The sequence below is a fragment of the Clostridium sp. JNZ J1-5 genome, from assembly GCF_053901425.1.
The window spans coordinates 3,244,457-3,302,127 of record NZ_CM132773.1 but is presented as its reverse complement, the minus strand read 5'-3'; the positions used below and the strand labels follow the sequence as shown (position 1 = coordinate 3,302,127).

At 29.6% G+C, this 57,671-nt stretch carries 61 protein-coding genes (2 of these 61 running past the window's edge); 23 read left to right on the top strand and 38 right to left on the bottom strand.

The genetic code is table 11. The features are described from left to right. Window positions 1–646: the 5' portion of a type I methionyl aminopeptidase gene (gene map, locus ACWW38_RS15795; protein ID WP_456258485.1), read on the bottom strand. 221 nt of this gene lie to the left of the window's left edge; the window shows 646 of its 867 coding nt (coding positions 1–646); it begins with the start codon at window positions 644–646; the stop codon falls past the left edge of the window. Window positions 647–823: 177 nt separating this feature from the next. Between map and ACWW38_RS15790 the strand changes: the two genes are divergently transcribed. After that, entirely contained in the window at window positions 824–1,360 is a 537-nt protein-coding gene (locus tag ACWW38_RS15790) for a hypothetical protein (RefSeq protein ID WP_456258484.1), read from the top strand. A 91-nt stretch (window positions 1,361–1,451) separates the two neighbouring features. On the opposite strand, the gene ACWW38_RS15785 is transcribed toward ACWW38_RS15790, so the two are convergent. The 3 genes from ACWW38_RS15785 to ACWW38_RS15775 all read right to left on the bottom strand — a co-directional run bounded on the left by ACWW38_RS15785 (window position 1,452) and on the right by ACWW38_RS15775 (window position 3,995). Further along, entirely contained in the window at window positions 1,452–2,069 is a 618-nt protein-coding gene (locus ACWW38_RS15785; protein ID WP_456258483.1) for an acetate uptake transporter, read from the bottom strand. 201 nt (window positions 2,070–2,270) lie between these two features. Continuing rightward, the gene (locus ACWW38_RS15780; RefSeq protein WP_456258482.1) at window positions 2,271–2,534 is read right to left on the bottom strand and encodes a YkuS family protein; all 264 of its coding nucleotides are present in this window, start codon (window positions 2,532–2,534) and stop codon (window positions 2,271–2,273) included. Window positions 2,535–2,720: 186 nt separating this feature from the next. Beyond that, complete coding sequence (locus ACWW38_RS15775; RefSeq protein WP_456258481.1) at window positions 2,721–3,995, bottom strand: uracil-xanthine permease family protein; 1,275 nt, start codon at window positions 3,993–3,995, stop codon at window positions 2,721–2,723. Between the two features lie 435 nt (window positions 3,996–4,430). On the opposite strand from ACWW38_RS15775, the gene ACWW38_RS15770 reads away from it, so the two are divergent. After that, the gene (locus ACWW38_RS15770) at window positions 4,431–4,607 is read left to right on the top strand and encodes a YjfB family protein (protein WP_456258480.1); all 177 of its coding nucleotides are present in this window, start codon (window positions 4,431–4,433) and stop codon (window positions 4,605–4,607) included. Window positions 4,608–4,743: 136 nt separating this feature from the next. Here the strand turns inward: ACWW38_RS15770 and ACWW38_RS15765 are convergent, their stop codons facing one another. Continuing rightward, window positions 4,744–5,106 carry a transcription factor gene (locus ACWW38_RS15765; RefSeq protein ID WP_456258479.1) on the bottom strand — a complete coding sequence of 121 codons (363 nt, stop codon included), beginning with the start codon at window positions 5,104–5,106 and terminating at the stop codon, window positions 4,744–4,746. A gap of 146 nt (window positions 5,107–5,252) precedes the next feature. Next, window positions 5,253–5,756: a flavin reductase family protein gene (locus ACWW38_RS15760; protein ID WP_456258478.1), complete on the bottom strand. Its 504-nt coding sequence runs from the start codon at window positions 5,754–5,756 to the stop codon at window positions 5,253–5,255. 132 nt (window positions 5,757–5,888) lie between these two features. Here ACWW38_RS15760 and ACWW38_RS15755 point away from each other — a divergent pair, with 132 nt between their 5' ends. Continuing rightward, window positions 5,889–7,262 (top strand): MATE family efflux transporter, encoded by a 1,374-nt coding sequence (locus tag ACWW38_RS15755; RefSeq protein ID WP_456258477.1) that lies wholly within the window; start codon window positions 5,889–5,891, stop codon window positions 7,260–7,262. Between the two features lie 100 nt (window positions 7,263–7,362). Further along, on the top strand, window positions 7,363–7,959 hold the full coding sequence (locus ACWW38_RS15750; RefSeq protein ID WP_456258476.1) for a superoxide dismutase: 597 nt from the start codon (window positions 7,363–7,365) through the stop codon (window positions 7,957–7,959). A gap of 123 nt (window positions 7,960–8,082) precedes the next feature. Here ACWW38_RS15750 and clcA read toward each other — a convergent pair whose 3' ends face one another. Beyond that, entirely contained in the window at window positions 8,083–9,687 is a 1,605-nt protein-coding gene (gene clcA, locus ACWW38_RS15745) for a H(+)/Cl(-) exchange transporter ClcA (RefSeq protein WP_456258475.1), read from the bottom strand. Between the two features lie 218 nt (window positions 9,688–9,905). Here clcA and ACWW38_RS15740 point away from each other — a divergent pair, with 218 nt between their 5' ends. Then, a complete protein-coding gene (locus ACWW38_RS15740) occupies window positions 9,906–10,760 on the top strand; it encodes a DegV family protein (RefSeq protein WP_456258474.1) in 855 nt (284 codons plus the stop codon). A gap of 43 nt (window positions 10,761–10,803) precedes the next feature. Here the strand turns inward: ACWW38_RS15740 and ACWW38_RS15735 are convergent, their stop codons facing one another. After that, window positions 10,804–11,691 (bottom strand): fumarylacetoacetate hydrolase family protein, encoded by an 888-nt coding sequence (locus ACWW38_RS15735; protein WP_456258473.1) that lies wholly within the window; start codon window positions 11,689–11,691, stop codon window positions 10,804–10,806. Window positions 11,692–11,837: 146 nt separating this feature from the next. Here ACWW38_RS15735 and ACWW38_RS15730 point away from each other — a divergent pair, with 146 nt between their 5' ends. Both ACWW38_RS15730 and ptsG read left to right on the top strand, forming a co-directional pair. Continuing rightward, a complete protein-coding gene (locus tag ACWW38_RS15730; protein WP_456258472.1) occupies window positions 11,838–12,872 on the top strand; it encodes a DUF362 domain-containing protein in 1,035 nt (344 codons plus the stop codon). Between the two features lie 342 nt (window positions 12,873–13,214). Next, window positions 13,215–15,233: a glucose-specific PTS transporter subunit IIBC gene (gene ptsG, locus ACWW38_RS15725; RefSeq protein ID WP_456258471.1), complete on the top strand. Its 2,019-nt coding sequence runs from the start codon at window positions 13,215–13,217 to the stop codon at window positions 15,231–15,233. 82 nt (window positions 15,234–15,315) lie between these two features. On the opposite strand, the gene ACWW38_RS15720 is transcribed toward ptsG, so the two are convergent. After that, the gene (locus ACWW38_RS15720; RefSeq protein WP_456258470.1) at window positions 15,316–17,610 is read right to left on the bottom strand and encodes an AAA family ATPase; all 2,295 of its coding nucleotides are present in this window, start codon (window positions 17,608–17,610) and stop codon (window positions 15,316–15,318) included. Between the two features lie 294 nt (window positions 17,611–17,904). Between ACWW38_RS15720 and ACWW38_RS15715 the strand changes: the two genes are divergently transcribed. Continuing rightward, entirely contained in the window at window positions 17,905–19,254 is a 1,350-nt protein-coding gene (locus ACWW38_RS15715; protein ID WP_456258469.1) for an aminotransferase class V-fold PLP-dependent enzyme, read from the top strand. A 50-nt stretch (window positions 19,255–19,304) separates the two neighbouring features. On the opposite strand, the gene ACWW38_RS15710 is transcribed toward ACWW38_RS15715, so the two are convergent. Both ACWW38_RS15710 and ACWW38_RS15705 read right to left on the bottom strand, forming a co-directional pair. Beyond that, window positions 19,305–19,781 (bottom strand): hypothetical protein, encoded by a 477-nt coding sequence (locus tag ACWW38_RS15710; protein WP_456258468.1) that lies wholly within the window; start codon window positions 19,779–19,781, stop codon window positions 19,305–19,307. Further along, complete coding sequence (locus ACWW38_RS15705; RefSeq protein WP_456258467.1) at window positions 19,769–20,107, bottom strand: YtrH family sporulation protein; 339 nt, start codon at window positions 20,105–20,107, stop codon at window positions 19,769–19,771. Before ACWW38_RS15705 ends, ACWW38_RS15710 begins: the two co-directional genes overlap by 13 nt. A gap of 287 nt (window positions 20,108–20,394) precedes the next feature. Between ACWW38_RS15705 and ACWW38_RS15700 the strand changes: the two genes are divergently transcribed. Next, window positions 20,395–21,249 carry an SDR family oxidoreductase gene (locus ACWW38_RS15700; RefSeq protein WP_456258466.1) on the top strand — a complete coding sequence of 285 codons (855 nt, stop codon included), beginning with the start codon at window positions 20,395–20,397 and terminating at the stop codon, window positions 21,247–21,249. Window positions 21,250–21,293: 44 nt separating this feature from the next. On the opposite strand, the gene ACWW38_RS15695 is transcribed toward ACWW38_RS15700, so the two are convergent. The 3 genes from ACWW38_RS15695 to ACWW38_RS15685 all read right to left on the bottom strand — a co-directional run bounded on the left by ACWW38_RS15695 (window position 21,294) and on the right by ACWW38_RS15685 (window position 24,452). Continuing rightward, on the bottom strand, window positions 21,294–22,019 hold the full coding sequence (locus tag ACWW38_RS15695) for a flagellar motor protein MotB (protein WP_456258465.1): 726 nt from the start codon (window positions 22,017–22,019) through the stop codon (window positions 21,294–21,296). Then, window positions 22,016–22,807 carry a flagellar motor protein gene (locus ACWW38_RS15690; protein WP_456258464.1) on the bottom strand — a complete coding sequence of 264 codons (792 nt, stop codon included), beginning with the start codon at window positions 22,805–22,807 and terminating at the stop codon, window positions 22,016–22,018. Before ACWW38_RS15690 ends, ACWW38_RS15695 begins: the two co-directional genes overlap by 4 nt. 310 nt (window positions 22,808–23,117) lie before the next feature. Then, entirely contained in the window at window positions 23,118–24,452 is a 1,335-nt protein-coding gene (locus ACWW38_RS15685; protein WP_456258463.1) for an FMN-binding glutamate synthase family protein, read from the bottom strand. A gap of 171 nt (window positions 24,453–24,623) precedes the next feature. On the opposite strand from ACWW38_RS15685, the gene ACWW38_RS15680 reads away from it, so the two are divergent. Then, window positions 24,624–24,791 carry a CDIF630_02480 family spore surface protein gene (locus ACWW38_RS15680; protein ID WP_456258462.1) on the top strand — a complete coding sequence of 56 codons (168 nt, stop codon included), beginning with the start codon at window positions 24,624–24,626 and terminating at the stop codon, window positions 24,789–24,791. 131 nt (window positions 24,792–24,922) lie between these two features. Here the strand turns inward: ACWW38_RS15680 and nifJ are convergent, their stop codons facing one another. From nifJ to ACWW38_RS15655, 5 genes are all read right to left on the bottom strand, one after another. After that, on the bottom strand, window positions 24,923–28,453 hold the full coding sequence (gene nifJ, locus ACWW38_RS15675; protein WP_456258461.1) for a pyruvate:ferredoxin (flavodoxin) oxidoreductase: 3,531 nt from the start codon (window positions 28,451–28,453) through the stop codon (window positions 24,923–24,925). Window positions 28,454–28,665: 212 nt separating this feature from the next. After that, on the bottom strand, window positions 28,666–29,520 hold the full coding sequence (locus ACWW38_RS15670) for a patatin-like phospholipase family protein (RefSeq protein ID WP_456258460.1): 855 nt from the start codon (window positions 29,518–29,520) through the stop codon (window positions 28,666–28,668). Between the two features lie 192 nt (window positions 29,521–29,712). Beyond that, window positions 29,713–29,847, bottom strand: a complete 135-nt coding sequence (locus ACWW38_RS15665) for a hypothetical protein (protein ID WP_456258459.1) — start codon at window positions 29,845–29,847, stop codon at window positions 29,713–29,715. A 148-nt stretch (window positions 29,848–29,995) separates the two neighbouring features. Further along, window positions 29,996–30,244, bottom strand: coding sequence for a spore coat protein (locus tag ACWW38_RS15660; protein WP_456258458.1), 249 nt, complete (start codon window positions 30,242–30,244; stop codon window positions 29,996–29,998). 23 nt (window positions 30,245–30,267) lie between these two features. After that, on the bottom strand, window positions 30,268–30,450 hold the full coding sequence (locus tag ACWW38_RS15655) for a hypothetical protein (protein WP_456258457.1): 183 nt from the start codon (window positions 30,448–30,450) through the stop codon (window positions 30,268–30,270). 171 nt (window positions 30,451–30,621) lie between these two features. On the opposite strand from ACWW38_RS15655, the gene ACWW38_RS15650 reads away from it, so the two are divergent. After that, window positions 30,622–30,987, top strand: a complete 366-nt coding sequence (locus ACWW38_RS15650) for a four-helix bundle copper-binding protein (protein ID WP_456258456.1) — start codon at window positions 30,622–30,624, stop codon at window positions 30,985–30,987. Between the two features lie 38 nt (window positions 30,988–31,025). Here the strand turns inward: ACWW38_RS15650 and ACWW38_RS15645 are convergent, their stop codons facing one another. Beyond that, window positions 31,026–31,685, bottom strand: coding sequence for a hypothetical protein (locus ACWW38_RS15645; protein ID WP_456258455.1), 660 nt, complete (start codon window positions 31,683–31,685; stop codon window positions 31,026–31,028). A gap of 382 nt (window positions 31,686–32,067) precedes the next feature. Here ACWW38_RS15645 and ACWW38_RS15640 point away from each other — a divergent pair, with 382 nt between their 5' ends. Beyond that, window positions 32,068–33,456, top strand: a complete 1,389-nt coding sequence (locus tag ACWW38_RS15640) for an MATE family efflux transporter (RefSeq protein WP_456258454.1) — start codon at window positions 32,068–32,070, stop codon at window positions 33,454–33,456. 34 nt (window positions 33,457–33,490) lie between these two features. Here the strand turns inward: ACWW38_RS15640 and ACWW38_RS15635 are convergent, their stop codons facing one another. The 4 genes from ACWW38_RS15635 to ACWW38_RS15620 are packed head-to-tail and all read right to left on the bottom strand — an operon-like array spanning window position 33,491 to window position 36,889. Beyond that, complete coding sequence (locus ACWW38_RS15635) at window positions 33,491–34,996, bottom strand: ATP-binding protein (RefSeq protein ID WP_456258453.1); 1,506 nt, start codon at window positions 34,994–34,996, stop codon at window positions 33,491–33,493. Further along, complete coding sequence (locus tag ACWW38_RS15630) at window positions 34,986–35,681, bottom strand: response regulator transcription factor (RefSeq protein ID WP_456258452.1); 696 nt, start codon at window positions 35,679–35,681, stop codon at window positions 34,986–34,988. Before ACWW38_RS15630 ends, ACWW38_RS15635 begins: the two co-directional genes overlap by 11 nt. Then, window positions 35,627–36,292, bottom strand: coding sequence for a phosphatase PAP2 family protein (locus tag ACWW38_RS15625; protein WP_456258451.1), 666 nt, complete (start codon window positions 36,290–36,292; stop codon window positions 35,627–35,629). Before ACWW38_RS15625 ends, ACWW38_RS15630 begins: the two co-directional genes overlap by 55 nt. Before the next feature lie 39 nt (window positions 36,293–36,331). Further along, window positions 36,332–36,889, bottom strand: a complete 558-nt coding sequence (locus tag ACWW38_RS15620; RefSeq protein ID WP_456258450.1) for a class I SAM-dependent methyltransferase — start codon at window positions 36,887–36,889, stop codon at window positions 36,332–36,334. A gap of 231 nt (window positions 36,890–37,120) precedes the next feature. Here ACWW38_RS15620 and ACWW38_RS15615 point away from each other — a divergent pair, with 231 nt between their 5' ends. Continuing rightward, complete coding sequence (locus ACWW38_RS15615) at window positions 37,121–37,987, top strand: mechanosensitive ion channel family protein (protein WP_456258449.1); 867 nt, start codon at window positions 37,121–37,123, stop codon at window positions 37,985–37,987. Between the two features lie 65 nt (window positions 37,988–38,052). On the opposite strand, the gene ACWW38_RS15610 is transcribed toward ACWW38_RS15615, so the two are convergent. Both ACWW38_RS15610 and uvsE read right to left on the bottom strand, forming a co-directional pair. Then, window positions 38,053–38,262 carry a (2Fe-2S)-binding protein gene (locus ACWW38_RS15610; RefSeq protein ID WP_456258448.1) on the bottom strand — a complete coding sequence of 70 codons (210 nt, stop codon included), beginning with the start codon at window positions 38,260–38,262 and terminating at the stop codon, window positions 38,053–38,055. Window positions 38,263–38,298: 36 nt separating this feature from the next. Beyond that, window positions 38,299–39,549, bottom strand: a complete 1,251-nt coding sequence (gene uvsE, locus ACWW38_RS15605) for a UV DNA damage repair endonuclease UvsE (RefSeq protein ID WP_456258447.1) — start codon at window positions 39,547–39,549, stop codon at window positions 38,299–38,301. Here uvsE and ACWW38_RS15600 point away from each other — a divergent pair. Then, window positions 39,542–39,922, top strand: a complete 381-nt coding sequence (locus ACWW38_RS15600; protein WP_456260473.1) for an EamA family transporter — start codon at window positions 39,542–39,544, stop codon at window positions 39,920–39,922. The two genes, uvsE and ACWW38_RS15600, sit on opposite strands and share 8 nt — an antisense overlap. Window positions 39,923–39,933: 11 nt before the next feature. Here the strand turns inward: ACWW38_RS15600 and ACWW38_RS15595 are convergent, their stop codons facing one another. The 6 genes from ACWW38_RS15595 to ACWW38_RS15570 form a co-directional block, all read right to left on the bottom strand. Beyond that, complete coding sequence (locus ACWW38_RS15595; RefSeq protein WP_456258446.1) at window positions 39,934–40,842, bottom strand: HD-GYP domain-containing protein; 909 nt, start codon at window positions 40,840–40,842, stop codon at window positions 39,934–39,936. 45 nt (window positions 40,843–40,887) lie between these two features. Next, window positions 40,888–41,334 (bottom strand): hypothetical protein, encoded by a 447-nt coding sequence (locus ACWW38_RS15590; protein ID WP_456258445.1) that lies wholly within the window; start codon window positions 41,332–41,334, stop codon window positions 40,888–40,890. A 260-nt stretch (window positions 41,335–41,594) separates the two neighbouring features. Next, window positions 41,595–42,980: a citrate/2-methylcitrate synthase gene (locus ACWW38_RS15585; protein WP_456258444.1), complete on the bottom strand. Its 1,386-nt coding sequence runs from the start codon at window positions 42,978–42,980 to the stop codon at window positions 41,595–41,597. 709 nt (window positions 42,981–43,689) lie between these two features. Then, window positions 43,690–44,565, bottom strand: coding sequence for a DMT family transporter (locus ACWW38_RS15580; protein WP_456258443.1), 876 nt, complete (start codon window positions 44,563–44,565; stop codon window positions 43,690–43,692). Window positions 44,566–44,666: 101 nt separating this feature from the next. Next, the gene (locus ACWW38_RS15575; protein WP_456258442.1) at window positions 44,667–45,860 is read right to left on the bottom strand and encodes a nucleotidyl transferase AbiEii/AbiGii toxin family protein; all 1,194 of its coding nucleotides are present in this window, start codon (window positions 45,858–45,860) and stop codon (window positions 44,667–44,669) included. Between the two features lie 289 nt (window positions 45,861–46,149). Further along, a complete protein-coding gene (locus ACWW38_RS15570; RefSeq protein WP_456258441.1) occupies window positions 46,150–46,296 on the bottom strand; it encodes a hypothetical protein in 147 nt (48 codons plus the stop codon). Between the two features lie 401 nt (window positions 46,297–46,697). Here ACWW38_RS15570 and ACWW38_RS15565 point away from each other — a divergent pair, with 401 nt between their 5' ends. Beyond that, window positions 46,698–48,293, top strand: coding sequence for a methyl-accepting chemotaxis protein (locus tag ACWW38_RS15565; RefSeq protein WP_456258440.1), 1,596 nt, complete (start codon window positions 46,698–46,700; stop codon window positions 48,291–48,293). A gap of 50 nt (window positions 48,294–48,343) precedes the next feature. Here ACWW38_RS15565 and ACWW38_RS15560 read toward each other — a convergent pair whose 3' ends face one another. Continuing rightward, on the bottom strand, window positions 48,344–48,925 hold the full coding sequence (locus ACWW38_RS15560) for a hypothetical protein (protein WP_456258439.1): 582 nt from the start codon (window positions 48,923–48,925) through the stop codon (window positions 48,344–48,346). A gap of 169 nt (window positions 48,926–49,094) precedes the next feature. Here ACWW38_RS15560 and ACWW38_RS15555 point away from each other — a divergent pair, with 169 nt between their 5' ends. The 5 genes from ACWW38_RS15555 (at window position 49,095) to ACWW38_RS15535 (ending at window position 52,298) form a co-directional block, all read left to right on the top strand. Further along, window positions 49,095–49,799 carry a L,D-transpeptidase family protein gene (locus ACWW38_RS15555; RefSeq protein ID WP_456258438.1) on the top strand — a complete coding sequence of 235 codons (705 nt, stop codon included), beginning with the start codon at window positions 49,095–49,097 and terminating at the stop codon, window positions 49,797–49,799. A gap of 478 nt (window positions 49,800–50,277) precedes the next feature. After that, window positions 50,278–50,418, top strand: coding sequence for a hypothetical protein (locus ACWW38_RS15550; RefSeq protein ID WP_456258437.1), 141 nt, complete (start codon window positions 50,278–50,280; stop codon window positions 50,416–50,418). Between the two features lie 115 nt (window positions 50,419–50,533). Then, entirely contained in the window at window positions 50,534–50,764 is a 231-nt protein-coding gene (locus ACWW38_RS15545; protein WP_456258436.1) for a DUF2188 domain-containing protein, read from the top strand. 229 nt (window positions 50,765–50,993) lie between these two features. Continuing rightward, the gene (locus tag ACWW38_RS15540; protein ID WP_456258435.1) at window positions 50,994–51,941 is read left to right on the top strand and encodes an L-lactate dehydrogenase; all 948 of its coding nucleotides are present in this window, start codon (window positions 50,994–50,996) and stop codon (window positions 51,939–51,941) included. 138 nt (window positions 51,942–52,079) lie between these two features. Next, window positions 52,080–52,298: a hypothetical protein gene (locus ACWW38_RS15535; RefSeq protein ID WP_456258434.1), complete on the top strand. Its 219-nt coding sequence runs from the start codon at window positions 52,080–52,082 to the stop codon at window positions 52,296–52,298. 156 nt (window positions 52,299–52,454) lie between these two features. Here the strand turns inward: ACWW38_RS15535 and hydF are convergent, their stop codons facing one another. From hydF to ACWW38_RS15515, 4 genes are all read right to left on the bottom strand, one after another. Beyond that, complete coding sequence (hydF, locus tag ACWW38_RS15530) at window positions 52,455–53,645, bottom strand: [FeFe] hydrogenase H-cluster maturation GTPase HydF (RefSeq protein ID WP_456258433.1); 1,191 nt, start codon at window positions 53,643–53,645, stop codon at window positions 52,455–52,457. 379 nt (window positions 53,646–54,024) lie between these two features. Continuing rightward, window positions 54,025–54,921, bottom strand: a complete 897-nt coding sequence (phaZ, locus tag ACWW38_RS15525; protein WP_456258432.1) for an intracellular short-chain-length polyhydroxyalkanoate depolymerase — start codon at window positions 54,919–54,921, stop codon at window positions 54,025–54,027. 130 nt (window positions 54,922–55,051) lie between these two features. Further along, window positions 55,052–55,687 carry a pyrophosphatase PpaX gene (ppaX, locus tag ACWW38_RS15520; protein WP_456258431.1) on the bottom strand — a complete coding sequence of 212 codons (636 nt, stop codon included), beginning with the start codon at window positions 55,685–55,687 and terminating at the stop codon, window positions 55,052–55,054. A gap of 94 nt (window positions 55,688–55,781) precedes the next feature. Continuing rightward, window positions 55,782–55,904 carry a hypothetical protein gene (locus ACWW38_RS15515; RefSeq protein WP_456258430.1) on the bottom strand — a complete coding sequence of 41 codons (123 nt, stop codon included), beginning with the start codon at window positions 55,902–55,904 and terminating at the stop codon, window positions 55,782–55,784. A gap of 170 nt (window positions 55,905–56,074) precedes the next feature. On the opposite strand from ACWW38_RS15515, the gene ACWW38_RS15510 reads away from it, so the two are divergent. Further along, window positions 56,075–56,845 carry a TSUP family transporter gene (locus ACWW38_RS15510; RefSeq protein ID WP_456258429.1) on the top strand — a complete coding sequence of 257 codons (771 nt, stop codon included), beginning with the start codon at window positions 56,075–56,077 and terminating at the stop codon, window positions 56,843–56,845. A 5-nt stretch (window positions 56,846–56,850) separates the two neighbouring features. Here the strand turns inward: ACWW38_RS15510 and ACWW38_RS15505 are convergent, their stop codons facing one another. Beyond that, the gene (locus tag ACWW38_RS15505) at window positions 56,851–57,126 is read right to left on the bottom strand and encodes a DUF1294 domain-containing protein (RefSeq protein WP_456258428.1); all 276 of its coding nucleotides are present in this window, start codon (window positions 57,124–57,126) and stop codon (window positions 56,851–56,853) included. A 177-nt stretch (window positions 57,127–57,303) separates the two neighbouring features. On the opposite strand from ACWW38_RS15505, the gene ACWW38_RS15500 reads away from it, so the two are divergent. Beyond that, a complete protein-coding gene (locus tag ACWW38_RS15500) occupies window positions 57,304–57,489 on the top strand; it encodes a hypothetical protein (protein WP_456258427.1) in 186 nt (61 codons plus the stop codon). A 96-nt stretch (window positions 57,490–57,585) separates the two neighbouring features. After that, window positions 57,586–57,671: the start of a nucleoside-diphosphate kinase gene (gene ndk, locus ACWW38_RS15495; RefSeq protein WP_456258426.1), read on the top strand. The gene runs 313 nt beyond the window's last position; 86 of the gene's 399 nt are visible here — the first part of the coding sequence; it begins with the start codon at window positions 57,586–57,588; its stop codon lies off the right edge, out of view.

Sequence of the window (57,671 nt, the reverse complement as noted above, 5' to 3'; positions counted from 1 at the left end):
GAAACTTTAATCCTACTCCATGACCACCATATTCCCTTACCACTGAATATCCTTTTCCTTCTGCATACTTTTGAATAGCATGACCAATATCTCCTGTAGTATTATATGGCTTAACTTGGTCTATTCCAATATATAAACACTTTTCAGCTGTTTCAACTAATTTTATAGCATCTTCTGAAGCTTCTCCTATTATAAACATTCTACTAGCATCACCAAAATATCCATTATATATGCTAGTTACATCTACATTTACTATGTCCCCACTTCTTAAAATTCTCTCATCAGGTATGCCATGACATACTACTTCATTTATTGAAACACAGACACTTTTGGGATAGCCCATATAATTTAATGTAGCTGGAATGGCTCCAAGTTCTATTGTATAATTATGAACCCAAGTATTAATTTCCTCAGTAGTTACTCCTGCTTTTATTCTTTCTCCAACCATATCTAAAACCTTTTTAGTAACTTGACAACTCTTTCTTATACCTTCAATTTCTTCAGGAGTTTTTATAATTTCTCTCGGAGGTATAATCTTCCCTTCTAATTCTAACATTCTCAGCTTCTCATCACTGGCAAGGTGGCAATTCTTATATTTCTTTCCACTTCCACACCAGCATAATTCATTTCTAGACAATTTTTCCATGTATTCACCTTCTATATAAATTTAATATAATACTCCTACTTATATTCTATTATTTTATCATACTTTAGTTATCTATATACAATAATTTATTTTCACAAATTCATCACAATTATAACAAATTTTAATCAAATTTACACTTTAAAATATAGATATAAAATAATTAAGGAGGATTTCATTATGAAAAGAAAAAAAATTTTATCAATAGCAGCACTTACTTTAGCTATTGGATTAACTGCAACTGCCTACGCCTCTACTACTGAAGGAACAAATTCTAACTCTATAAATATTACTACATCCACCACACAAGGTATTGGCCTAAGAAGAATTACTGGAATGAGAGGATATGATTTTGTTTCCTCTATACTAAAAGATAAATTGAAACTAAATGATGAAGACATAAATAAAGCAAGACTTGATGGAAAGACTCTTTACGATATTGCACAAGAAAAAGGATTATCTCACGATGAATTAAAAAATTCAATGCTAGATGCCAAATATAAAGCCATTGATGATGCTGTATTAAAAGGAACTATCACAGAAAGCGAAGGTAAATCTTATAAAGAAGCTATAAAGAGTCGTTCAGAGAATGCAATTCCTGGTCAAGGAAGAATTAATAAAATGAAAGGTTCATTGGGTAATCAAGGTCAAGGCCAAGGTAGAGGCATGAGAGGAAATGGTTATAATTGCACATATGAAAATTCAGTAACCAAATAATACGATTTTATTAATTAATAAAATGGGTTGTCTAAAAAATGTAGTTCATACATTTCTTATGACAACCTATTATTTTTACTGTAATAATTAATTATTTTTTAAATACTCCAAAAGGCTTACCTACAGGTAAAAATTCTCTTCCAAAATGAGGATTTAAAACTGTTGCTGCAGAACCATAGAATCCGACTAATGCAATAATAAACTCTGAAATTCCTGCAAGCTTGTGGGAAAATTCTGGAGCTACTCCAAAGGTATATAATGTTAATCCTATAAATAGAAAATCAATTAAGAAAAATATTATAAACAGTACCTTATTAGTTTCTGCAGCTCCAATTGTCATAAATATACTAAAAATTAAATAACCTATAAATGCAAATCCTAATTGTTTTAAATCAACAGTTTTTGCTAATGCTTGTCCAAATACTCCTTGCTGAATCATCCATCCCATAGCCACTGCTATCCAAAAGAATCCATAAGCCCCAAAAGCAGTGCTTCCAAATACATTATTACGCTTTGAGTCATTAACACAGGCATATAATTGAGCTAACCCTCCTAGGAAAATTGCCCAAGGAATTAAAAATGAAACACCTTGTGTAATTCCAAGTTTTTGACTTGAAGCTACTAATGTTACCATCGCTAGTCCAAATAGCCCAATTGAAGAAGGGTCTGAATTAACAATTTTTACACTTTGATTTTCGTTCGTACCCATAATAGAAATAACCTCCAAATAATTATGTACTATCCGTAAAAATATTCACACTTTATTAAAGTATCAGAAAATTTATAATTTGTCAAATACTTTATAAAATTGTCGTCTAGTCACTTATTTTGTTTATAATATCCTATATTATGAATATAGGAATAGTTAAATTAAATAAACCTCAGAAATAATTCCAAGGTTTATTTTTTTCTATTTTTTAGTAGACTTTTTATCAATTTCTCCTTTTATCTGTTCTTCAGTCATTCCTTCAGCATTTATTATTGGAGTTGTTGTTAAGGTATCTTGTATTCCCATAAAATCTTCACTTAATCCACTTAGAATTACAGCATCAAAACTATTAAGGGTTGATGAATTATATTTCATGTTTGTATCTAATTCCTGAACGCTATATCCTTCATTTTTAAGATAATCACCTATCCTGCTTAATTCTTTTTCAACTGCCACCTTTTTCATTTCCAACCACCTCTTAAATTATTTTTTCATATCTATAAATATTTCATAATTTATTTTCTCCTATTTATTTAAATTTATTATCTTTCATCATTTAAATGTCCAAAAAACTACTAATGAATAGATAATAGCTAAAAAGAGATGCAATCACATTTGCATCTCTTTTCCATTTATTTATTATATTTTTTATTAAGCTTTAACTGTGCTCTTTCTATTTAATACTATATTTATCAAAACGCCTACTATTGCAGCTAAACTTAGTCCTGATATTTTCACATTTTCTGTTACAGGTATACCTAATGATATTCCAGTAAATCTTTCTAGGTAAGTTGTTCCAAGCCCTAATAATATAACTGTAATTATTATTATTATATTTTTTGCATTGAATTCAACTTTTCCACCACCAAGAGTTTTTACTCCTATAAGTGATATCATACTAAAGAGCATCAAACTAATTCCGCCCATTACAGGAGTTGGTATTGTTCTTAAGAAACCTCCTATTTTCGCTATAAATCCTAATGATACTGCGAATACTGCTGTTATTCTAAGTATTGCCGGGTTGTAATTTTTAGTTATAGCAAGAACTCCTGTATTTTCTCCATAAGTTGTATTTGCAGGTCCTCCTATTAATCCAGCAAAAGCTGTTGCGAGACCATCTCCTAGTAAAGTTCTATGTAGGCCTGGATCTTCAATGAAATTTTTTCCTACAACTTCGCCATTAGTGGTAATATCTCCTATGTGCTCCATGAAAACTGCAATAACAACTGGGGCAATTATGGCAATAGCACCTAAGTCGAATTTTGGTAGAGTAAACTTTGGCATTGCAAGCATTGGAGCTTCTTTAACAATTGTAGTATCTACTATACCAAATTTTAATGATATTAAATATCCTATTACCACAGCAATTAGTATAGAAAGTTGTTTTAAAAATCCTTTTCCTCTTAGTGTTATTAAAAGTGCAGTTCCTAATGTAATTCCTGCTATTAAGAAATTTTTAGATGCCATATCAAAAGCTGTTGGTACTAGACTTAATCCTATTACTATAATCATTGGTCCAACTACTTGGTTCGGTAAGTACTTTCTAATATTTTCAACGCCTATTTTTTTAACAACAAGTGACATTATTACATACAATAAACCCGCTACTACAATACCGCCTTGTGCATAAGTTAAATCGCCATTGAATTTTTCTTTAACTGTTAATATTCCTGCTATGAAGGCGAATGATGATCCTAAGAATACAGGAACTTTTCTTTTTGTACATATATGAAATATAAGTGTTCCTACCCCAGCAGATAAGAGTGCAACTGAAGGGTCAAATCCTGTAATAATTGGAACTAATACTGTAGCTCCAAACATAGCTATCAGATGTTGCAATGCTAAAATAAGCCTTTTGCTTACTTCCCACACACTTAAATTTTCTTTTACTTCTACTTTTTCGCTAACTATTACGTTTTCTGACATAAAAAAACCTCCTTATTTTTAGATACTAAGGAGAAAATCACTCTTCTCCTTTTTTCAGCCTCACTGGACTGAATTAAAAAGTAATTTATTTAAAATAAAAAACTTCTTGTCCATGCTGACAAGAAGTATAATCACATACATAATGAGCTTACCCTAGGTAACTCCACTATCATCTTGCCAGCCTCACTGGACTGGATTAAAGATATTCATATTATCCTTTTAGTTATTATATCACCTATAATAATTACTTTCAATATACAAATTTAAAATAATTTTAAGAACTTTAATACAATAAAAAAGATTTCAGTTTCACTTATAAATACTTATTTAAAAATAACGACTTATATAATGAGGAGATTTATTATGAATGAATTCTTTATTTAAGTTTATATTCAAAATTTAATTGATTCATTTGAAAATAAAGGAGGTAAACTTATGGACATTGCAATGTTATCAGTAATCAATAATCATAACAAAGTTAATGATGCTGCCAGCTTACTAGTTTTAAAAAAAGCTATGGATACTTCAGAGGAAAATGCGACTAACATGGCTCAGTTACTTAATCAATCAGTTAACCCTAACCTAGGAACTAACTTCGATAAAACAGTATAAATTTATAAAGGATGCATTCTTATGTATCCTTTATTTATTATTTTTAATTTACTATGAGATAGATATATAATAAAAAAATAAGCCATTCTTCTATTGATTCAAACTGAGAATGACTTATACAAACATATATATTTTTTTAATATACAAAACTCACTCCTTTACATTCTAATAAAATTCTTAAATCCGCTTTTAATTTGTCGCTTATATTATCTGAATCCTTGATCAGCTTATATCCCTCTATAATAACATTTTTACATAAAGTTTTTGATGGCACCTCTATGCTTTGAATAAATTGCAGATATTTAATTACTTTCATATTAGTCAAATCACTTTCAAGTTCCATTGTATTTTTTATAATTGCCTTCATAGTTCTTTTTTCCATTTCCTCTTCCATAATACTTTTCATTCTATTCTTAACTACTAAAACCGGTATTGATAACATCCCAGCTACAGCAATAATACCTGTTATAGTTTCCTTTCTATCGTATTTGGCTCCCATTTAATTCCCCCTTTTATTTTTAATAATTTGTAGTGCATAATTCCTATATTGAAATATATTCATAACTTTTATAAATATTCTTACAGGATATTTTAGTAAATAAAAAAACTTCAATAGATTAAATCCATTGAAGTTTTTTTATTTACTTATTTATTAGTATAGCAAGCTACAATTTCCCCATAATAAATTGTGTGTTTATCATCATCTGGGTATGTAGACTTCATTATGTTTCCATCTACTAAATCTAAATCCATATCTTGCTTATATACAACCCTACATTCATAGATATATCCGCAGTTTCCTATAACAGGTGCCTTAACTATTTCTCCCTGTTCCAACTTAAGCCCAGATTGGCTTATTTTATCTACATTTCTCCCTGACTTTGTTCCACAGAACATTAAAGCACTTTCCATTTTATCATCCATAGGTATACTTACTGTAAACTCTTTTGAGTTTTCTATAAATTCATGAGTATATCTTGATTTTCTAACGAGTACAGTGAAAATAGGTTTTTTCCATTCGAAACCTATATTTCCCCAACTTATAGTCATAGTATTAATCTTTTCTCCACTTCTAACTGTTAGAAAAGCTCCTTTTTTATAAAGACGTTCCATTACCTTATCAAGATTTTTTGTAAAATTTACTGTCATGAAAATTCCTCCTCGTTACTTATTAGTCAACAAATATAATTTTACCACATATTTTATATATTAGTTTATAAAATATTATATACATATATTAACATCCATGCTAAAATATCAACTATGTAAGGGGGACATAATATGGATTATTTACACAAAAGAAATTTAATATTAAATGGTGATATGAAAAAGGTGATTTTAACCCTTTCTCTTCCCATTATGTTCAATAATTTAGTGCAAACTTTATATAGCCTTGCTGATATGTTTTGGGTAAGTAAACTAGGTGCTATAGAAGTTGCTTCCACTGGATTTGTTTGGCCTGTTCTTTTTCTTATAATATCTATAGGTATGGGAGTTACTATAGCTGGTACTTCATTGATTTCTCAATATGTAGGATCTAACCAAAGAGAGGAAGCTAAATTAACAGCTTCTCAAATTTTTTCTGTTGCTATTATCTTAGGAGCATTCTTATCTCTTTTAGGTTACTTTTTAACACCTTATATCCTTAGGATTATGGGGGCTGATTCGGAACTTTTTAAAAATAGTTATGCATATTTAAGCATTATGTTTTTTGATATACCTTCATATTTTATATTTTTAGTTTTTGGTGCCATTAGGCAAGCAGAAGGAGATACCCTGTCTCCTATGATATTGAATGTAGTTGGTGCTGTGACTAATGTCCTTTTAGATCCTCTATTCATTTTCAAATTTAACATGGGAATAAAAGGTGCTGCAATTGCTACTGTACTTTCTAAAGTAATATTTGTTCCATATGTTATATACATTTTATTTAAACCTCAAAACGGTATTTATATTTCATTAAAAAGTTTAAAATTAAAGAAGAAAATAGTAAATAGAATATTAAAGGTTGGAGTTCCTACTTGTATAGGACAGTCTTGCTCATCCTTAGGCTTTATAGTACTTAATGCTTTCATTGTATCCTATGGCAATGATACAATGGCTGCTTTTAATATTGGAAATAACATAAATTCTATAATAATGATGCCAGCTCTAGGCATAGGTACTGCTCTTGCATCTATAGTTGGACAAAATTTAGGAGCAGACAAAATAGACAGAGCAAAGATTGCATTTAAAACCTCAATATCTATATGTACAATTATCTTAGTAATAGGTGGAATAATATTGTTTCTATTTGCTGGAAATATAATTAAAATATTTGTACCTGACCCGAAGGATATTGGAGTTGTAATAGAAGGTAAATATTATCTTAAAGTAATTTCTGCAGCCTTACCTTTTATGGGTGTATTTCAAATTTTAATCGGTATCTTTCAAGGCTCTGGTCACACTTTTTATTCTATGATTATGGACATGGGAAGGCTTTGGTTCCTTAGGCTGCCTATGATATTATTTTGTAAAAATTTCACCAATTGGGGATCTCCTTCTGTATGGTATTCTATGATTATAAGTAATGGAATTATTTGCATAATAGGTATAATTATATATTCTACAGGTAATTGGCAAAAAAAAGTTATTCATAAAAAAGTCTCTGCATAGAAATAAAATAGAATATATAATATCAAGGATGTGTATATAATATTTAAGTGTAGTAAAATATATAATGTATATTATAAAACTTTGGACGAGGTGATTAACTATGTTTACTTTACCAAAACTTCCTTATGCATATAATGCATTAGAACCTTATTATGATGAAGAGACTGTCAAAATCCATCATGACAAACACCATCAGGCATATGTAGATGGACTTAATAAAGCCGAAGAAAAAATTAAAGAGGCCAGAGAATCTGGTGACTATTCCCTTATAAAGCACTGGGAAAGAGAACTTGCTTTTAATGGCGCTGGTCATATGCTTCACACTTTCTTTTGGGAGAACATGATATCTGGTGGTTCTCAACTTACCGGAGATATTGTTAATAGAATAAACGAAGATTTTGGCGACACTGAATCCTTTAAAAAACAATTTACTGCTGCAGCAACTGCAGTAGAAGGCTCTGGTTGGTGTATTCTTGTTTGGATTCCTAAATTTCAAAAATTAGAAATCCTTCAAGTTGAAAAACATCAGGATCTAACTATCTGGGGAGCTATTCCACTTTTAATTCTAGATGTTTGGGAACATGCCTATTATTTAAAATATCAAAACAGAAGAGCTGATTTTATATCCGCTTGGTGGAATATAGTAAACTGGGACGTTGTAAATAATAGATTTGTTGAAGCAACAAAATTAAAATAATTTATCTTAAACATATATAAGCTATAAAGAGTTATTTAAACAATTCATCTCTTTATAGCTTATTTTTTTGCAACTTATATTTTATAATCATTTGTAATAATCTTAAATATGCTAATAAAAGTTCTATTTATTAAAAATTTTTTCAACAGAACAAGCGCTAGCTATTTTCCGCAGTACTTCTGCAATTTCTGACGCTTTATCTTCATCTGCTAATACTATTAAATAATCTCCAGCATATATAGTTGAATTTCCTTTAGGTATTATTTCTTTTTGCCCCCTTTTTATTCCTACAAGTAAACACTGCTGTGGCCAAGTTATTTCTTTTATTTTCTTTCCTTCAAGAGCAGTTCCTAAACAAACAGCAATCTCTAATATAACTTTTTTCTTACTATCCCCTACGAATTTATTTTCCGTTTTGCTGTTTTTCATTAGAATTCTTTCTAATAAGGATTCGTAAATAGGCTCTGATTTCATTAAATCAGCTGTTATATATGCAGTAATTGATACTACTGTCAATGCTAAAAGATGGCTAAAGGATCCCGTCATTTCAGTAATTAAAATACTTCCTGTAATAGGAGCTCTAACAACTGCTGTAAAGTAACCTGCCATGGCCAACACAACAAAATTGGTAATATACTCTGGACTAATACTTAATACTTTTGCTAGTACACTTCCATATATATTTCCTATTATAGCTCCAATTACAAGCATAGGTAAGAATATTCCTCCTGGAACTCCAGATCCAAAGCTTATCATAGTAAATAAGAATTTGATTATTAATAATAGTAGAAGCATTTGTAATGCAAACTTTTCATGAGTAAATTCCATTATTAAATTATGACCTGATCCCAGTGCCTTAGGAAAAGCTAATGCTAATATTCCTGCTACAACAAATGGTATAATGGGCCTTACTTGTGCCGTAAGCCATTTTTTACTTGAGTATAAATCTTGAGTTTTCAAAAGTGTTTTATTGAACAATACCCCTAAAACTCCTGTTATAATACCTAAAACTATTAAATATAAATAGTATTTTAAAGGCAAAATATTAAGTAATTCAAAATTAAAAACTGGTCTTAATCCAAAAAACTGTTTTGAAATAAAATCTGCTGTAATTGAAGCTGACATTGCAGAGACTAATACTAAAGGTGAAAAATTTTTATGTATCTCTTCTAGTGCAAATATTACTCCAGCTAAAGGAGCATTAAATGCCGCTGAAAGACCTGCACTAGCACCACTAGTTATTAAATACTTTTCTTCAATCTTTACTCTTTTAAAAATTCTACTAAATCCTTGTCCAACTGCAGCACCCATTTGTATAGAGGGACCTTCTCTGCCTAAAGATAATCCCGCACCAATAGCTAGAATTCCTCCAATAAATTTTCCTATAATTACTCTAAGCCAATCCATTTTAAGTTTTCTAAGCAAAATTCCCTCTGTCTGTGGAATTCCACTTCCTGAAATCATAGGTTCTTGTTTTACCATAAAACCTACTACCAAACTTACTATTATATAAATTAAAAACCAAAATACAACTAAAGTTATTGTATGCTTTTTTATTACAAAATTCTGCTCTGTAAATTTCCATATCCATTCTACTGCAAAACGATATAGTACTACTAATAGACTAGCTAATGCTCCAATTATAATACCCTCTATAACTAGCTTTAACTGAAAAGTCTGCCAATGAAATAAGGTATTATGTGTGCCATGTTTATTTTGTGCTTCCACGTTACTTCCTCCAATATTGTTTATTGATATAAGTTAATTATAAACTTATAAAGCATTGTTATCAACCATTAAAGAACTAGGCTAAAATCAGTGTTGACATGTGGTATGAATTTTCACAATTTTTAATTGATATTTTTATTACCGCATGATATTATGTTACTAATACGATATAAAGTTTTCAAAACTACATATACAATTGTTAATAAAGGGGGATAAACTTGGAAAAAATAGCTTTAATTACCGACAGTACATCTGACTTAAATGATGAAATCATAAATGAATACAATATCAAAGTACTTCCATTGAAAATTATTTATAAAGATAGAGAATATATTGATAGAGTAACAATAACTCCTCAACAAGTTTATGATAGTCTAAGTGTTGAGGTTCCCCATACTTCACTACCTTCAATACATGAAATGAATGATTTATTTTCAAAACTAGAAGAGGAAGGGTATACACATGCAATTGCCATATGTATTAGTTCTGGACTATCTGGAACATATAACACCTTAAAACTTGCAGCCAGTGAGCATGATAGATTAAAAATTACTGTATTTGATTCGAAGTCCCTTACACTTGGTGCTGGTGCTCTTGTAATTGGCTGTGGTGAAATGTTAAAACAAGGAAAGTGTTATGATGAAATTGTAAATTTATTACCTTCTATGAGAAATAAAATTAGTGTTTACTATATAGTAGATACTTTAGAATATTTAATAAAGGGTGGAAGAATCGGCAAAGTATCCGGTACAATTGGAAAACTTCTTAATCTTAAACCAATTATATCTATAGATCCTGAAGGTGTATACTATACCTACACTAAAGTAAGAGGAAAGAACCAAGCAAAGACTAAACTTATGGAGATAATTAAAGATAATTTAACTAATTCTAAATCAAAGATATGGGTCATGCATGGTGGTGCTTTAGAAGAAGGTAAAAAATTCTATGAAAGTTTGAAAGATGATCCAAATATCACATCTCTTAACTTTGGAGAAATAAGTCCTGTAGCTGGAGTACATACTGGACCTGGCCTTATAGGGGTTGTTATTGTAAAAGAACCATTTATAATATAAAGTAAACCTAGGATAAAAGTCCTAGGTTTACTTTATATTCTTACTATTTATTATCTACTATATTTGTTAAGGTTCCTATTTTTTCTATATAACATTTAATTTCATCCCCAGCTTTTAAAAACTTAGGTGGCTTAAATCCCATTCCTACTCCTGCTGGAGTTCCTGTAGATATTATGTCTCCAGGTTTCAAAGTGGTTCCTTTAGAGAACTCACTTATTATGTAAGGTATATCGAATATTAACTCTTTAGTATTTGATTTTTGTCTAAGTTCACCATTTACATAACACTCAATATCTAGTTCTATAGGAAACTTTATATCTCTTTTGTCTACTATCCACGGTCCTATAGGACATGTACCATCAAAACTTTTACCTTTAAACCACTGTACATGCTTTGTTTGAATATCTCTGATAGATATATCATTTAAAATTGTATATCCAAAAATATATTCTTCCACTTTATCATAGGGTATATCTTTTCCTCTTTTTCCCATAATAACTGCTAACTCTACTTCATAATCAAGTTGTTTAGTTATCTCTTCATGAAGGGATATTTTTTCTTCATTCCCTAAAGATTTATCAACCAGTTTACAAAAGTATATAGGATTTTCCGGTAATCCGTTTTTTAAATCCATAGTACTTGGAACTTCTTTCACATGTTCCTTGTAATTTTTTCCAAGACAAATAACTCCTCTTCTAGGTTCCGGGATTGGTGCTTCTAATGTAACATCACCTATATCTATACATTTTTCTTCATTGTCAATATTTATTAGTCTTTCTTCATATTTATCAAAAAAGTTCTCAATAAACTCCATCATATTATTAGTGCCACTTTCCCCAAAAACATCTTTAATTATTATTATTTTTTTGTCGTCTTTTGTCATAACTCCTATTTCTTCATTTCCTTTATAATTGAAAGTAATAAACTTCATATTAAACACCCCCATATTTATTTTCATTAATTATATCAGAAAATCCTCGTAATATTAAAATTTATTTAAATTATTGATTCATCTATATCTTAAGTATATAATTTTATCAATACCATTATAAATTCCCAAAATAAGGAGACAACGCCATGAAAAAAGTTTTTTTCAAGTCTATAGATTCTTATATGGATACTGAAAATATAAGCAAAACTGCAGCCTATCTCTTAGATAGAATAATTAAGGAAGAACAAATCTCTCTAGAAAAATATATTCCTCTTAAAGTTCACTTCGGTGAAAAAGGAAATAAAACATTTATTGAACCAAAGAACTATAATGGCATTATTGAATATCTGAAAAACCATAATGTGAAAAGTTCTTTTATTGAAACAAATGTGCTATATGAAGGAGAACGCACTACTAAAACTAAACATATGAACCTTGCAAAAGATCACGGTTTTACACAGCTTCCTATAGTAATAGCAGATGGAGAATATGGAGAAGATTATGAATTAGTCGTGATTAACAAAAAAGTATTTAAAATGTGCAAGATAGGCAAAGAAATTGCAAAACAAAAGCAGTTAATTGTCCTTAGTCATTTTAAAGGGCATGTTTTGGCAGGTTTTGGCGGTGCCATAAAGCAGCTAGCAATGGGATGTGCTTCAAGAGGCGGAAAATTGGATCAGCATGTTAACTCTATTCCAAAAGTTAATCCTTTCAAATGTAAATCTTGTAATGTCTGTGTAAAAAATTGTCCTGAAAATGCTATTTTATTATCTTCAAAAGCAAAAATAGTTAAAAATAAATGTATCGGATGTGCTTCCTGCATGGCAATATGCCCTCACAAAGCTATATCAACTAACTGGTTAGGCGCACTATCAGGTTCATTCAGTGAAAGACTTGCAGAATATGCTTTTGCAGCCCAAAAAGATAAAAATAATATATATATTACATTTGCTTTTAATATAACAAGAGGATGTGACTGTGAAGGTCATAAAATGAATCCAATTGTTAGCGACCTTGGAATATTTGCATCTACAGATCCTATAGCTATTGATAAAGCTTGCCTTGATGCTCTTGATAAAAGAAAAGGTGGAAAAGTTTTTTCGAGAGGAAGACGTACTCTTGAATATGGTGAAAAAATCGGATTAGGAAACTTAAATTATAAATTAGTTGAAATTAACTAATATAACCAAAAACTTTCAAAACAATTTATAATTTATTTAAAAAAATATTGAAAATTTTTTTTAATAATGTTATAATGAAAACGTAATCAAACCCACACTACATGTTATTTAATGATATACGGACAGAATTTAATATGGTATCACTTTGCGTGCTACTGACTCGATCAGGCATGAGCAATTGATTAAATTTGAACTTTCTATATTTATTTGTATTATTATGTCGCTTTTACGTGATAATACAAATGAGTATAGAATAATTCTCATTAATCTTTGCTCATGCCTTTTTCTTCTATTAAAAACTCTACACTAATAAATAATAAACAAAAGAAAGGAGAAAATACTATGTTTAAAAAATTTTTTGGTGTTTTACAACAAGTTGGTAAAGCATTAATGCTCCCAGTTGCCTTATTACCGGCAGCAGGATTACTGCTCGCCTTCGGAAATATGTTTCAAAATCAACAATTCTTAAATATTGCTCCTGCATTAAATGTTCATTGGTTTCAACAACTAGCTAAAGTTATGGAACAATCAGGTGGAATAATATTTAGCAATCTTGCCCTACTATTTGCAGTTGGTGTTGCAGTTGGTCTTGCCGGCGGTGAGGGCGTTGCAGGACTTGCAGCTATAGTTGGCTTCTTAATTATGAATGCCACTATGGGCCTTATATCTGGAATTACTCCAGAAATGATAGGTAAAAATCCTGCCTTTGCAAATGTTTTAGGAATTCCTACTCTTCAAACAGGTGTTTTTGGAGGTATTATAGTTGGAATTATTGCAGCACAGGTATATAAGAAATATCACAACATAGAACTTCCGCCATACTTAGGGTTCTTTGCAGGAAAGAGATTTGTGCCAATAGTAACAGCAGCAGTTGCAGTTATACTTGGTATTGCAATGACCTTTATATGGCCGCCAATACAGCATGGTTTAAATGTATTTTCATCTAATATGATTGATACAAATAAAACCCTAGCAGCCTTTGTCTTCGGAGTAATAGAAAGATCCTTAATACCATTTGGTTTGCATCACATATTCTACAATCCATTTTGGTTCCAATTTGGTGAATATATAAATAAGGCAGGTCAAGTAGTAAATGGTGATCAAACTATATTCTTTGCCCAATTAAAAGATGGTGTTCCATTTACAGCAGGTACATTTATGACTGGTAAATTTCCATTTATGATGTTCGGTTTACCAGCAGCAGCACTTGCTATATATCATGAAGCAAAACCTGAAAAGAAAAAGGTAGTTGCAGGTATAATGGCTTCTGCAGCACTAACTTCATTCTTAACAGGTATTACAGAACCAATTGAGTTCTCATTCTTATTCGTTGCCCCAGCACTATTTGCAATCCATGCACTATTTGCAGGATTATCATTTATGACAATGCATATTTTAAATGTTAAAATAGGTATGACATTCTCTGGTGGAGTTATAGACTTTCTTCTATTCGGAGTAATTCCAAATAGAACAGCCTGGTGGTTAGTAATTCCTGTAGGCTTAGTATTTGCATTAATTTACTACTTTGGTTTCCGTTTTGCAATCAGAAAGTGGAATTTAAAAACTCCAGGTCGTGAAGATGACATAGTTGAAAATAATACCTCTGACGTTAAAGGTGCAGCATTAGCTGTAGGAGTACTAGAATCATTAGGCGGAGGAGAGAATATTGATAATCTTGATGCTTGCATAACACGTCTTCGTGTAATTGTTAAAGATATTAATAAAGTAGATAAAGAACGTATAAAGAAACTTGGAGCTTCAGGTGTTATGGAAATCGGCAATAACATCCAAGCCATATTTGGTCCAAAATCAGATCAATTAAAAGAACAGATAAAAGACGTTATGGCTGGTAAGGTTCCAACAGAAAATATAGATCTAAAAAAATCTGAGTCAAATTCTGAAGTAAGAGATTTAGATTTTATAATTCCAGTATCCGGAAAAATTATAGAATTGTCAGATGTCCCAGATCAGGTATTTTCACAAAAAATAATGGGTGATGGCTTTGCAATTGAACCATCAGATGGTGAAGTTGTATCTCCTGTAGATGGAGTTATAACAACATTCTTCCCAACAAAACATGCAATTGGCATAACATCAGATAATGGCCTTGAAATATTAGTTCACTTTGGAATAGACACAGTAAATCTTCAAGGTAAAGGCTTTACAGCACTTATAGAACAAGGTTCTAAAGTAAAAGCCGGTCAACCAATGTTAAAAGTAGACTTAAAGGAAATCGCAAAAGAAGTTCCATCACTTATTACACCAATAGTATTTACAAATTTATCTGAAGATAAAAAAGTTTCATTTAAGCCTGACCAAATTGTAAAACATGGTGAAAATGGAGTTATATCTATAAAATAAGCAATAAATATATCTGAAAATATCTATATAAAAATATAGTGACCGCAATAATTGTAGTCACTATATTTTTTACATATTTCCTTTACTCTATAACTATTTTTCCATCATGCAGTTTTACTTTTATGTGTGAGCCTTCTCCAAATTTCTTTTGTAGGTATTGCTCTGCAATTTCATCTTCAATATACTTCTGAATAGTTCTTCTTAATGGCCTAGCACCATATTTACTATCATATCCGATTTCTAATATATAATCTTTTACTTCTTCGGAAACTTCTAAAGTTATTTCCCTTTCTTTAACTTCTTCAACTACTTCCTTTAACATTAAATCAATAATTTTATTAAGTTCTTCTTTAGTAAGAGGTCTAAATACAATAGTATCATCTACTCTATTTAAAAATTCTGGCCTAAATACTTCCTTAAGTGCTTCTTTTACATGGTTCTCCAAATCATTATATTCACCTTGAGCAAATCCAATTCCTGAAGCCTTATAGTTAGTTCCTGCGTTAGAAGTCATAACTATTACTGTATCTTCGAATGAAACAGTTCTTCCTTGACTATCAGTCAGCCTTCCATCTTCAAGAACTTGAAGTAGCATATTAAATACATCTGGATGAGCTTTTTCAATTTCATCTAAGAGTATAACAGAATAAGGTTTTCTTCTTACTTTTTCTGTTAACTGTCCTCCTTGGTCATATCCTACGTATCCTGGAGGCGCTCCTATTAGCTTTGACACAGTATGCTTCTCCATATATTCAGACATATCAATTCTAATTAATGCTTCTTCACTTCCAAATAATTCACAAGCAAGAGCTTTTACAAGTTCTGTTTTACCAACACCAGTAGGTCCTACAAAAATAAATGAGGATGGTTTTTTCTTTTTCCTAAATCCCAATCTATTACGTCTTATAGCTCTTGATAATGCTACAATACCTTCATTTTGTCCTATAACTCTTTTATGAAGTTTTTCTTCCAAATTAAGAAGTTTATCTGCCTCTTCTTCAGTAATCCTTTGTACAGGAATTTTAGTCCAAGCCTCTATAACATAAGCAATATCTTCAACAGTCAATTCTATATTCTTGCAGTTTTTCTCAATATGATCAATCTTTTCTTGAACCTTAAATTGATCCACTTTATATTTTGCTGCCTTTTCATAGTCATTATTAGCTGCTGCTTCTTTCATATTTAATTCAACTTTTATTAATTCTTCCTTTAGCGCTTCTAATTCTACAAGTCCTCTATTCTTTAGATTTGCTCTTGAACTAGCTTCATCAATAACGTCTATTGCCTTATCAGGTAAAAATCTATCTGTTATATACCTTTCTGAAAGATTTACAGCCATCTCTATAACTCTATCTGAAATTTTTACTTTATGGTAATCTTCATAATAATGTTTTATTCCTTTTAAAATTTCTATACTTTCTTCATTGGTGGGTTCTTCAACTAAAACCGGTTGAAATCTTCTCTCTAAAGCTGAATCTTTTTCTATATATTTTCTATATTCTTCTAAAGTAGTTGCACCAATTATCTGTACTTCTCCCCTTGCTAATGCCGGCTTTAATATATTAGCAGCATTCATAGCGCCACCTTGAGCTTCTCCTGCTCCAATAATATTGTGCACTTCATCTATTACCAAAATAATATTACCATTATCTCTAGCTTCCTCTATTATCGACTTCATTCTACCTTCAAATTGACCTCTAAATTGTGTGCCAGCTACAATAGCTGTAAGATCAAGAAGATATACTTCAGCATCAAATAACTTAGCTGGAACTTGTCTTTCTGCAATTCTCACAGCCAAGCCTTCTGCTATTGCAGTCTTACCAACACCAGGCTCTCCAATAAGTATAGGATTGTTTTTATTTCTTCTATTTAGAATCTGAACAACTCTATCTAGTTCTCTATGTCTTCCTATAACCATATCTACCTTACCATTTTTAGCTTTTCCAGTAAGATTTATCCCATACATATTCAAATACTTTCTCTTTTTCTTGAATAAACTACTTTTTGATTTTGTCTTTTCTTTTGCTTCCACATTTGAATGCTTTTTATCATCTTTTTCCTCATTTATAGCATCTTCATTTGTAATGTCTGAGTTATCCTTTTGTTCTGGCAATATACCGTTAAATAGATTGGAAAGCATGCTATTTTCACTTAAATCATCTATACTTATATCTTGAAGCATACCATTCATTTGTTCAGCTAAATTTTCAAAATTCTCTGGAGTTATACCTGCCTGCTTCATTAGCTGATCTAAAATTGGATATCCCATTTTCTTAGCACATTCTAAGCAAACTCCCACCATTTCAGTCTTTCCATCTTCTACTTTAGCTGTATATATAGTTGCTACATTTTTTTTACAAATAGAACACATTTGCATCTATATCATCTCCGTATTTTTATATATCCAAATATATTTTTATAGTTAAAGTATATAATACTTTATATTTACAATTTTATCAATCAGATTGTTAAAAACAATTATGAAAAAATAATGAACTTATTTTTATTCTATATTGATAAAAATATTGACTATATATATTGTATCATAGTATTGAATTTTAAATAATGACTCTTAAATTTTTACTTTTTACTATTTATCTCATATTTATAACACAATTTCCCCTCTATGCTAATAAACTATTAGTAAGATTACTACTTGGAGTGTGATTATATGAATACATCCTTTTATAGAAAATTAGTAGTAGGTGTCAATACAAAAGTTCCACTAATAGATGGAAAATATGGTCAAGCTATAAATTTTGATAATGCAGCCACAACTCCTCCATTTGTTACTGTAGTCGAAGAAGTTGTAAAATTTCTTTCATTATATTCTTCAGTTCATAGAGGATTCGGTTATAAATCTCAACTATCTACTAAATTATATGAGGATAGTAGAAATATTGTAGCAAAGTTTGTAAATGCAGATACTAGACACAATTCCGTTATTTTTGTTAAAAATACTACTGAGGCCATAAATAAACTTTCTAACATGCTTTATAGCAAATATAAAGATGATATTATTCTTTCTACTGACATGGAGCACCATTCTAATGATTTACCTTGGAGAAAATATACTATTGACTACGTTTCAGTTGATCAATGTGGAAGACTATCTCTAGAGGATTTAGAATTAAAATTAGATAGATATAATGGAAAAGTTAAGTTAGTTACCATTACTGGAGCATCTAATATTACAGGTTATAGAAACCCAATACACGAAGCAGCAAAACTTGCCCATAAATATGGAGCAAAAATTTTAGTAGATGGAGCTCAATTAGTTCCTCATGCAGTAGTGGATATGAAACCCATGGATTCAGATGAGCATATAGATTATCTCGCTTTTTCTGCTCATAAAATGTATGCTCCTTTTGGAGTAGGTGTATTAATAGTTCCAAAAAAAGATTTTGAAGATATTCCACCTGATTATTCTGGAGGAGGGACAGTAGATATTGTTACTCATGATTATATTAAATGGTTAGAGCCTCCACAAAAGGATGAGGCTGGTTCACCTAATGCAATAGGAGTAATTGCCTTATCTACAGCAATAGAAATTTTAAATTCCATAGGTATGGATAATGTAGAAAAATATGAAAATAGATTGACACAATATGCCCTTAAAGCTTTAAATCAAATTCCTGATATAAAAATATATTGTGATGGAATGGATACTAGACAAAGAATCGGAACTATCGCTTTTAACATATCTGGAATAAAACATGAAATAGTTGCAAAAATTCTTTCTTACGAATCAGGTATATCTGTTAGAAATGGATGCTTCTGTGCTCAGCCTTATGTGCAAAAGCTCTTAAGAATGACTAGCGAAGAAGTAGAGGAAAGAATAAAAAGTGGTAGCCACGAGCCAGGTATGGTAAGGGTAAGCTTTGGAATATATAATACTAAACCTGAAGTAGATGTTCTTGTTTCCACATTAAAGAAAATAGCTTTAAATAAACAATCCTATATAGCTAAATATAAATCTCTGCCTAATGATCTCTATTTCCAAGCAATGAGTTATCAATAGGTTGTCCATTTAACTTTAAGTATAAAATTCTCTAGAGGATTTTATACTTTTTATTTAATAGTTCTTACAGTAATCCAAAGCTTGATCTTTTCAGATATCATAATTTTATTTATTTTTAGTTGATATTCCTTTCCTTCCAATTTCATAATTCTTTTATCTATTATTTCACATAAAACATCTCCATCTATTTTATCTACTTCTTTTCCTATTAACCCTTTAAACTTATTTTTAATATGTTTTTCCAGAGCAATTTTAGTTATATCATCAATTTGTGTATTACCTTCTTGCATAAGATCTACTTTAATTTCTTTCACAACAAGCCTCTTTTTATAAACAGCTTCTTGATATCTTTCTAACTTAAGTTTATCCTCTTCAATTACTGTGTTTAAGTGCTGAATCTGTTTTATATAGTTGTCTATTCTGTAGCTTACTAATAAATTTATTATAATTACACCAACCATTCCACCTAAAAACAAACCTGTAAAAAAAAACATGAGATATTTGCTTTTATTATTTACTTTAACCATATTTCACCACACTTTTGTACTAGTTTTATGAACTTATACCCAAGATTTGCACCTATAAGCGCAAACAATATGTACACTATCTGCTTTATTAAAGCTCCTAATTCGCCTCTAAATATACCTTCTTCTATAAGCTGAAAAGATGAAAATGTACCTCCTAGTGATGTAGCTACTGCCCATATTTTTATAGACTCTGCTAAATTTAGCATGGTTCTTAAAGGTGGATTATTAGTCATTAGTGCTCCAATTCCAGCAAAGGAACTTGCTCCAATTATAACTCCAAATGATATTAAAAAACTATAAACTATGTTAGTTACGAAATTAGTCACTTAATTCACTCTCCTACTGAGAAAATAATATTTCTATATAATTTATGATATATATTTTCCTAATATTACCTTGCATACTTTTTTGAGGCTATGTATAAAAAACTATACTTATAATCAAAATACTATAAGATAAAGAGGATTCTTGGCTTCAGTTGGAGTTTTTTTCTCCACCTGAAGCTTAGAAGCCCTTATCTAGGGACGTAGCAACCGTTATCTCCCACTTTAGAAGTGGGAGTATTACGGATGGTAGTCATCAGATAAAATGAAAATGAATAAGAGGTGTTTATATGTTTCCTATAAAATTTGAATCTCAGCATCAAGATGCTCAGCCCGGACTTGAAGCTCTCATGAATCCTAGGCCAACTTCTGAAAATCCTAGATACAAAGCTTGTGGTAAATTACTGAATAAAGTAGCTATAATAACTGGTGGAGATAGTGGTATAGGAAAAGCTGTTGCTATCACTTTTGCTTCCGAAGGTGCAGATGTTGTTATAGTATATTTAAATGAAGAAGTAGACGCAATGGAAACAAAAACAATAATTGAAGGAAAAGGCCGACGTTGTCTTACTATTGCTGGAGATTTAGGTGACGAAATTTTTTGTAAAAAAGTGATATCAGACACTATAAATACATTTGGCCATATTGATATATTAGTAAATAATGCTGCAGTTCAATATCCACAAAATGGTCTTCTTGATATAACTTCAGAACAGCTTCAGCTTACATTTAAAACAAATATATTTTCAGTATTCTATTTAACTAAAGCAGCACTACCTCACTTAAGAAAAGGTTGTTCTATTATAAATACAAGCTCTATTACAGCTTATGATGGGCATGAAACTCTATTAGATTATTCAGCAACAAAAGGGGCTATTACAACTTTCACTCGTTCTCTTTCATTGAATTTAGCTAGTGAAGGTATTAGAGTAAATGCTGTAGCGCCTGGACCAACTTGGACACCATTAATACCTTCTAGTTTTTCTGAAGAAGAAGTAACTAAATTTGGAACCACTACTCCTATGGGTAGGGCTGGTCAGCCTTGTGAATTGGCTCCTGCCTATGTCTATCTTGCCTCTGAAGATTCCTCTTATGTTTCAGGGCAAGTTATTCATGTTAACGGTGGAAAAATCACAGAGAGTTAAATACTGTTTGCAATAAAAAACAGCAGTTGATTTACTGCTGTTTTTTAGTTATCTTCTACTTTATTAAATTTGTTACTCATTATAACAATATCTATTCTTCTGTTCTTAGCTCGTCCTTCTTCTGTTCGATTATCTGCTAAAGGTCTGTATTCTCCATAGCCAACCGAACTTAACTTTTCTGGAGAAAATTCGCACTTCTCTACAAAAAGTTGAACCACATTTGCTGCTCTAATAGCGGATAATTGCCAATTAGATTTAAATTCATCATTATTTATAGGTTGATTATCAGTGTTTCCTTCAATCCTAATATAATTATTTTCATGTTTAAGTATATTACCTATTTGCACTAATTTTTTCAATGTATCACTTCTAACTTCAGCCTTACCAGATTCAAAGAATAATGTATCATTTAAGCTTACTACAAGTCCTCTTTCTTCTACTTTTGTAATAACATTTTTATCTAAGTTATTACTCTCTAAATACTTATCTACTTCACCTTTTAATTGATTCATCTTCTGTTGTTCAGGATCTTTAGATACTATAGGAGTTGGCTTACCTTCACTTCTTTCCATATCTTCTTGCCCAACTATAGTCTTTCCACCACCAAATGCACTGCTGAAAGACTCAGACATTTTTTTATACTTTGATGCATCTATATTACTACTTGCATACATAATAACAAAAAATATCATTAATAGAGTTATAAGATCTGAATATGTAAGAAGCCATCGTTCATTATTGGCTTCCTTTTCTTCCTCCATATTTATCATTCTCTATTTGCTCCTTTTTCAATTTCATATTGTAAAAGTTGTTTCTTGTCCAAAAATCCTTTAAGCTTTTCACCAATTGTATTTGGATTAATTCCAGCTTGAATACAGGAAATAGCCTCTATAATAAGTTCTTTTTCTCTTAATTCTTCCATATTTAAGACTTTTAACTTAGATGCAATTGGAAGCCATAATAAGTTTGCTGATGAAACTCCATATAATGTAGCAATAAAAGCCACAGCAATTTTGGGTCCTAAGGAATTAGGATCACTTAGGTTACTTAAAACATGTACAAGTCCCATAACAGTACCTATTATTCCCATAGTAGGTCCATATCCTCCTGCTGCTTCAAAAACCGCTATACTCCCTTTATGTCTTAATGAAGTTACCTCTGCATCTAAATTTAAAATAGATTTAACAGTTTCAGGCTCAGAACCATCCACCACAGCTTGAAGGCCTGTCTTTATAAAAGAGTCCATATTAGGATCATTTAAATCTGATTCTAAACTTAGCAATCCGTTTTGTCTTGTTTTCCTAGCAACCTCAATAAAATATTTCATTAAAGAAAGCTGATCTCTTTTTTGTCCTTTAAATGCTACTTTAAGAGCTCCTGGAATTCTCTTTAGTGTGTTCATTGGAAAGGAAACACCAACAGCTCCAATAGTTCCTCCAAAAACAATCATAGCTGCCGTTCCAACCAATAAACCAGCTAAATGTCCTCCTTCTAATACGAATGCGATAATCATAGATCCAAAGCTAATAACCAAAAAAAGTATTGTTGAAATATCCATATATAATACCCCGTTTTACCATATAGTTTATTGTTTGTATATTTTATATTAATTTTTTAATTGCGGCAAATCTTAGAATAGCATACAATAGCATTGTTAAATCATTAACGCCTTCTCTATTTAATATAATTATTTAATTCTTTTTCTTTCATTGTATTATTAATGAATGCTTAAATTATCATATTTCTATTTGTAAAACGGATACATTTGGCCTAATATTTTGGAAATATTCTTGTCTTTAAATCACAGAAAACTTTTCTATTAAACTATTAAAACAGGTGTTACTTACAATAACACCTGTTAGCTCCACTCACTCTTTATTTGGATATCCTGCATAATTAATTTGTAAACTATCAGCTAAATCTTTGTCAACAGTAACTAAATCATAGCTAGACAGTTCATAGAATTTTGTCTTGCCCATGGCTATAAGTGCTAGTTTCATTTCTTCTACACAGGAGTTTAAAAAATTTTGAAGATTATTTGCTCCCTGTTCTATATCTAAATCATCTCTCAATTTACCATCATATAATACTAACTGAGGAGTTGGTTCAGCTGGTGTAGCATTAAGTGATTGACTTTGAAGCATAGCTACAAGAGCAATTGAGCCAATATAAACAGCATCAGCCCCTAAAGCTAATGCTTTAAGAAAATGACCTGGAGTTTTAAGGCCACCAGCTGCAATTAGATCATATTTATTTTTAACCCCTTTTTCCTCTAAATATTTTGCAGTTCTTCCTATTGCATAAAGAGTCGGCAGTCCCATATCATCTGCAAGAGTTGGCGGTGATACTGCAGTACCTCCTTCTGCTCCATCAATTACAATATAATCTACATCTGTAGCTAATATAACATCCAGCTCTCTTTCTATAAAATGAGTAGCTGCAATTTTAATTCCTATAGGAACATCATACTTTTCTTTTAGAGAATTTAGAAGTTTAATAATATCCTCTGGAGTATTCACTCCTGTAAGTCTTGATTTTATTACTCCATCCTCTCCTTCTTCAAGATGCCACGTTTTTCTAATATGGTCATCAATCTTTGACCCACTAGTTATAGATACAGTGGCTCCTCCCCAAGCTCCTTGTCCTAGCTGAACTTCGATAGCATCCAATCTCGATAGCTGATCTTCTGTATTCATCCATTCTCCACGATTAAATTGACCTATTAAGTATTTTGCAGCTTCTCTTTCCTCATCGGATAGTGCAGACTCTCCGGTATTTGTTGATGTACCTGCAAGTGATGCCCCTTTTGCTAAAGCAACTTTTGCCTTTAAACTTAGTGAACCGCCATAAGACATACCAGTTATCATAATTGGCATTGAAAGCTTTAATGGTTTTTTTGCTCTTTTACCAATAACTACTTCTGTATTTATTGGAACACTTTCCGGTGTTGGTAGTGAAAAAAGTTGTGTTGGATTTAAAAATACCTTTTCCCATGGTGATTGAACATTTGGACTTCCATAGGCTCTTCCTAGTATTTGACCTGATTCAGCTCTCATGGATGCCTCAACAATTGCTCTTAAAGTAAGTTTTTGAGCTGCTGTTACCATAACAAACATATTTTCATTGTAGGTGTCTTTAAGAATTCTTTCCATCATTTCATCTGATGCATTGTTTAATATGTTACGTATTAAATTTTCAAACATTAAAATTTCCTCCCGGTATATTTATATTCTCTCCATAATAGCATTTTTTGAAAATTATCAAATAATTATACATGTTTATTATTTTATAATTTTCAGCTGAAATTTAGAGCTATTCACCATCGGATAAATAACTTAACTTTTGAAAATACTATTCTGGAAGGAGTGATATATATGGCAAAAAATAAATATAAAGAACAATTCCTATCAATGCCTATTGAGCGCCATGAAACTGCCGCTTGGGCTAATATATCAGAAGTAAAACCAGTTTCCCAAGTTACTATTCCAAGTGAGTTTGATGTTTCTGAGGCAAAAGACTGGGTAGAAGAAAATCAAAAATAATCATGTTTAGTAATCAATATAAAAAAGAGAACCAAAGATGTAGTTATGCTGCATCTGGTTCTCTTTTTTTATTTGGTTCACAATAACTAATTCTTAGGCTAGCTATTATTTATAGTAAATATTCGTTACCATTATAAATATCCACAATCTTCTAAAGTTTTATAAGTTTTATATTTTTCTTTAGCATGCTTTTCAGCCTCTGTGAATAATTGCTCTGCAATATCTGGGAATACATTGGCTAATGATGAATATCTAATTTCTCCAAGTATAAAATCTCTAAATGCTTTTGAAGGCTCTTTAGATTCTAGCTTAAACGGATTTTCTCCTGCCTCTTTTAACATTGGATTATATCTATATAGATGCCAATATCCAGACTCTACAGCCTTCTTTTCTTCTGCCATACTAGTTCCCATACCACTTCTTATACCGTGGTTTATACATGGTGCATATGCAATTATCAATGAAGGTCCTTTGTGCTTTTCAGCCTCTACTATAGTCTTTATAGTCTGATTCATATTTGCCCCCATAGCTATTTGAGCTACATACACATGCCCATAACTCATAGCCATAAGTCCAAGATCCTTCTTTCTTACCTTTTTACCACTGGCTGCAAATTTTGCTACTGCTGCTGTTGGAGTTGCTTTTGAAGATTGACCTCCAGTATTAGAATATACTTCCGTATCCATTACGAATATATTCACATCATCTCCTGAAGCTAACACATGGTCTAATCCACCATATCCAATGTCATATGCCCAGCCGTCTCCTCCTATAATCCACTGTGATTTCTTTATTAGATAATCTTTCTTGTCTAAGATTTCATTTATCATTTCATTTCTATCATCTTTATGATTTTCTAAAGCTTTTAATACATTATTTGAAGCAAGCTTTGAAGCCTCTCCATCTTCTTTGGATTTAATCCATTCTACAAAAGCATTTTTTATATCCTCATTTATATTAGTATCTAATGCCTTCTTCATTAAATCCTCTATTCTTTGTCTTATTTGCTTAACAGCTAAAAACATTCCATATCCATATTCAGCATTATCTTCAAACAATGAATTACCCCATGCAGGACCTTTTCCTTCAACGTTTGTAGTATATGCTATTGATGGTGCACTAGCTCCCCAAATTGATGAACATCCAGTACCATTAGCAATTAACATTCTATCTCCAAACAACTGAGTTATTAATCTTATATATGGAGTTTCTCCACATCCTGGGCACGCTCCATTAAATTCAAGAAGCGGTCTTCTAAATTGACTTCCTTTTAATGTTGTATGATCCATAGCACCTTCTTTTGGAATTATCTTTGTTGCAAATTCCCAATTTTCAGACTCCATTTCCATCTCTTCTTCTGCAGGTTTCATTATTAAAGCTTTTCCTGGGGCTGGGCAAACATCAGCACAATTTCCACATCCAGTACAATCCATTGGTGCCACTTGGATACGATATTGATAATTTTCCAATCCTTTACCCACTGCCTGTTTGGTTTTAAATGTATCTGGAGCCTTATCTACTTCATCTTCATCTAGTAAAAACGCCCTTACTGTGGCATGTGGACATATATATGCACATTGGTTGCACTGTATGCATTTGTCTATCTGCCATTCTGGTACCATTACAGCTATACCGCGTTTTTCATAAGAAGTGGTTCCAAGAGGATAAGTTCCATCTTCCATTCCCTTAAATGCACTAACTGGAAGTTCATCACCTTCATGTCTTGCCATAACTCTCTGAATATTTTTAACAAAATCTGGTTCATCTTTTATTGGATACTTTTCTTCTTCACTTTCTGCATTAGACCAATTTTTAGGAACTTTAATTTGTTTAAGTTCACTTACACCTTTGTCTACTGCAGCTTGGTTCATATCTACTATTGTTTTTCCTTTTTTTCCATATACTTTTTCTACAGATTCTTTTAAATATTTCACAGCATCTTCTACAGGAATTACATTTGCCACCTTAAAGAAGGCTGCCTGCATTATCATATTTATTCTTCCACCAAGCCCTATTTCAGAAGCTATCTTAACTGCATCAATTGTATAGAATCTTACATTATTTTCTGCTATAAATTTTCTTATCGGAGCTGGAATTTTTTCATCTAATTCATCTTCTGTCCAAGGGCAATTAAGTACAAATACTCCATTTTTCTTTAGTCCTCTTAAAATATCAAAGTGATATATATATGACCTGTTGTGGCATGCTATATAGTCTGCACTATAAACTAAATATGGAGATTTTATAAGGTTTTTTCCAAATCTTAAGTGAGATATAGTACTTCCACCTGATTTTTTACTGTCATAAGAAAAATAAGCTTGAACATTTAGATTAGTATTGTTTCCTATTATCTTTACTGCCGTTTTATTTGCTCCAACTGTTCCATCTGACCCAAGTCCCCAGAATTTACAGCTTATTGTTCCTTCTGGAGTAGTATCTACTATATCTTCTTCAGATAGTGATGTATAACTTACGTCATCCACTATACCAATAGTAAATCCATCTTTAGGATTATCCTTTTTTAAGTTATTATAAACAGCTATAATTTGAGATGGTGTTGTATCTTTTTGACCAATTCCATATCTTCCTCCAACTATTACTGGCTTATCACTTTTATTATTAAATAAGTGAACTATATCTTGATATAATGGCTCTCCAAGTGAACCTGGCTCTTTAGTCCTATCTAATACTGCTATTTTTTTGACACTCTTTGGAAAAACATTAAAGAAATACTTAGGTGAGAATGGTCTATATAGATGGACTTTTATAGCTCCAACTTTTTCGCCTTTACTCATTAGATAATCTATAACTTCTTCAACAGTATCACATACAGATCCCATTGCAACAATTACATATTCTGCATTTGGGTCCCCATAGTAATCAAAGGGATGATATTCACGTCCAGTAAGATTTTTAATCTCTTTCATATAATCCTCTACAATATCAGGAATAACATCATAATAAGGATTTACGGCTTCTCTTTGTTGAAAATATATATCAGGATTCTGTGTTGTGCCTCTTGCTGTAGGATGTTCTGGATTTAATGCTTTACTTCTAAACTTCTTTATAGCATTATAATCTACAAGTTTTGCTAAATCTCCATAGTCTATAGCATCAATTTTTTTATATTCATGTGATGTTCTAAAGCCGTCGAAGAAATGTAGAAATGGTATACTTCCTTTTATGGCAGATAAATGAGAAATACATCCTAAATCCATAACTTCTTGCACACTTGAAGAGGCAAGCATTGCAAATCCAGTCTCACGAGTTGTCATAACATCTTGATGATCTCCAAAAATTGATAGTGCATGTGTTGCAAGGGCACGAGCACTTACATGGAACACTCCTGGTAGCATTTCTCCTGCCATTTTGTACATGTTAGGAATCATCAAAAGTAATCCTTGAGATGCAGTATAAGTTGTTGTTAAAGCACCAGCAATGAGAGAGCCGTGCATAGCGCCTGCTGCACCTGCCTCTGATTGCATTTCACTTACATGAACTGGCTGACCAAAGATATTTTTCTTGCCATGGGCAGACCATTCGTCTACTGATTCTGCCATGGGAGATGATGGAGTTATAGGATATATAGCTGCAACTTCTGTAAATGCATAGGAAGCATATGCAGCTGCTTGATTTCCATCCATTGTCATTTTTGTTCCCATATTAGTTACCTCCTTTTACAAAAATAAAACACCGTACTTAACTTATTATTTGACTTTATAGAATAACCATACATAAATAATTGTAAAAGTTAATAAATTTATCACCTTTTTAATTTTCTAACTAAATTAAAGCAGCTCAACTTATTTCGTCGAACTGCTTTAATTTATATTTTTACTTATGCAACACTTATATAATCATATTATATATTATTTTACTGTTCACCATTTATCCACTTTATTATGCTCTCATATCTTCTTTTAGTATCATTATATCCAAGCTCATACAATTCTTTTAACTTATCTTGATTTTTTTCTAATCTATCCACTTTTAAATCTTTAGATGGCCTAATTATAAATATTTGATTTTTATCTTCAAGCTCTTCTATGTAATCCAATGTTTCATTATAAACTTTATATCTATTAAATATAGTATTTACTAAATTGGGATATCTTCGGTATTTACTCTTTATAACTTTTTTAAATTTAGCTGGTTCTTTTCTATATTCTTTATTTCTTGTTAATATTATTATATTTCTTATATTTCCATCTTCCATAGACTTTTTTATAGGTATAGAATCTGAAATCCCACCATCTAATAACAATTTGTTGTCTACTTCAACCATAGGAGCTAAAAGAGGAAGACTGCTTGATGCCCTTATAATCTTTAATATATCTTTGCATTCATTTTTTTCAAAGTATACAGGCTTACCTGTTAAACAGTCAGTAGTACCTATCATAAACTTCTGTTCAGAATTAGTAAATGTCTCATAATCAAATGGCTCTAACTTATTTGGCAGTTCATCATAAATAAACTTAATGCCAAAGATACTCTTCTCCATTATTAAATTTCTAAAACTTAAATATTTAGGATTTTTTATATAATTTATATTTACTTTTTTATTTCTTCCCTTTTGCTTTGATATATATGATGTGGCATTACAAGCTCCTGCTGATACTCCTATAACATAAGGAAAGTACAGATCTTTTTCCATAAAAAAATCCAAAACTCCTGCAGTATAGATTCCTCTCATTCCTCCGCCTTCTAGAACTAAGCCTATGTTATCCATGTCCATCCCCCCTTTAGTAGTTAAATGTTAATTTAGTAAATATTATAATACAACTTTTAAAATAATCAAAATAATATATTTAAATTCATTTAATAGAAAAGGGAAGCCCCTAAAGAGTTTCCCTTTTCTATTAAATAAATTTTAAAAAGAACCTTCTCAAAAAGGTTCCTTATTAATTATACTAGCTAAATCTTAGTCTTCAAATTCATTATTTCTATTATTTCTATTGTCTCTTCTATCATTTTTCAAATCATTATTTTTTCTATCATTTCTGTTGTTTAGATTGTTATCTCTGTTATCATTTCTATTATTTTTGTTGTTTGCCATTATTTTTTCCTCCTTCAATTTAATTATCAACATTAATATTTTATCTTTTTTTAAATTTTTAATACAAAAAAATTTTTCTGATATTAATATTTATAAATTAGCAAAACTGTCCATGTATTCTTTCATAGACAGTTCTTCATAATTATATTTACCCTTGCATTAATTGTGATTTAACTTGTTGTAACTCTTGTTGATCTACTTGTTGCGCTGGCATATAGTAATTCTTTTGAATTGCTAATTGAGATAATTGATATTGGAAATTTTCATCTCCATCTCTCATTTGTTGAAGTGTCTGTCTTAAGTTTTGATTGCTACATTCTCCTATTGCTTTAGCATAATCAGCCATTCCAGCCTTTGTCATAGATAGAACGTCATTTACCATTATTTTTTCTTGCATAGCTTTAAACCTCCTAATAAATTTTATAGAAATCCCATTAATTTTTGAGCACCTTGCTGAGCAGATTGTGATGCCTGTTGAAACATTTGTTTTATTTGAGCATCTTGGCATTGATTAGCATAATCATTAAGCTTAGCTGCTATGTTCTTGTGGTTTCCAACAAGATGCCTTATGTTTTGTAATTCCATTTCATTTAGTTGTGACATATTATTTCCTCCCTTTATTTTTAATTTCCTGTAGTATTTTGTGTTAACAACCTAAAGAATATTCATTTTAAATTTAAAGGTTATTATAACCATTTCTTTAAATCAGTATAAATTAGCATATTATGTAGAAAATAATTTTGTTAAATAACTTATATATAGGGAGGCTTTTATATGGTACCGACTGCAACTATGCCAAGATCTTTAATGAATTCAAATCAACAGTATCAATCTTGTATTGACGCTTGTTCTAAGTGTGCACAAATCTGTGAAGAATGTTTTTCTCTTTGCTTAGAAGAAGAAGATGTTCATATGAGAACTACTTGTATGAAGGTTCTTGTTGATTGTGCTGAAATTTGTTCTACAGCTGCTTGCTATATGTCTCGTAGAAGTCCTTTATCAAAGGATTTATGCAATCTTTGCGCTTCTATTTGTGAAAGATGTGCTACTGAATGTGATAAATTTCAAGATCAACATTGTAAAGACTGTGCTAACGTATGTAGATCATGTGCAGATGACTGTAGAAATATGCAGCTTTAATAAAAAATAATTAAGGCAGATGCTTTAAAGCATCTACCTTAATTATTTTTGCTATTATATTTTTCAATGCAACTATTATTATCTAGTTTTTCTAAAACTCTTCTATAACCAATTTTTATAATATCATTACTATACAAATCTTCATATTTTATATTATCTATATCTAATTCTATAGCTTGTAAATAGTTCTCTCCATATAACTTTTTTAATAATAATTCACAATCCATACGTATTAAATTATAGCCTTCTTTGTCATTAAATCTAAGTTCATTTGTATGTTTATTTAACGTCTCTATAATTCCATATAACTGATATATGTAACTCATTTCTTTTAAATCAAATTTACTTGTTAAAGAAGCTACTACCCTTGAATAATCCTTATTGATTGGTATTGGATACCTATTAGTGTAATTATCCATTGTAAAATTTTTCAGGTTTCTTATGCCTTGAAAAATAGCAGTACAAATATCTAATCTAATAATATTTATATTTTCACACACTTTACCTATTTTCTCTAAATTATCATACTTTCTATTTTCTTCAACTATTTTATTCTCTACTTCAGTACTTTTTTTAATAGAATGGCTGGTTGTAATCCAACTACATACTGCCCCAATTAAAGAGCCAGCTATAACAGCAGTAGCTGATATAATGGGCGTTACAAATTTGTCTGGTATACTCAATAAGCTTACCCACATTATTACAACTCCTTTCCTAGTAAAATCCTGCCTTTATAGATATTACTGTATTATAATTTCCTTTTACATAGTTTTTATTCTTTACTCTCATATATACTTTTTACCAAATATATGGTATAATTCTTTTTTGTTATATTATTAGGTACATATGGTGATTTTATCTGATGACTACCATCCGTAATACTCCCACTTCTAAAGTGGAAGATAACGGCTGCTACGTCCCTAGATAAGGGCTTCCCCTAAAGGATAACGACTTCTAAGGAGTAAAACTCCTAAGAATTCTGTTAATAAGCTTCAGTTGGAGAAAAAAACTCCAACTGAAGCCAAGAATCCTCTTTATGTAAATATTAGATTGTGTTCTAAATAATCCAGGAGGTGCATTATGGATAAATCTAAAGAATTAGGAACAGGAAATATAGGCAAGCTTCTTCTTAAATTTTCTGTACCAGCAATTATAGGAATGATGGTAAATGCTCTATATAATATAATTGACAGAATATATATTGGTAATATTGGACAAGGTGTTGGAGAAAAAGCATTAGCTGGGCTAGGAATTACTATGCCGATTGCTACAATAATAATGGCTTTTGGAATGTTAGTTGGAATAGGTGCTTCTACACTTATTTCTATTAAGCTAGGAGAAAAAGATAGAGAAAGTGCTGAAAAAATTCTTGGATTATCAGTGCTATTAGATATATTAATCTCAATAATCGTTTCTATTTTAGGTATTACATTTTTAACACCTATTTTGAAAATTTTTGGTGCTGATGCAGAAAGCATTTTTTATGCAAAAGAATACATTACAATAATACTTGCTGGAGCAGTATTCCAAAATATAGGTTTTGGTATAAACAATATTATTCGTTCTGAAGGTAATCCTAAAATGGCTATGATAACCATGTTAGTTGGTGCAGTATTAAATATAGTTTTAGATCCTATTTTTATATTTGATTTTGGATTGGGACTTGGAATTAGAGGAGCTGCCATTGCTACAGTTATATCACAAGCAGTAAATACTTTTCTAGTTATGCGTTATTTTGTTAGCAAAAACAGTGGAAGTATTCTTAAGTTAAAGAAATCAAACTTTAAGCTTAATATGTCTTTATCAATGGAAATCTTTGCTATAGGATTATCTCCTTTTTCCATGCAAATTGCTGCTAGTGCCGTTTCTACTCTTTACAATAGAGGATTACTATATTACGGTGGAAATATGGCTGTAGCTGCTATGAGCATAATTGTAAGTATATCTATGTTAATATTTATGCCTATTTTTGGAATAAACCAAGGTGTCCAACCCATTCTTGGATATAACTATGGTGCTAAACAATATAAAAGAGTAAAACATGCATTACGACTCGCCATAATGTCTGGTATATGTATAGCATCTATTGGATTTATAGCAGTGGAATTTTTCCCACATTTGTTATTTAGAGCTTTTGCAAAAGATGCTCCTGAGCTTATAAAATTAGGATCTTATGGAATAAGAATTGATCTTATGTTTCTTCCCATAATAGGATACCAAATAGTTGGTTCCAATTATTTTCAAGCCATAGGAAAAGCTAAAATCTCTATTTTCTTAAGCTTTTTAAGGCAAGTAATCGTACTTATACCTATAATATTAATTTTGCCTAAATTTTTAGGACTTAACGGACTATGGTTATCTCAACCTATAGCTGATATAATAGCTGCTTCCCTTACCAGCTTCTTCTTATTTAGAGATATGAAAGATTTACGGCATTTAGAAAAATATGAACAAAATAAAAAAGAGTAGAGCTAACCAATATTTTAGGTTTGCTTTACTCTTTTTAAATAGGAAAACTTACAAAAAAGCTTATATCTTCCCCTTCACATTCTGCCCAAATACTTCCTCCTTCAAGTTCCACAATATTCTTTGATATAGCTAATCCTAAGCCGCTTCCTCCATTGTCAGACGTCCTAGACTTATCCATCCTGTAAAATCTTTCAAATAAATATGGAAGCTCTTCCTTAGGTATGTTTTTACCTTTATTGTGTATTGAAATTACAACGCTTTCTTCTTTCTCATATAATTTAACAATTATCTTGCCCGGCTTCAAACTATATTTAACTGCGTTTATAAGAAGGTTATCAAAAACTCTAACTGTTTTATCCGGATCAACTGAAACTACTAATTTTTGTTTTGGAATATTTTGCTCCATCTCCAAATTGTTTTCTTCTACAACAGGTATAAACTCCTCAATAATCTGTCCGAGAAGTTCGTTCATAATAACCTCTTTTTTGTTTAACTTTATAACTTTATTAGAAACCTTAGTGTATTCAAATAAATCTTCCATAAGAGATTTTAACTTTTCTGATTTATTAAAAGCTATATTCACATATTCATTTAATTGACTTTCACTTTCATATTTCTTTTCTTTTATTAATCCTAAATACCCCATTATTGATGTTAATGGAGTTCTTAAATCATGAGAAACATTAGTTATGAGTTGGTTTTTCGTCTCTTCTGCTTTTCTCTCTTCTTCTATAGTATTTTGTAAATCTCTAGCCATATTATTTATGTTAACTGCAAGAGAGCTTAATTCATCCTGACCTCGAATTGCCACTCTGTATTTTAAATTTCCTTGGGATATTTCCTTTAGTCCACTAGATATTTCCTCTATATATTTCATCTTATTTCTAGTAATAAATAGAAATACTAATATAAAAACTACAACGGCCAATAAAAAAGCTAGTAATCCAGCTGAGCCTCCATTATAATAATAGCTTATACTTCCTCTTGGAATTCCCTTTACAACTAGATATGCTCTTCCATCATTAAAATTTAATGGATAAAAACTTACATGTTCTTTCCTTTCACTTGTATCACGATTTTCTTTGTTTCCCATAGCATTCTTTATTATGCTGTATATATCTATTATATTTTCTTCGGCACCTTTATTCTTATATAATATCTTGCCATCTAAATCAGTTATCAATATCTTATTGATATCTTCTGAATGATCTGTATATCTGCCTATCACTTCATCAATTTGTTCTTTGTTTTTTATACTTAACTTTTTATCTAGTATTTCATTTGCTAGATTTTCTGACTTTCTTTCTATTTCTTGAATCCCGTCTCTATAATTGACCACTGCTGTTCTATTAAATTTACTAATAAAGTCACCACTAAATGCCAAAGTAATCGTTGCAAATAAAATACATACAGCAAAAGTTACTAAAAGCTCTATTCTTATACTCCTACTTACTTTATCCTTTGCAAATATATAGATGCTATTTAATTTTCTACGTAATCTTTTAAAAGGTCTAAACCTTGGAAAAATTCTAAGTCTCAAACTTATACCCCACTCCCCATACGGTTTTAATATATCTTGGATTTCTTGAATCTTCCTCTATCTTTTCTCTAATTTTTCTGATATGGACCATTACTGTATTATTTGAATCGTAAAAATCTTCTTTCCATACCATCTCATAAATTTTTTCTATACTAAATACTATACCTTTATTTCTAGCTAAAAGTTCTAATATATCAAATTCTCTTGGAGTAAGCTTGATTTCTTTTCCATCAACCTTAACTTCATGAGTATCTATATTTATGACTAATCCATCTATTTCTATTATAGACTTATTTATGGGATCAATATTATTTAGTTTGGTATATCTTCTAAGTTGTGACTTTATTCTTGCAACTAGCTCTAATGGATTAAATGGCTTGGTTACATAATCATCAGCTCCTGTAGTAAGTCCCAATATCTTATCCATATCTTCACTTTTTGCCGATAACATTATAATAGGCATATTTCTATCTTCTCTTATTTTTAAGCAAGCTTCTATTCCATCCATTTTTGGCATCATTATATCCAATACTATAAGATGAATATCATTACTTTCTAAAATTTTAAGAGCTTCTTCACCATTTTCTGACAAAATAGTATTATATCCCTCATTTTTTAAATATATTTGTATTAACTTTCTAATTTCTTTTTCATCGTCAACGATGAGAATAGTTTCTTTATCCATAGTTCTTCCCCCTTATGATAGCCTTGAATAGACAGTCTAAATGCCATTTCCCCTAATACCACAGCAAATATCAAGTCTAATATCACATGCTGTTTCACAAATTGTGTAGAAAGTATTATTAAAATTCCTATTACATTTGATGATATAAGAATTCTTTTATTTTTTGATACTGTATTTATACCGTGCATAACTATATAAGTTGTTATAACGTGAACACTTGGAAAACAATTATATGGATTGTCATGACTGTATATAACTCGTACTATATTTGTAAAAATATCTGTTCCAATCAACTCAGGTCTAACTACTGTTGTCTGAAAAAAATAGAATATGATGTAGCAGATTATTAATCCAACATTAATACTAATTAGTGTTCTATAATAAACTTCTTTATTTTTAAGACATATATATATTAAGAATATAAATATAAAAGGATACCATATTATATATGGTATAATGAATTCTTTTATAAATGGAACTTTTGTATCCATATCCAAAATTAAGCTGTACACACCTCTAGATGAATTATTTAAAATCCTATAAAATATATTTGATATAGGAATAGTTAACATAAATAGCAACGGGACTATGTTATTTTTCAAACCCTTCATTTAGTTACTCCTCTCATCACTCTATATATGTATTTAAATTTATTTACTGCAGCTAAAAATAAATGCAGGAGGTATGTTCTTAACCTCATAAGAAATCTGTATATCATTAAAGAATTCATTAATAAAGTCTTTTTTTAGCAAAGTATACTGAAATGTAATAAATCTACCTTCATCATTTAAGACTTTGAAAGTATTATCTAATATTATATTTGATACACTATCTTCAAAAGCCGCAAAAGGTAATCCTGATACAATATAATCTGCATATTGAAAACCTAATTGTTGTATATACTTTTCTATGTTTTCAGCACTATCATTTACTATTATAACATTTTTAATATCATTATACCTTTTACATAAGTTATAGTACAAATCTTTATTTAACTCTATAAGTATTAATAATGCATCTTCTCTTTTATTTTTAATTAATTCATTGGTAAATACTCCAGTTCCTGGACCATACTCTACTATGCATTGTGCTTTTTTAAAATTTATATCTTTAACCATCTTCTCCGCTAAAGCTTTAGAACTAGGACAAATAGCTCCTACCATTTTAGGATATTTGATGAAGTTTCTAACAAATGATTTTATACTCAAATTATCTCCCCCAATTTCCATAATTAAGATATTTTAATTATAATAAGAATATCTTAATAAAAGATTACAAAAATTCTTAATAAATTCTTAATTTATCCAATCACTTAGGAAATTTAAGATTTAAATTTAGTACAAAATTCTTTTAAATTACTTATTTTAAATATTTGGATTTGAAATTTTATATATTCTTGTTAGTATATAATTAATAGTAAAACTTTAGGGGGGAATATTTTGCATAGTTTTTTATTAGATTTAGGCCTAAAATTTCAAAATACTAATGTATTAATGAAATTCATTATTACTATTATTCTATTTGCTGCACTGCATTTCATAAAAAGAAGTCTTTGCTCTTTTATAGATAAAATCAACTTAAGCTCAAAGCAGACAATAAAATATAAAAAAATAACTTCAGTATTTTTTAAAATACTTTTCATATTCATAGTAATTCCTCTCTGGATGTATGAATCAAAAGATATTCTAACATTTTTAGGATTATTCTCTGCTGGACTCGCTTTTGCATTTAGGGATGTGGTAGCTAACTTTTTAGGATGGATAATTATAAATACCCAAAAACCCTTTCAAGTTGGTGATAGAATCAAAATCAGTGAAAGTGTTGGAGATGTTTTAGAAATAGATTGGTTTTATACAACTATAATTGAAGTCATGGAAAGTGATAATAAAACTTATGGTCAAAGTACAGGTAGACTTATATATATACCTAATATTAAGCTATTAAACGAACAGCTTATAAATGAGACAAACTCCTTCCCCTTTACTTGGCATGAGTTAGAAATAGCCCTAACTACTGATAGTAATTGGGAAAAAGCAAAAGAAATTATACTTAATATTGCAGATGAAATAGTTGGAAATGTGGAGCAAGAAGCAAAAGATTCCTTGAATATAGCCTCTAAAAATCTTCCTATTTATTATGAAAATCTATCTCATACCATATATACCTCTTTAGAAAATGGTAAAATAATTTTAACTCTAAGATTTATATGTAAAGCTAGGAATTTTAGAAACTTAAAGCACTATATTATAGAAAATGTTTTAAAAGAATTCCTAAAACATGAAGATATTAATTTATATTTAAATTAAGTTTTGTATCTATAAATATAAAAAATAAGCCATTAGTTAAAAATGGCTTATTTTTTATTAATATTTTATTTACTCTCTTTTATCAAATCTTCAATTTTGCATCTGCATCTCTTTGCTCCGCAAGGACCTGTTCCAGCTCCAGTTGCTTTCTGAACCTTCTCAAATGTATCAGCACCTGCTTTTATTGATTTTTTTATTCTAGCCCTATCAACACTTTTACATATACATACTTTAGTAAGTTTATCTAAAATTTCTGAACTTATATTTTGTTCCATATTTTCTTCACTCCTTTATTGATTAGCTATTCTTCATTAATAATTAAAATAATATGAATCTAATAGATATTCTTCATCATATTTAATTGCTAATCTCTTCAATTTTTCTTTTATCTTTATATATTCTTTTGAATTTTCCATTAAAATAGAAAACTGCATTTTTTCCTTTTCTGATGCCGTTTTTCTAAAATACCCCCAAACATGTTGTGCTGTATTTATGAAGTTTTTTTCATTAAAGGGCATATCTAAACACTCATCAACAAACTTATAAAAGTCTATTATATCTCCTTTGGAATTAACTAAAGCACTACACTCTTTATATAGTGAATAATCTTTTTCCATAACTAAATATTTATACCTTGCCCATTCTTTATAAACTATAGATTTCTTTATCTTATTATCATCATTATATGCACTTAATAAATTAGTACATTTTATTGCTGAAATATCCTTGTCTTTCACTTCAAGCATTATATCTATATCATAATTTTTTATTTTGTTATAGTACTCTAAAAAATTTTTCGAACATACAAAAGAAGAATGCGCACCAAGTCTCTTTGTCTTATCTTCATCAGAATAATGAACTTTAGGAACGCCATCTTTTTCCTTCCAAGTATATATAACCTCTTTAATTATTAGATTAAAGTCATTACTTAAAGATGGATTGCATTTGTGATGAAGGTTATCTAAAACTGCTGGAACATTTATCTTATTGCATATATTAAGTACATCTTCAATATCATACATTTTTTCATCATTTTCTACTATAATTCTTTCCTTGCATGAATCAGACAAGTATTTAAAGTTTTCTAAAAATCTATCTGTAGCCGATTTTTTATCTCCATAAACCCCACCTACATGAGTTACTATTTTATTAGTGTTATCAACTCCTAGTGAATTTAGAAATCTATTATGATACTCCAGTTCTTTAGTACTTTTATATAAAACTTCCTTAGAAGGTGAATTTAAAACTGTATACTGTCCTGGATGCATAGAAACTCTTATAGAATTTTCAATGATAAAGTTTCCTATGTCACTTAATTCTTCCTGGAATATATCCCACCAATTAATATCATTTACTTCATGGCTTCCAAATGGAATTATATCTGAACTTATTCTAAAAAGATATATATTGTTTTTAATATTATTTTGTAAAATAAGCTTCAAATCATTTAGATTTTCCTTTACTGTACTACAAAATCTCTCATAAGTAAAATTTTTTAATATAAATCCTCTATTCGTCCTATAATTAACAGTTAATGGAATGCATGCATAACCTATTCTCATTTCAATTCTCCTCATATTTTTATTTGGAGCTGTAATGTGCTCTGGATTTTTCAGTATTTTATCTAAGAAGATATCCAAAAGCTTTAATCCAATAGAAATAACTTATTTTATGATGACTCTATCAGCTATATTTTTTAATTGTATTTATATTATAAGTCATTTGAGATTAAATACTATTAATAATTATTTTGATCCTTTAAAAAATAAAGATTTTGTTATATCTATTAGCTATTTAGGAATTCTTTCTTCTATAGTAGCATTTTTCTTAGCTAATTTTACAATATCTAAAACTGAAGTTTCTAAGTCTTCAGTATTTGCAAATGTATCTACTAATGAAGAAATTCCATTAACTAAAATAAACCATTCTGCTTAGAATGGTTTATTTTAGTTAATTATTCCTTCTTCTCTTAACACTTCTTCAAATGCTGCAACTACATTTTTATCATAATGTATTCCACTTAATCTTCTCAGTTCATTTACCGATGTCATAGGATCCATACCTTTTCTATATGCTCTATCAGTGGTCATTGCATCATATGTATCAGCTACTGCAATTATTTTTGCTTCCAATAATATTTCCTCATCTTTTAATCCATATGGGTATCCAGATCCATCCAGCCTCTCATGGTGCTGCTCTACAAATTTATGAATATTATGGTAGAACGTATTTTTTACCATTTCAGAACCATCTATAGGGTGCTTTTTTATATAGTCCATCTCATCTTCTGTCAATTTACTTGGCTTATTTAAAATTTCATCTGGTACATATACCTTACCAACATCATGGCAAATTGCTGCAAATCCTAGCATTTCTAATTTTTCACTAGAAAAATGTAATTTCTTAGCTATTTTTATTGAGTAGTCCTTTACTCTACTACCGTGATTATATGTATATACATCCTTTTCTTCAACTTTACGAACCATTTCTGCTATTTTTTTTATTCGTAAACTTAGATGCTGAAATATAGGCTCGCTACATACATATATTAATTTAACTTCTTCAAGTGTCTGAAAATGAACTGGCTCCTGAACACTATGTACATAAAAATAGTCACCTTCTTTTAAAATTGTTTCTCTATTATTATATTCATACAGTATACTACCTTTTTGAATATAGAAAAATTCCATTATATCAAAATTACCGCCGGGTTCTATACAAAAAAACTCACCTGCATTAATCTTTTGCAACATAACTTCTGTTTTTCCACCTTTTGCAAGCAAACTTAGTTCTCCTGCTGCTTGAGAAACTTTTTCTAAATATTTTTCATCATTTCCCAAATACAATCCCTTCATATTTATCCTCCTAAAAGTAGGCTCAAATCATGATTAAAATACTATTTAAAATCCTATTATAACTAAAGGATCTATCATTACAACTCTGTCACCTAATTGTACTGGTACTAGCTGGCATTGAATTGTATATCCTTTTTCTTCAGCCTCTCTTATAGCTTTATCGGCTATTTCATTAGTTTCTTTAACTAGTGTTTCTGCTACCTCATCCAACTGTTTATCATATACTGCTTTTAACTCTTTAGCAATTTTATTATACTTTGGAGTATCTTTAATTAAAGCTAGTCCCATATTGTATGATGCTGTCAAATCATCTGCCTTTGTTACTGCCTCATCAATTTTGGCTTGTATATCTTCATTAGCTTTATCAACAATTGCTACAACCTCATTATAACTTGTTGTGCTTGTTTCCTCTGCATAAACTACAGCAGTTGTTGCTGTAAATAATGTAAATATTAAAAGCATCATTAAAATCGATTTAAATACTCTTTTCATAATATTATACCTCCACAAATTTTATTTTCATAACTAACCCACTTTTAGAATAAAGAGGAAAACATATTTTTTTCTATAACATTATGACATATAATTCATCAAATTACAAATATTATTCTATTAAAATATATATTAAAATTGTTGTTTAGACAAATTAAATCACTATAAACAAACTCATTTTTCAAGCTTACTTAATTTTCAAAATAAAAATAGCTTAAAAATAGACATAGTAATACTCTATTTTTAAGCTATTTTAAAATTTAGGATCTTTTATCTAGTGAAACATATTTTTGTTCATCTCTAACATTTTTATATGCTGGTCTTATAATCTTTGGTTCACTTGCCACTTGCTCAATTCTATGAGCGCACCAACCGGCAACCCTTGAGGTTGCAAAAAGAGGTGTATATAGCTCACATGGTATATTAAGCATATCATATACAAATCCTGAATAAAAATCTACATTAGCTGATATACAATTTATTCCCCTTAACTCTTCAAATATTTGTATTGAAATATTTTCTATATCCCTATAGAAATTAAATTCTTCTAATCTTCCTTTTTCTTTTGCAAGTTCTAAAGCCTTTCCTTTTAAAAGAACAGCTCTTGGATCAGATAATGTGTAAATAGCGTGTCCCATACCATATATCAAACCAGATCCATCGAAAGCTTGCTTATTTAATATCTTTAACAAATAAGCTCTTATTTCATTATGATTATTCCAGTCCTTAACATTTTCTTTTATATTCTCAATCATATTCATAACCTTAATATTTGCTCCACCGTGTTTAGGTCCTTTTAATGATCCTACAGCAGCGGCTATTGCTGAATAAGTATCTGTACCTGTGGAAGAAACTACATGGGTTGCAAAAGCTGAGTTATTTCCTCCTCCGTGCTCTGCATGAATTACTAAGGCTAGGTCTAGTATTTCAGCTTCTGTCTTAGTATATTGATTATCAGGTCTTATCATATATAATATATTTTCCGCTGTTCCTAATTCTGGCTTAGGTGAATGCAAAAATAAACTTTGATTATCATAATAGTGAGCCTTTGCTTGATATCCATATGAAATCATTGTAGGAAATCTAGCTATCAATTCAATACTTTGTCTTAAAATATTTTTAATACTTGTATCATCAGGATTATTATCAAACGAATATGCAGCTAGTACAGACCTTTGTAATTTGTTCATTATATTATTGCTAGGAAATTTTAATATCATATCTTCTGTAAAACCATCTGGAAGATTTCTGTATTCACTAACTAAATTAAAAAAGTCTTTTAATTTTGTCTTATCAGGAAGTTCACCAAATAATAGTAAATAACACACTTCTTCAAATCCAAATCTACCATCCCTTTGGAATCCTTCTACTATTTCCATTAAATCTATTCCTCTATACGTTAATCTTCCTTCATCCGGTATCCTTTGACCACTATTCGTTTTATATCCATGAACATTTCCTATTTCAGTTAAGCCAACTAAAACTCCTGTTCCATTTTCATTTCTTAATCCTCTTTTAACGTCATACTTACCATAAAACGCTGGATCAATGACATTGTTTTTTTCTGCAATTTTAGAAAGCTCATCTATAATATTCTGATTTAAATTATTTCCACCTTGCATATTATTACTATAATTATTGTTCATAATCCATGTAACCCCCCATTTACCATAGATAATAAATCTAGTATAACTGACTTAATATATTTTATCATATATCTCATGTATAATAAATATAAATTGTTGCATAAGTGAATAAAAGTACATACTTTATTTCATTTTATTTTTTGACAAATATCTTAATTATATTATTTATAATAAATTATTATATAAATTCTTCGCGAAATTTCTTTATAAATCAATGATTATAGATAATTTAATATATATTTATATAATGATTTATATTATATAAATTTTTAATTATTCTAAATCATGCAAGTAACATTTCAAAAAATTCATATCTAGCTTATATTTATTCATGACCTATTCTTTATATATTTTAATTAATCTTGAAATTACACCTCAAAATTCCAAAGTAATATGATTTTCAATCTAATGGTTACTATTAACAAACTATATAATGTGTATATGTAACATATAAAATTTAAATTTGGTTATTCTAATAGCTATTAAAGGAATTCAATCCACTTTCAGTTCCATCAGTTTTAGCCAGCGAAATTTAAAACTTTTTTAGATATTGTTTAAAACTCCTGGGTGTTGCTGGTTGCTATTGATGAATATATCGATAGGTCAACAACACATTGACTTAAAAGTTAAATTTAATTCCTTTAATGAAAGAAGATAGGCTGTCAGCCTATCTTTTTATCTTTAGATTTATAAGTTAGTAATTTTTATTTTATAGGTTGGCATTTACCTTTCTAAGTTTAAGTGTTTTTAGTGTAGAATATAATGCTCTTGCTGTAACTGATGTTACTACAATTGCTCCTCCTATTAATGACCATTTTCCTGGTCTTTCCCCTATAAATAGAAAAACCCAAACCGGATTCAATATAGGCTCAATAATAGGAATTAATACACCTTCCAAAGCACTTACATTTTTTATAGCCTTCGAATATAGTGCATATGAAATTCCAATTTGAAAAACTCCTAATAAAATAAGTCCTGTCCAGCTTTTTGCATCTGGGATAGACTTAAACATAAAAGGTATACTTACTAAAGCTGCTAAAATATTCCCCCAAAATATTCCTTCTATAGGTTTTTCATCCTTTTGCTTTCTAATAAATATTACATTAAAAGCAAAAGCAACACCACTTAAGACTGCCAGCATATTTCCTTTTAAGCTTCCACCACCTATATCATCAACAAAAAATAATACCATTCCTCCAATAATAATTCCAATAAAAATCCAATCTATAAATTCAGTTTTCTCATCCAAAAAAAACTTTCCAAATATAGCTATGTATATAGGAGCTGTATATTGAAGTAATATTGCGTTAGCTGCAGTAGTATTTTTATTGGCCATTACAAAAAGTATTACTGTTGATGCATATGATATAGCTCCTCCAATTTTAGCTGGGCTCCATTTCCATGTTGGTTTTCTAATTATAGCTAACATAAGTATTGCTGCAATTCCGCTTCTCATTCCAGCTATAGCAATAGGATTCCAATTTACTAACTTTATTAGTATTCCACCTGAACTCCACAAAATTGCTGTAATCACAAGTAATCCCATAGCTTTAAAATGTTCTTTATTAGAAGCTTTATCCTCCATAAATAATACCTCTTTTCGTCAATTATTAGCTTACTATGGAATAATAACACATTTTTTACTACAAAAGAATAGTTAAAACTTATATATTTTATCCCTTAGTCCTATAATTTAAAGTAAATAAAATATAAATAAATGAGCCTTAAAGGTTCTTCAATTAAATTATAAATAAGTGATTTCTTCTCCTCTTTTAATTTTCTTATAATATCATCTAAATATTTTAACCTTTCATTTTCATTTAATCTATTATAATATTCATATTCTGCTAAAACATCACATATCAAATTAATTTTACTAGTGTCATCATTAATTAAGTAATATTTTAATGCATAAACCCACATAAACAAATGTGAAGTCATAATTCCCCATTGATCAAAGGTTAACTTACTTTTTATATCATATTGAATATAGTTATTTTGAAAGTCATTAATCCTTTCTGAAGGTCCAATATACGAATCTCTTAAATTTTCTATGGATAAAAAGTACAATTCTTCAAGTATATCTTCTATGATAATTTCAAAATCTATGGTTTTAATCCCTTTTATATGGAATTCCATACCTATGTTTTTTTTAAGGGTATCACCTATCTGCTTTAGACTCTCCACATCATTATACCTATTAATTAGGTAGAATAAATCATATACATTCTTATATAATTTATCTTTTTTAAACCGCTCTATCCCTATAGTATTCACAGCAAAAGTCAAAAGTTTTCCTCCAATAATGGAATATGCAGATATGCAAATAGGGGAATACTTTAAATCCAAACCTAAAACCTTGCTATTATTTACCGAATTAATATCCAGTTTATTTATGTCTATGTGTAAAAAATCTACTTTTAATTCAGAAGTTATGGATTTCTTACTTTCCTTATAAATAAATGGCAGCTTAAAAATAAATGTTGTAATAGGCATAGTTTTCCCATGTAATATTACACTTTTAGGAATATATTCATGGATCTTTGATTGTAGTTTACTTGAATTTAATTCTTTTACGATCTGGCTTAACTCTGATTTTAATTTATTATGACTTAGATTTGTGTACAAATCCAAATCCTCCGTACATCTTTGTTCCCATAGTGGAATGTATAGTTGGGCACAGGCACCCCCCTTTAAAATACACCTATCCTTTAACCTTTTCTGTATTTGGGAGTGTATTTCGTATATCCATATATGTCTTTCTAGAACGCTTTTACTATTGATTCCATAGTAATTTGCCTCATTAGCAATATAATGTTCTGTAAAATTTGTATAGTTATGATTAAAAAAATTAGACCTCTTAGCTTTTTTATTCTTCACCCTTAGAAACGCATCCTTTCTTTTGGATAGTTTAATGATATTGATATATTATCTTTTGTTGTCTTTAAAAAGCTATATATTTTATAATATATTGATAAAAGTACGGCATAAATCTATTACAAATTTTATACTTAAACTTAACTTTCTTTAATATAAATTATATACCTTTATTTGAAAAGAATCTTAAAATTAACAGAACCACTAAATAAAAAATTTATTTAGCGGTTTTTATAAGTACAATTCACTAATATAAAGAACCATTAAAGTTATTTATATATAATAATTAATTCTATTTATTATTTCCATTTTTATTTGATTGTGAATCTATTTTCACCCCATTTTCTATTCCTATATCACCACCACTATGAAAGAAGATTTTTCTAAGTTCAGCATTACTTTTTTTCTTAGTCTTCATATGATTCTTATTGTTATGCATAATTATCCTCCTAGTTTTTATTTGTATTTAACTAATATTAATTTAACCTATAAAAATTCTCCTATACAAATAAAAATAACTATAATATATGTATAACAAATAGTAGTATAAACAGAAAAAATATTTTATAATATACTTGTTGTATTTTTTTGACTAAAGATTAATTTTCTTCACATTTTACGTCAATAATCCACACAATTAAAATTATCTATATTTACTCAAAAATATTTATATTCACAATTTAAAAATTTTACTTATACGCTTAACGAAAAAGGAGATTAAAAAATGCTTAAGTATTACATTTCAGGAAAACTTAGTAGAAAAATCACCCTAATATTTCTAATTAACATTTTTGTAATAATATCAATACTCTTCCTTATATCCTATAAAAAAGCTATAATATGTTAGTACATACTTCTGGTGACTTAGCTTCCGACATCTGTTCTAGAGCTTCAGAGAACATTAACATCAATGAATATAAAGGATTCATAAGTAATGAAGATTCACAAAAACAGTCCTATAAAAAATTAAAAGAAGAACTTTCATATATAAAAGAAATATCCGGTTCAAGATTTATATATATCATAAAAAGAAATGCAGATGGAAAATATACTTATGTTTTAGATGTTTCTGATAAACCTAAAGATATAGGTGATTCCATAGACATTTATCCTGGTTTTGACGATGTGTATAAAGGCATTCCTTATACTTCCAATAAAATAGAAGTAGATGAAGATGGTGCTTTAATCTCTTCTTACTTTCCTCTAAAAGATAATGACGGCACAGTAATAGGTTTTGTAGGTGTAGACTATGATGCCGGCAAAGGTTATGAAGCCTTAAAAGACTTTCGTACTACTTTATCTGTAGTTTCACTAATAATATTACTAATAGCTGCCTCAGTAGCAATATTTCTATCTAAAAGTATTTCCAAACCTATAGAAAAAATTGCAAAGACATCTACCACAGTTTCTAATTATGACTTAACTGTAGAAAAAATTAATATAAAAAACAAAGACGAACTAGGAGTCCTTGCAAATGCATTTAATATTATGCTAGAAAGCATTTCAGGCTTAATAAAACAGATATCAACTTCCACTGGAACACTGATAGAGGCTTCTGATTCATTATTAGAAATAGCACAAAATACAAGCATAGCAACTGGTGAAATGTCAAAAGCCATAGAAGAGATTTCAAATTCTACATATGGGCAAACTAAAGATGTTGGAGATGGTACAGAAAAGATTAAAATATTAGCTACCAGCATTGATCAAATTTCATCCTATGTCCATAATGCAACAAATGATATGAACATAGTTAGTGAGTTAAATGGGAAAGGTATTGATACAGTAAGCCTTTTATTGGACAAATCCAGGCAAAGTTCTATTGCTAGAGAAGATGTAGAAAGAGTAATTAAAACTGTAGATAAAAGTTCTGAAGAAATCGGTGTAATAATAGATACAATTAATAAAATTTCAGCTCAAACCCAACTTTTATCCTTAAATGCCAGTATTGAATCAGCAAGAGCAGGTGAATATGGGAAAGGCTTCGCTGTAGTTGCAGAAGAAATTAAAAAATTAGCTGAGCAATCTGCAGATTCTACAGAAAATGTTCGCAAACTAATTGAAGATATTCAATTAAAATCTAAAGAAGCAGTAGATTCTATGAATAAAGCATCTTATATTGGTATGGAGCAAGATGAAATTTTAAAGGATACAGAGTCAATTTTCGCATCTCTATCCGAAAAAGTTAACGCTTTATCAAATGATATATATAAAATAAAAGTTCAAAATAATGATATGAATGTTAAAAAGGATGAAATTGTAATTCTTATGAACCACATTCTAGAGCTGGCTGAAGAAAATGCTGCTTCAACTGAAGAAACATCTGCTTCAACTGAAGAACTTTTATCGTCAATAAATGAATTTACTAATCATGCAAATAGCTTAAAATATATATCTGAGACCCTAGAAAGCAAAGTAAATCACTTTAAGATTTAATAGTTGAAAGACCCTGGAAAAATAACTTTTCAAGGGTCTTTTTTGTTCTTTTATATTTGATTAATAACTGCTAATAAATTTCCTTTTGGAGTTTCTTTAACTTTTTTATAATTTATCTTACTTTCTTTTCCTGAGCTTACATCCCAATAAACTATATTTTTAATATTCTCTGGAAAACTTTTATCTATTTTAAAACTACTTATCAATCCTTTAAATACTTCAGTCTCCTTTAGCATACTTCCAGATGTAAAGTATATTATCAATATGCAATCTAAGTTATTTTTGTCTAATAAATATACAAAAGGAATTTTTATTCCCTTTCTAGCTGTTTCTAATTCACCTTTATTTATTATAATATATGCCTCACAAAACTCTAACTCAAATAAAAACTTAGACCCCCGGGAATAAATAAATTTTTCAAAATTCCTTAAAAACTTTATTGCAATATCATTATTACATTTACTACTAATATAATCTTCAATGGTGCTTTTATAATCTAAACATGTACTCTTTTTTAGTATTTTAATAAAATCTCTTATTGCTAAATAGAAATACTTATTTTCCTTTGAATTTATACTTTTTCCATAGTTAAAATATCTATCATAAAATTCAAAAATTCCAGTTAAAGTCAACTTATCATTATCTCCTTATAAATTATTTACTACAATAATTTTATGCTAAATACTATATAAAAGAATAAAACCTCCTTATCTGTATAATAAAATTTTTATTTTATTATACTTTGTACAAATGCCGCATAGAAATAAATATATATTTTATTTTTTCATAGGAGTGTATAAAATGAAACACCGAACTTTTATATCTTTAGTTACCTCTATGATATTGACTTTATGTATAATATCTTACATATGCCTAAGAGAATATACTATTAAGTACTATATGCCAAACATTCATGATAAAAATAAATATTCTATCTTAGTAGACATACCTGAAAAAAGATTATATTTATTAGATAAGACTACAAATAATGTCTTTAAAACCTATCCTATAGCTAGCGGAAAAGATACTACTCCCACCCCATTGGGTACTTGGAAAATTATCAATAAATCTCAATGGAGCGGCGGCTTTGGCACCAGATGGCTTGGTCTTAATGTCCCCTGGGGAAGATATGGAATTCATGGTACCAATAAACCTGGTTCCATAGGAAGTTCAGCTTCTCATGGATGCATAAGAATGTTAAATAAAGATGTGGAGGATCTTTATAAGTATGTAGATTATGGCACCATTGTAGTAATATACGGAGGACCTTACGGTCCATTTGGCAGTAGATTTAGAACTTTAATCCCTGGGGATACTGGTTCTGATGTGTACGAAGTTCAAAGATTGCTAAAAGACAAAGGATATTATAAAGGATACTTAGACGGAATTTATGGTGAAGGTATGAAAGAATGTATAGTAAAGTTTAAAAAAGACAATAAACTCACAAATTCTCACGATATAGACTATGAGTTCTACAGAGCTCTCGGAATTAAACCTTTTGAATAATAAATATTCTTCTTCCTTTTATTCTTAAAAAGATATATAATAATGAGATATAGTACTACACTATAAGGAGTGTATCCATTAAAGATGAAGAAATCATTTAAATATACTTTAATTTTATTTATTTTAATTTTTCTTTTAATATTTAGAGTGTGTACGTTACGTGAAAATATCAAATATAATTTTAGTAATAATACACGTGAAAGAAATCATGTATTAACTGAATATGAAATAAGCACTAGTTCCTTTGTTGTAGCTAGTAGAAAAGCTATAGACTTCAAACTAATACCTAGTCTACTTCCTAATATTATATTAAGAAGTCTTTCAAATTATCTACTATTTCTCGTTTTAATTATATTTTTAAGACAACCTATGTTTGACCTTCGTAAAAAGATAATTCGATTTATTATTCTACATCTTCATGGGAGTAAGTATAAAGGCTGTAACCTCTTTTCATAGTATATGAAAAGGAGGTGAGATTATGGACCTAACTCCTATGAATATTTTAGTTTTAATACTTATGTTTTCATTTTTAATAGGGGGACTTGTTTTAAACAGAGTATGTAATAAAACCCTTAATAAAGATGATACTAAGCAAAATAAGCTTGATAATAGGAAATAAGTTATTCTCACTCTTTATATTGTTTTAATTATCTATATAAAAGTATACTAGTAATTAAAACTTATTAATCTTTAACTCTATTTAAGATATGCAGAAATTTCAGGGGGGATAAATTATGTCAAGCAAATACATTTGCACTATTCCTAGTCCATCTGGTGGATGGGATAATATAGATAATAATACTGGTGAAGTTATTAGTCACCATAGAACTAAAAGTAATGCAATAGTTAAGGGTAGAAGACAGGCTAAAAAAAGAGAATCAAATTACCTAATATACAATTTAGATGGACGAATTGGCCAAAAACTTGTATATGTAGACACTTCCTTATGTAAGGTGGATTACTAATATTAGTCACAAATTAAATCTCACTAGTTAAAAATAGAATAAGCACTTAGAATTGAAATAGGATTGATGTTAAATCAATCCTATTTTTTAATAATTACTTATAGAATAAGAGATAATAAATTATATATTATGCATGTAGTTGATAATAATTATTATTTGATATATAATATCTATAAAGATATATGTAAAATTTTCTATGTACATTATTTGTGGAATTGGAGGAATATTTATGCAAATAAAAAAGATTAAAATATCAATAATAGGTGCTGGATTTGTAGGAGCCACAACTGCTTATGCATTAATGTTTGGAGGTCTTGCATCTGAAATAGTTATTGTAGATTTGAATAAAGAAAAAGCAGTAGGCGAAGCTATGGATTTATCTCATGGAGTGTCTTTCTTAAGCCCTGTAGATATAAAAGCAGGAGATTACAGTGATACAAAGGATTCTGATATTGTAATAATCACAGCTGGTGCTGCACAAAAAGAAGGAGAAACACGCCTTGATTTAATAAATAGAAACTATAATATTTTTAAATCAATAATACCTGAAATTGTAAAATATAGCCCAAACTCCATCCTTCTAGTTGTTTCAAATCCAGTAGATATCTTAACCTATATAACTTATAAATTATCAGGTTTTCCAAAAGAAAGAGTTATTGGATCTGGAACAGTATTAGACACTTCTAGATTTAAATACTTGCTAAGTGAACATTTGAATGTTGATGCTAGAAATATTCACGCATACATTATGGGAGAACATGGTGACTCTGAAATTGCTACTTGGAGCTCCACTAGCGTAGCTGGTATGAATATAAATAACTATTGTGAAAATATTTGTAATGGATGCTGTGGTTTTGCTAAATATGATATTTTAACTCAAGTAAAAAATGCAGGCTACGAGCTTATAAAACGTAAAGGTTCTACAAACTTTGCTGTTGCTCTTGCTATAAAAAAAATAGTTGAAGCTATTTTAAGAGATGAAAATTCAATTTTAACAGTATCTAGCTTACTTGAAGGTCAATATGGAATAAGTGATATATATCTAGGTGTGCCATCTGTAGTAGGCTCCTCAGGGGTTAAAAAGATTCTAGAAACACCTTTAAATGAAGAAGAACTTCAAAAACTAAGAGAATCTGCTACTACTTTAAAAGAATATACTGAAGCTATTTGTAAATAACTCTAGCATAAACCCTCTTTCTCCGGGAAAAATATCTTTAGAAAGGGGTCTATATATAACTGTGCCAAACCCGTTCCCATTTACTGAAGAAGAAAGCCAATTTGGCCTAGACAGACAATAGGTAAGGAAGGTGATACTGTGAAACCTCACATTATGCAAGGTAAAAGTGTAACATCAGAGGAATTAGAAAATATAAGAAAAGATATACAAAGAGAACTTATTATTGAAGAAAAAGAAAGAACTACTATTAAACCTACTATGATGATAATGGATAATAACGAAATTAAAGAAATAGAGGTTGAATCAGCTATTCATCCTTTATCCCCTGTTGATTATCCAAGCGGAAACAAGAAGTAAAACTACAAAAGGTTCCCTAAAACACAAGTGAGATTTATTATATTCACTGCGTTTTTAGGTAACCTTTACTTATCCTTCTAAAAACATTTTTAGATTTTCTTTAAAACCTGTGGGAATATTCAAATATATGCTTAGAGTTTAGGTATTTTATAAATACTATAATTTAAACACTTCTATTGCCCTGTCTAAGATTCCACTTAGATAGGCTAGCAATATTCCATAATTAGTTATAGGCACATTTTTAGCTCGGCATATCTGTATTCTTGTATCAACTGTTTTTCTATTTACCATACATGCTCCACAATGAATGACTAAATCATAATTTTCTATATTGATAGGAAAATCATGTCCTACTTTAAAATCATACTGAAAATCTTTTCCTGTGTGTTTTTTAATTCCACTTGGTATTTTTACTCTTCCTATATCTTCGTGGGTATGATTATGAGTGCAGCTCTCACCAATTAAAATTTTAGCCCCTTCTTTCAAATTTTCAAGAGCTTTAACACCATTTACAAATTCTTCTAGGTCCCCTTTTGTCCTTGAAAAAATTATTGAAAAAGAAGTTAATTTTATATTTTCAGGCACTATCTCACTTACTCTTTTAAATGCCTGAGAATCAGTTATAACTAAATCTACATCTTTTATATCTTGAAGAGCTGATTCTAACTCTGTATCTCTAACTACATAACTCTTAATTCCATTGTCTAAACAGTCTCGTATAACTTGAACTTGTGGAAGAATTATTCTTCCCTTTGGTGCTTCTGAATCAATGGGTACTACTAGAATCACCTTACCATTATAAGGTACTAAATCCCCTACTAATGATATTTCATCCTTATTAATTTCTATTCTTTTAATAAGCTGCTGCTTTAATTCATTTATATTTTCTCCATCTATAGTAGATATAAATAGACAATCTTTATATATTTCTTTGACCTTAGCTAATTTTTCTATATTTACAGTATCAATTTTATTTATTACGGTCATAAATGGTATATTAAATCTTTTAAAATCTTCTTTAGTCTTTTTATATACCTGTTCATCCAAATCATTAATATCCATCATGTATATAGCAAAATCTGTTTTTTGAAGAGTTTTAAGACTCTTTTCAACTCTTAATTTTCCTAATTCACCTTCATCGTCTAGCCCAGCAGTATCAATAAATAATACAGGTCCTAATGGAATTAACTCCATCGCCTTATTTACAGGATCTGTTGTTGTTCCTTTTGTTTCAGAAACTAGAGATACCTCCTGTTCAGCAATTTGGTTTAACAAGGAGGATTTGCCTGCATTTCTTTTACCATATATAGCAATATGTATTCTATTTGAATTTGGTGTACTATTCATTTTGTATTACCTCCAAAAATTTTTAACCATAACATTTATATAATAAAAGTAGGCTATGTTTTAAGAGATTGTTGATTTCGTATAATATCGAAAATAATTCTAAATTTAGTATAACAACTGTAGCTAAACATTCATTTAAAACAGAGCCTAAAAGTAAAATCCCTATATATTCATTATATAAAATAGTGTGTATAATTACTATAATGTATTGCTGTAAAAAATGTACATTTTCATGAACTTTTACCTTATAAAAATTACTATAAATAGCTTTTATTAAGAACTCTATCCTTATTTTGCTTATGAATTTCCATAAAAAAGAGTTACCTTAAACAAGGCAACTCGGAAATTAAATAATTTGTAATTCTTCTAAAATATAGCTTTACTTTTCCATGAAGGTTACAATTACATTCATAAATTCATCTAATTTATCTATCATAGGTGCATGTCCACATCCTTGGAATTCTTTAATTTCTGCTCTATCTCCTAATCCATCTTTAATAGTCTCAAATTGTTCTGCTGATACAATTCCATCCTCTGTGCCTTGAATAACTAAAACAGGTCCTTTTATTTTATCTATATCACCAGAGCCGTCAACTACTCCGTTATTTTCATGGGTCATATTAAATGTCATAAGAGCATAATCTGCTTCAACTAAATTTCTTTGTTTAAAAGTAGCTTCTAAATAAGCATCATATTTTTCATCACTTGGCTTACTTTTTGTAAAAATAGCTGCATCAAAAATTGCTTTTAAATTTGCCTTGTCATGATTCTTGTATATTCCTAATACTGGTGCTGCAATTACAGGATCAGCTTTTAGCTCTTCCATAGTTTTAACTCTCTCTGTTGTAAGTTTGAAACTAGCATCAGTTTTATATAGTGGATATCCTTTTACTCCTACTGAACCACTAATTATAGTCTTGTCCAAATACTCTGGATAATCAGCCGCAAACTGTAAAACTACACCGCCTCCTAGAGACCATCCAAAAATATTGAACTTTTTTAAACCTAATTTGTCTACAAATAATTTAATATCTGCAGCAAGTTCTTTTAGAGAGCTAATTGGATTATTATATGTAGTATCTCCAAAACCTCTCATGTCTGGTGCATACATTTTATAACCATCTGGCATATTTTCCATTATTGCATCTAAATGAATAGAAGAAGAATAGTTTCCATGCACTAAAATTAGTACCTTGTCTCCTTCTCCTGCTTGTCTATAAGCCATTATTTCTCCATTTGGTAATTCTAAAGATTTTAGTAAGATTTCCTTTACCATTACACATGACCCCCTTAAATATTATAACCATTTAAGTAAATTATACATCATGTATACATAATCTTCCACATGTATTAGTGGATTTTCTACTATTTCAACTCTACTTCCTTTTTTACTGCTATTATTTAGATTAGCCATTAATAATCTTTACTAAATCCATTAAACTATCTATTACATGGTCTGGCTTGTAACTAAGCATCTCCTCCATAGGAAGTGCCGTATATTTTACAAGACATGTTAAACATCCTGCATTCTTACCACATAATATATCATTATAGCTATCTCCAACCATTATAGCTTCTTCTGGAGATATGCCTAAAACTTCACAAGCTTTCAATGCAGGTTGTCCATCTGGTTTATGTTTTTCAGTATCTTCTGGAGTGATTATGGCATCCATATTATCATAAATGTTAAATAGTTTTAGACCCCTTTCTACCATAGGCCTCCTCTTTGAGGATACTACTGCTCTCTTTATATTTAATTTTTCTAATTCAATAAGCGAATCTTCAACATTATCAAAAATACTTACTAATTCATCATGCTTTGTTTCATTGAATTCTCTAAATATGTTAACCATTAATTCTGCATTTTCTTTATCATACTGCTCCATAGAATAAATTAGAGGCTCTCCAAAATGTTTTACTATTTTATCCCTATCAACTTCTCTATCCATGTGCTTTTTAAAAGTATATTGAAATGACTTTATAATTAAGTCATTAGTATTAATCAAAGTACCATCCAAATCAAATAAAACTGCCTTTATCATATTTTCTCCCCCTAAAAATGATTTATCTTTCTATTATACTCTATGAATTTCCAATTAAAAAGCCTTAGATTTTCACTAAGGCTTTCGCTTGCTATTATTTACTTTTATTCCTGTTTTTTCTCTCCCCTGGTTTGTTGTGCTCTTTATTAAGATCATGCTGAACATTCATTTTTTCAACTTTATTAAGCATAGCTAAGTCTTTATTTTTAACTCCCAAAATCACCACTCCTTTCTAGGCTTATGTTAACCTGAGAAAGAAATTTTATTCTTTTAATTAAACTAAGCTAAAGCATAATTTATTTAACAAATGTCTAATAAACTATACCATTATCTCTACAAATACAGTAAAATGATTATTGACTAATCTTGTATAGGACGGTGTTATTTATGATAGCTACATCTATGATTACAAAAATTTTATTTCTATGTGGTGCAGGCTTTTTAGCAGCCTTTGTAGATTCAATTGCTGGAGGCGGTGGACTTATAAGTGTACCTGCTTTTTTAATTTCTGGTATATCGCCACATTTAGCTCTTGGGACAAATAAATTCTGTTCTTCTGCTGCTTCTTTTACAAGTGCATTTCAATTTACTAGATCTAAAAAAGTAGATTTTAATTTACTTAAATACCTAGTTCCATTTACCCTTTTAGGAGCTATAGTTGGCGTAAATACTGTACTTAAAGTAAATGAAAGCTTCTTATACTCTCTTGTATTAATATTGATTTTATTTGTAGGCATATATACTATATTTTCTAAATCTATTGGTATGAATAGCACTTTTAGAGGTCTTACAAAAATAAATTTAGCTTTTGGAATTATTTTAGCCTTTTCACTTGGCTTTTATGATGGTTTCTTTGGTCCAGGGACAGGCTCCTTTTTAATCTTTGGTCTTATAAAGATTTTTGGATTTGATTTTGTACAATCCGCTGGCAATGGTAAAATATTAAACTTTACAAGCAATATTACAGCCTTAGTGCTATTTGCATTAAATAATCAAATTTCTTATGCTATTGGCATACCAGTAGCTTTGTCTATGATTATAGGTGCAAAATTTGGAACTTCTCTTGCAATCAATAAAGGGTCTAAGCTTATTAAACCTATATTTATAACAATGTCTCTTGCCGTTGCAATAAAAATGCTTATTCAAAACTTTTTATAAATATACTATATGTTTAATAACACCTTTATTAATTTATAAACAGTATATATTTGTATAATTAATATTGCTGGTATTCCATAAATAAATTTTAAATGTTTAGTTTTATGCCTAAATATTTGCATACCAATTAAAATTCCAGGACTACCTAATAATATAGCTATTACAAATAATTTTGCTTCAGGAACTCTCCACTTTTTACCCTTTGCATTTTTCTTATCTATATACATGATATATATAGCATACAGATTAATTATTATAATGTATGTTATAAAAAACTTCATATTTTAAATCTCCTAAAATATAATTTATTATGATTCTAGAATAAACTTTTTGGATAGGTAATGCAAATATTATGTTAATGGCACTATATAATCACACTAATATTATATTTTAGATATAACATTTTTAGTTTATGGTATAATTAAATGACAAAATTATCTTTTTCAGGAGGTTGTGAATTGAAAATGGAGATATTTTTAAAAAATTCAAGAGAACCAATTAGCTTTGATGGAGAAAGAATAGATGTACTGGATTTTGAAAACGCTGGAGTAAAGTATAAGCAAATAAGAGTTTTCAGAAAACTTATAAGTAAAAGCTATTATATAGAAGAAAATCAAATATCGAAAATAAAAACTTATTCCTAATACAGGTATTTTAATTAAATTATTAAATAATAGGAATATTATGAAATTACATGGATAAAATATGAACACCTAAACTTTGTTAGAGGAGTGTATAAAATGGAAAAAACTCTTGTTCTAATAAAACCAGATGCTACTGAAAGAAACATCATAGGTGAAATTATAAGCTTTTATGAAAAAGGTGG

Bases quoted from the DNA above. Each gene is read 5' to 3' on its own strand.
- ACWW38_RS15640 (WP_456258454.1), top strand. From the start codon at position 32,068: ATGGATAAATCTAAAGAATTAGGAACAGGAAATATAGGCAAGCTTCTT.
- ACWW38_RS15655 (WP_456258457.1), bottom strand. From the start codon at position 30,450: ATGTCACAACTAAATGAAATGGAATTACAAAACATAAGGCATCTTGTT.
- ACWW38_RS15785 (WP_456258483.1), bottom strand. From the start codon at position 2,069: ATGGGTACGAACGAAAATCAAAGTGTAAAAATTGTTAATTCAGACCCT.
- ACWW38_RS15665 (WP_456258459.1), bottom strand. From the start codon at position 29,847: ATGGCAAACAACAAAAATAATAGAAATGATAACAGAGATAACAATCTA.
- ACWW38_RS15685 (WP_456258463.1), bottom strand. From the start codon at position 24,452: ATGTTTGAAAATTTAATACGTAACATATTAAACAATGCATCAGATGAA.
- ACWW38_RS15610 (WP_456258448.1), bottom strand. From the start codon at position 38,262: ATGGAACAAAATATAAGTTCAGAAATTTTAGATAAACTTACTAAAGTA.
- ACWW38_RS15680 (WP_456258462.1), top strand. From the start codon at position 24,624: ATGGCAAAAAATAAATATAAAGAACAATTCCTATCAATGCCTATTGAG.
- ACWW38_RS15770 (WP_456258480.1), top strand. From the start codon at position 4,431: ATGGACATTGCAATGTTATCAGTAATCAATAATCATAACAAAGTTAAT.
- ppaX (WP_456258431.1), bottom strand. From the start codon at position 55,687: ATGATAAAGGCAGTTTTATTTGATTTGGATGGTACTTTGATTAATACT.
- ptsG (WP_456258471.1), top strand. From the start codon at position 13,215: ATGTTTAAAAAATTTTTTGGTGTTTTACAACAAGTTGGTAAAGCATTA.
- ACWW38_RS15590 (WP_456258445.1), bottom strand. From the start codon at position 41,334: ATGAAAAGAGTATTTAAATCGATTTTAATGATGCTTTTAATATTTACA.
- ACWW38_RS15765 (WP_456258479.1), bottom strand. From the start codon at position 5,106: ATGGGAGCCAAATACGATAGAAAGGAAACTATAACAGGTATTATTGCT.
- ACWW38_RS15510 (WP_456258429.1), top strand. From the start codon at position 56,075: ATGATAGCTACATCTATGATTACAAAAATTTTATTTCTATGTGGTGCA.
- ACWW38_RS15565 (WP_456258440.1), top strand. From the start codon at position 46,698: ATGTTAGTACATACTTCTGGTGACTTAGCTTCCGACATCTGTTCTAGA.
- ACWW38_RS15580 (WP_456258443.1), bottom strand. From the start codon at position 44,565: ATGGAGGATAAAGCTTCTAATAAAGAACATTTTAAAGCTATGGGATTA.
- ACWW38_RS15775 (WP_456258481.1), bottom strand. From the start codon at position 3,995: ATGTCAGAAAACGTAATAGTTAGCGAAAAAGTAGAAGTAAAAGAAAAT.
- ACWW38_RS15545 (WP_456258436.1), top strand. From the start codon at position 50,534: ATGTCAAGCAAATACATTTGCACTATTCCTAGTCCATCTGGTGGATGG.
- ACWW38_RS15760 (WP_456258478.1), bottom strand. From the start codon at position 5,756: ATGACAGTAAATTTTACAAAAAATCTTGATAAGGTAATGGAACGTCTT.
- ACWW38_RS15670 (WP_456258460.1), bottom strand. From the start codon at position 29,520: ATGGATAACATAGGCTTAGTTCTAGAAGGCGGAGGAATGAGAGGAATC.
- ACWW38_RS15695 (WP_456258465.1), bottom strand. From the start codon at position 22,019: ATGATAAATATGGAGGAAGAAAAGGAAGCCAATAATGAACGATGGCTT.
- ACWW38_RS15700 (WP_456258466.1), top strand. From the start codon at position 20,395: ATGTTTCCTATAAAATTTGAATCTCAGCATCAAGATGCTCAGCCCGGA.
- uvsE (WP_456258447.1), bottom strand. From the start codon at position 39,549: ATGAGAATAGGTTATGCATGCATTCCATTAACTGTTAATTATAGGACG.
- ACWW38_RS15505 (WP_456258428.1), bottom strand. From the start codon at position 57,126: ATGAAGTTTTTTATAACATACATTATAATAATTAATCTGTATGCTATA.
- ACWW38_RS15625 (WP_456258451.1), bottom strand. From the start codon at position 36,292: ATGAAGGGTTTGAAAAATAACATAGTCCCGTTGCTATTTATGTTAACT.
- ACWW38_RS15755 (WP_456258477.1), top strand. From the start codon at position 5,889: ATGGATTATTTACACAAAAGAAATTTAATATTAAATGGTGATATGAAA.
- ACWW38_RS15650 (WP_456258456.1), top strand. From the start codon at position 30,622: ATGGTACCGACTGCAACTATGCCAAGATCTTTAATGAATTCAAATCAA.
- ACWW38_RS15720 (WP_456258470.1), bottom strand. From the start codon at position 17,610: ATGCAAATGTGTTCTATTTGTAAAAAAAATGTAGCAACTATATATACA.
- nifJ (WP_456258461.1), bottom strand. From the start codon at position 28,453: ATGGGAACAAAAATGACAATGGATGGAAATCAAGCAGCTGCATATGCT.
- ACWW38_RS15710 (WP_456258468.1), bottom strand. From the start codon at position 19,781: ATGGTTAAAGTAAATAATAAAAGCAAATATCTCATGTTTTTTTTTACA.
- ACWW38_RS15715 (WP_456258469.1), top strand. From the start codon at position 17,905: ATGAATACATCCTTTTATAGAAAATTAGTAGTAGGTGTCAATACAAAA.
- ACWW38_RS15690 (WP_456258464.1), bottom strand. From the start codon at position 22,807: ATGGATATTTCAACAATACTTTTTTTGGTTATTAGCTTTGGATCTATG.
- ACWW38_RS15730 (WP_456258472.1), top strand. From the start codon at position 11,838: ATGAAAAAAGTTTTTTTCAAGTCTATAGATTCTTATATGGATACTGAA.
- ACWW38_RS15595 (WP_456258446.1), bottom strand. From the start codon at position 40,842: ATGAAGGGATTGTATTTGGGAAATGATGAAAAATATTTAGAAAAAGTT.
- hydF (WP_456258433.1), bottom strand. From the start codon at position 53,645: ATGAATAGTACACCAAATTCAAATAGAATACATATTGCTATATATGGT.
- ACWW38_RS15735 (WP_456258473.1), bottom strand. From the start codon at position 11,691: ATGAAGTTTATTACTTTCAATTATAAAGGAAATGAAGAAATAGGAGTT.
- ACWW38_RS15550 (WP_456258437.1), top strand. From the start codon at position 50,278: ATGGACCTAACTCCTATGAATATTTTAGTTTTAATACTTATGTTTTCA.
- ACWW38_RS15780 (WP_456258482.1), bottom strand. From the start codon at position 2,534: ATGAAAAAGGTGGCAGTTGAAAAAGAATTAAGCAGGATAGGTGATTAT.
- ACWW38_RS15585 (WP_456258444.1), bottom strand. From the start codon at position 42,980: ATGAACAATAATTATAGTAATAATATGCAAGGTGGAAATAATTTAAAT.
- ACWW38_RS15790 (WP_456258484.1), top strand. From the start codon at position 824: ATGAAAAGAAAAAAAATTTTATCAATAGCAGCACTTACTTTAGCTATT.
- ACWW38_RS15570 (WP_456258441.1), bottom strand. From the start codon at position 46,296: ATGCATAACAATAAGAATCATATGAAGACTAAGAAAAAAAGTAATGCT.
- ACWW38_RS15750 (WP_456258476.1), top strand. From the start codon at position 7,363: ATGTTTACTTTACCAAAACTTCCTTATGCATATAATGCATTAGAACCT.
- ACWW38_RS15630 (WP_456258452.1), bottom strand. From the start codon at position 35,681: ATGGATAAAGAAACTATTCTCATCGTTGACGATGAAAAAGAAATTAGA.
- ACWW38_RS15645 (WP_456258455.1), bottom strand. From the start codon at position 31,685: ATGTGGGTAAGCTTATTGAGTATACCAGACAAATTTGTAACGCCCATT.
- ACWW38_RS15540 (WP_456258435.1), top strand. From the start codon at position 50,994: ATGCAAATAAAAAAGATTAAAATATCAATAATAGGTGCTGGATTTGTA.
- ACWW38_RS15555 (WP_456258438.1), top strand. From the start codon at position 49,095: ATGAAACACCGAACTTTTATATCTTTAGTTACCTCTATGATATTGACT.
- phaZ (WP_456258432.1), bottom strand. From the start codon at position 54,921: ATGGTAAAGGAAATCTTACTAAAATCTTTAGAATTACCAAATGGAGAA.
- ACWW38_RS15660 (WP_456258458.1), bottom strand. From the start codon at position 30,244: ATGCAAGAAAAAATAATGGTAAATGACGTTCTATCTATGACAAAGGCT.